The following is a 42,592-nucleotide window of genomic DNA, read 5'->3' on the forward strand; positions in this document are numbered from 1 at the left end:
AGGGGTGGCGGCGCATACCGCACTGGAGCAACTGTTTGCGGGGGAGGTGCCAGCCTTCATGCAGCAAGAAGCCCCGACTCAGCCAACCGGTGCTGAATAGTTACATAATTTTAACATTAACGCCAGCCCGCACGACCCACAACGTCGGTATGCCACCTCTCGTGGCACCGTAACAACCTTTGTTGAGGCTTTCATGACCGCTTTATCCCCCTCTCACGTTTCTTCGCTCGTCACGCTTGGCGCTGGCGTTTTCCTGGCTGGTGCGCTGGCCGCAGCTCCGGCCGTTGCCAATGACGCAGCGAGTGGCCCAATGACCCCGCACTGGTCGTTTGCCAACGTTTCCCTGAACTACCTAGACTGGTCCAACGGCACCGAAGCGCGCACGGCGAGCAATGCCGCCAAGAGCGACTTCACGTTCGTTGAAATCGAAGGCGGCGTCGGCTTTAGCTGGGGCGAGTTCTACGGCTTCTTCGATTTCGAGAACCCGACCAACGACCAGTTCGACGAAGCCAGTGGCGGCAAGGACAACTTCCGTACCGCAGGCAAAGTGACCTCGCACATTTACCTGGGCGACAGCCCGCTGTCGCTTTACGCCCACGTTTATGACTTCCGCGACTACGGCTTCAATGGCCGCGAGCAGGACCAGATTCTCGGCCTGGGCTACCGCACGACGTTCGCCAACGGCCTGTGGTTCAAGCCCTTCATCGGTGCTGCCAGGGTTCAAAGTGATGGCTACACGGGCATGAACGGCTACATGGCTGGCTGGGTCGCGGGCTATGACTTCACCGCGCTGGACCAGAACTTCAGTGTGACCAACTGGCACGAGCAGACCTTCGGTCGCGACAGCGACTACCTTTCCCAGAACTACGTCAACGGTACCGCAGGGAGCGTGGGGACCAACGGCGCATTGAGCCTTTGGTGGCACCCGTCTGACTTGATCACCACCGGCGTGCAGTATCGCTACTCAGAGAACAAGCTGGGTACACCCGACGCCTATCAGAACGCGATGATTTACTCAGTCAAGCTAAACTTGCTGTAATCGCTCCCACTTCTCACGCTCCGAAGGTACTCCCATGACCCTCATCATGAGCCTGGTTGGCATGGTCACTCTGGTGGCCATTGCGCTTGTTTTCTCCTATGACCGCAAGGCGATTCGCCTGCGTACCGTGCTGGGTGCCTTCGCGATCCAGGCGGGTATCGGTGCGTTCGTGCTCTACGTACCGTTTGGCCAGGCCGTTCTGCAGGCCATTTCGGCAGGCGTCAGCCAGGTGCTGGTTTACGCCAATGACGGTATCGGCTTTTTGTTTGGCGGGCTGGCTGACGTGGACAATGTCGGCTTCGTCTTCGCCATCAAAGTCCTGCCGGTCATCATCTTTTTCTCCTCGCTGATTGCCGTGCTCTACTATGTCGGCATCATGCAGTGGGTCATCCGGATTCTGGGTGGCGCATTGCAGAAAGCACTGGGCACCTCGCGCACCGAGTCGCTTTCGGCCACGGCCAACATCTTCGTGGGCCAGACCGAGGCACCGCTGGTGGTACGTCCGTTCATTGCCCGCATGACCCCTTCACAGCTGTTTGCGGTGATGTGTGGTGGCCTGGCTTCCGTGGCGGGTTCAGTGCTGGCGGGCTATGCCGCGCTGGGCATTCCCATGGAGTATCTGGTGGCGGCCTCGTTCATGGCGGCGCCTGGCGGCCTGCTGTTCGCCAAGCTGATCATGCCGGAAACCCAGAACGTGGAAGATAGCGACAGCGTTTCCAAGGTCGATGAAGAGCTGAAAGAGCAGGACGACAAGCCCGCCAACGTGCTGGATGCAGCGGCCTCTGGCGCGACTTCCGGCCTGATGCTGGCGGCCAACGTGGGTGCCATGCTGCTGGCCTTCATCGGCTTGATCGCGCTGGTCAACGGTATTCTGGGCGGCGTGGGCGGCTGGTTCGGTTTCGAGGCATTGAGCCTGGAGCTGATTCTGGGTTGGCTGTTTGCCCCGCTGGCCTTCCTGCTGGGCGTGCCCTGGGAAGAAGCCACCCTGGCGGGCTCGTTCATCGGCCAGAAGCTGGTGGTCAACGAGTTCGTGGCCTTTATCAACCTGGCTCCCTACATTGAAGGGGAACAGGTGGTGGCTGCCACGGGTCAATTGATGACGCCCCACACCATGGCCATCCTGTCATTTGCCTTGTGTGGTTTTGCCAACCTGTCGTCGATTGCCATTCTGCTCGGTGGCCTGGGCAGCATTGCCCCGACCCGCCGCAAGGAGATTGCCCGGTTTGGTGTGAAAGCCGTGCTGGCAGGCACGCTCTCCAACCTGATGTCTGCCTCGATTGCCGGTTTCTTCCTGGCGTTGAGCAGCCTCACCGCCTGACGCAGCGAGTACGCGATAACGCAACGGGCGCTGCTTTAGTACGCAGTGCCCGTTTTGTCTTTTACCGATTGATGAGAACTTCATGACTGCCACCGCTTCCCCCCAGCTTATCCAGGCCGCCCGTCACGCCCTGACGTTAATGGACCTCACCAGCCTGAACGACAGCGACACCGACAGCGTGATCGAAGCGCTGTGTCAGCAGGTCAAGACCCCCTACGGCCACCCGGCAGCGGTGTGCGTTTACCCCTCGTTCATCGTCACGGCAGCCCGCGCGCTGGGCGCCCACAAGCTGGATGATCAGGTCAAGATCGCCACGGTCACCAACTTCCCCCATGGGGGCGATGACATCATGGGCGCGGCCCGTGAAACCCGCGAAGCCGTGGCATCGGGCGCTCATGAAGTCGACGTGGTGTTCCCCTACCGCGCCTTGATGGCAGGCGATGAAGAGACTGGCCGCGAGCTGGTGGAAATGTGCAAGGCCGCCTGTGGTGGCCAGGCATTGCTGAAAGTCATCATCGAATCCGGCGAACTCAAGGACCCTGCGCTGATCCAACGTGCCAGTGAGCTGGCCATCGAAGGCGGCGCGGATTTCATCAAGACCTCGACCGGAAAAGTACCGGTCAATGCCACGCTGGAAGCCGCCGAGATCATGCTCAAGGCCATCAAGGCCAGCGGCAAAGACGTTGGCTTCAAAGCCGCCGGCGGCGTACGCAGCGCAGAAGAAGCCGCTGAGTACCTGGCGCTGGCAGCCGACATCATGGGGCCGCAGTGGGTCACTCCGGCACACTTCCGGTTTGGTGCCTCCAGCCTGCTGGGCAACTTGTTGAACACACTCGACGGTGGCGCTGACGCGGCGCTGCTCTCCCCCACCAACGGAGGCTACTAAATGTCGTCCAACGCTTCTCACCACGCGCTGCTCCCTCAAGAACTGATTCGCCTGAAGCGCGACGGCCAGCCGCTGCCCGCTGAAGAGATCAAGGCATTCGTGCAGGGCATCGCCGATGACCGCATCAGCGATGCGCAGATCGGCGCCTTCACCATGTCGGTCTTTTTGAATGGCATGAGCCGCGAAGAAGTCGTGGCATTGACCACCGCCACGCGCGATTCTGGCCACGTCATGCAGTGGGATTCGCTCAACCTGCCCGGCCCCATCGTGGACAAGCACTCCACCGGCGGTGTGGGCGATCTGGTGTCGCTGGTGCTGGGCCCGTGGGTCGCGGCCTGCGGCGCCTTCGTACCGATGATTTCCGGCCGTGGCCTGGGCCACACCGGCGGTACCCTGGACAAGCTGGAATCGATCCCCGGCTACGACCCCTACCCCGCCCCCGAGCGCTTCAGTGAGGTGGTGAAATCCACCGGCGTGGCGATCATCGGCCAAACCGGCAACCTCGCCCCGGCCGACAAGCGCATCTACGGCGTGCGTGATGTCACCGCCACCGTGGAATCCATCCCGCTGATCACGGCCTCGATTCTGGGCAAAAAGCTGGCCTCTGGCCTGGACGCCCTGGTAATGGACGTCAAAGTGGGCAGCGGCGCGTTCATGCCCACCCCGGAAAAGTCCCGCGAACTGGCCAAAAGCATCGCCAACGTGGCCACCCAGGCAGGCACACCCACCACCGCCCTGCTCACCGACATGAGCCAGCCGCTGGCCCCGTGTGCCGGTAACGCGGTAGAAATCGTCGAAACCCTGGCGCTGCTGCGCGGCGAGCGAGCCAACAGCCGCGTGATGCAGGTCACCCGCGAACTGGCCGTTGAAATGCTGATTGCGGGCAAGCTGGTGGCCAACCGCGAAGAAGCCCTCGCCAAGCTGGACAAAGCGCTGACCTCTGGCGCGGCGGCAGAAGTGTTTGCCCGTATGGTGCGCGAACTGGGCGGCCCCGCCGACTTCATGGAGCGCTCGGACAGCTACCTGGCCACCGCCCCGGTCGTTCAAGCGGTCTACCCCGAGCAGAGCGGTATCGTGCAGCGTTTCGATACCCGCGCCGTGGGCATGAGCGTGGTAGAGCTGGGCGGCGGCCGCCTGCGTAACGATGCCAGCGTCGATCACAGCGTGGGCTTTAGCGACATCGTCGAAATCGGCGACCGCGTCGACAGCCAGCGCCCGCTGGCCATCGTCCACGCCCGCACAGAAGAGGCCGCGGCCCGTGCCGCTGCTCAGCTCCGTGCGGCGGTCACCATTGGCGATGCCGACGCCACCGCCGACACCCTGTTGCAAGAGACCTTCCGAGGAGAAGCCTGATGCGCCGCGCCATCGTCCTGGTACTCGACTCTTTCGGGATCGGTAGCGCCCCCGATGCCGCCACCTTTGGTGACCAGGGGTCAGATACTCTGGGCCACATCGCCGCCGCTTGTGCCCGTGGCGAAGCCGACACCGCCGAGCGCTCCGGCCCACTGTCGCTGCCCAACATGGCCGCGCTAGGCCTGTTCCACGCCCACCGCGACGCCACTGGCAGCGTGGCGGAAGGTGTCAGTTTGCCCGACCAACTGACGGGCGCTTACGCCCACGCCAAAGAGATCTCCAGCGGCAAGGACACCCCTTCCGGCCACTGGGAAATTGCCGGTGTGCCGGTGCGTTTCGACTGGGGCTACTTCCTCGATAAAACCGACAGCTTTCCCCTGGAACTGCTGGACGCCATCATTCGGGAAGCCGAGCTGACCGGCGTGATCGGCAACTGCCACGCCTCAGGCACCGAGATCATCGCTCGCCTGGGCGAAGAGCATATCGCCACCGGCAAGCCGATCGTGTACACCTCGGCCGACTCCGTGTTCCAGATTGCCGCCCATGAGGAGCACTTCGGCCTGGAGCGCCTCTATGCGCTGTGCGAAACCGTCCGCGAGCTGCTGGAGCCCTACAACATTGGCCGCGTCATCGCCCGCCCGTTTATCGGCGACGACCGCGAAAGCTTTGCGCGCACCGGCAACCGCCGCGACTACAGCGTCGAGCCGCCCAGCCCCACCGTGCTGCAAAAGCTCGCCGATGCCGGGGGCGAAGTGGTGTCGATTGGCAAGATCGCCGACATCTACGCCCACTGCGGCATTACCCACAAGGTCAAGGCCAGCGGCCACGATGCCCTGATGGATGCCACCCTGGCGGAAGTCGCGCGCACCGCCAACGAGACCAGCGACCGCCCGACCATGATCATGACCAACTTCGTGGATTTCGATTCGGTCTACGGCCATCGCCGGGACGTACCGGGCTACGCCGCCGCGCTGGAGCACTTCGACGCCCGCCTGCCGGAGCTGCTGGCAGCCCTCGATGACGACGACCTGCTGCTGCTCACCGCCGACCACGGCTGCGACCCCAGTTGGGAAGGCACCGAGCACACCCGCGAATACGTGCCGATCATGGTACGCGGCGCAGGCTTCGCCCCCGGCCCGCTGGGCGAGCGCGGCACCTTTGCCGACATTGGCCAAACCCTGGCGGCGTTCTTCGCCGTAGACGCCATGGCCGACGGCGAGAGCTTTTTACCTGACGCGGCCTAAGCGCCGATAACGCATCACTGGCACGTCAACGTGCACGGCCTGAACCCCGCACGGCGGGGTTCAGGCTCCCTGTTCAGAGAGGAGAGTTTCATGGCTACCCCGCATATCAACGCCGAAATGGGCGATTTCGCCGATACCGTCCTGATGCCTGGCGACCCGCTGCGCGCCAAGTACATCGCCGACACCTACCTGGAGAACGTGCGCCAGGTCAACGACGTGCGCAGCATGTTCGGCTACACCGGCACCTACAAAGGCCGCGAGATTTCCGTCATGGGCCACGGCATGGGCATCCCCTCCGTGTCGATCTATGCCAAAGAGCTGATTACCGATTACGGCGTGAAGTCGATCATCCGCGTGGGCTCCTGCGGCGCGGTACGTGACGATGTCAACGTGCGCGACGTGGTGATCGGGCTGGGTGCCAGCACCGACTCCAAAGTGAACCGCATGCGCTTCAATGACCACGACCTGGCCGCCATTGCCGACTTCGAGCTGGCCAGCCACGCCGTGGCGGCCGCCAAAGCGCAGAACGTCGCCGTGAAAGTCGGCAACATTTTCTCGGCGGACCTGTTCTACAACCCGCAGACCGACATGGCCGAGCTGATGAAGCGCTACGGCATCGTCGGCGTCGAGATGGAAGCCGCAGGCCTGTACGGCGTGGCCGCCGAGTTCGGTGCCCGTGCACTGACCATCTGCACCGTCTCCGACCACATTCTGAAAGGTGACTCGCTCTCCAGTGCCGACCGCCAAACCACCTTCAACGACATGATGGTGATTGCCCTCGACACCGTTCTGCGCGATGACGCCGCCAAGGCGTAATGCCCGGCGTCTTGAGCCCATAGACATCCTGAACACAGAGAGAGAATAGCGCCATGAGCCACGCGGATCAGGCATTGGTCGACACGCTGCTGAGCACCCTGGGCAACGCCTACGCGCCCTACTCCAACCACCCCGTGGCGGCGGTGATGGAGTGCCCCGACGGCCAGCAGTTTGCCGGTAGCAACGTGGAAGTCGCCCACTACAAAGGGCTGTGTGCCGAAGCCTCGGCGATTTCTGCCATGGTTACCGCTGGACAGCGCGAGCTGGCCAAGGTCTACGTGATGGGCCCCGGCGAGCACCTCTGCACGCCCTGCGGCGACTGCCGCCAGCGCATCCGCGAATTCGCCACCCCCAGCACGCAAATCATGGTGCTCTCCAAACAGGGTGAGGTGTTGAAAACCTACACCATGGACAGCCTGCTGCCCGACGCTTTTGGGCCGGAGCAGCTGCCGGGGCGTTAAGCAGTTTCCCGCAGCACCAGCGCCACCGGCAGCGACACGTGCCGGGGCGCTTTTCCTGCCAACGCATCGCCCAGCAGCTCCACGCTCATTGCCGCAATGGCGGCAATGTCCTGGCGTACCGTGGTCAACCCCGTGGCCAGGGTGGGCAGGTCGTCAAAGCCGGTGACGGCTACCTCGCTGGGCACACGAATACCGCTGTCTTCCAGAGCGGCCACGCAGCCCAGCGCCAGCTCGTCGGTGGCACAGACCAGCGCGTCGAAGGGCAAGAGTGCGTCTGTGCGCTCCTTGAGCAGGCGGTTGAGCTGGCGACAGCTGGTCAGGGAGTCCGAGGTCAGCCGATGCGGCAGGCTGATCAACTGCTCGCTGAGCCCCGCTTCGGTGACGGCACGCTGATATCCGGAAAGGCGGCTGAGAGGCCGCGGCACGTCCAGCTCTCCCCCCACAAACGCAATCCGCGTTCGCCCCTGTTCGATCAGGTGCTGCGTCATCTGGTAAATGCCCGAGACATCGTCCGGGGCCACCGAAAAGCCGTCTCCTGCGTTGCCAATTCGTACGAAGGGAACGCCCGCTGCCTTCAGAAGGCCTGGCCTGGCATCTTCTGCCGTTTCGCCCAGCAAGATCGCGGCTCCTGCCCGCTCGGGCAGCTCATGGGTCTGATCGTGGTGAAAAAACACCGGTACCATGCCTTGCTGGTGCAGGGCCACGGTCAGGTGCTGGTAGAGCAGAATGTAGTAAGGCCGCAGCTCGATATCCTGTCGCCCAAGGGAGATCCCCACCACCGCCGCCTTACCGCTGATCAGTTGACGGGCGGCGGCGCTGGGTTGATAGGCCAGCTCACGGCTGATGGTCAGAATCCGCTCGCGCAGCGCGTCGCTCAGCCCGGGCTTGCCGTTCAAGGCTCGGCTGACCGACGCGATGGATACCTCGGCACGCCGGGCAATTTCGCGGATGGTCGCCGCCGGTGCGCTCGATGTGTGCTGTTTCATGCCTGGCCTCAGCCGCCGTTGGGGAGCTTGATTGTACAAAAAGCGGGGCGGAAAATCGCCGCCCCCTGCGCAAGCAACCCCGTGCCAGCCAAGCCCTTGCGTTACCAGCCGCGTCTTCCCAGGCGCGAGAGTTCTCCCTCCAGCTGCTGCACGGCCTGCTCCGCCGTCATGTTGCCCGATAGCGCATCGTGCATCCGGTTGAACACGGCATTCGACACCCGTGGGTAAGCGCTGCCGGTCACGCTGGCGGGGCGCGGCACGCCCTTCATGACCGTCTCGTAGAGCTCGCCAATGAAGGGCTGCGCGGCCAGCACCTCGTCATCCTCATACAGTGCCGGGCGCGTGGGGTTACGGCCAAACTCGATAGCGTGGGCTTTCTGCTGGGCTTCGGCGGTCAGATAGGCCACCAGCTCAGCGGCCACGTCAGGGTGCGCCGAGTAGCGAGACACCGCCCAGTTCCAACCGCCCAAGGTGGCCACCGACAGGCCTTCAGGCCCACTGGGCAGCGGCGCCACGCTGAATTTGTGCTGGATCGGCGTTCCGTCCGCCTGGCCCAGCGACCACACGTAGGGCCAGTTGCGCATGAACACCGCGTTGCCCGCCTGGAATACGCCTCGCGCTTCCTCTTCCATGTAGTTGCGTACACCTTCCGGGCTGATATCACCTATCCAAGAAGCCGCCAGCGCCAGCGCTTCCACGGCCTGAGGATTGTTGACGGTGACCTGTCCGTCGGCATCCACAAAGGTGCCACCGCCGTAGCTGGCCACCCACTCCAAGGCGTTGGTGGTGAGCCCTTCGTAGGCCCGCCCCTGGAAGACGAAGCCATGCATGCGCTCATTGCCAGCCTCCCGCTCGGCGTTTTGAATACGCCGAGCGGTGTCGGTGAACGCTTGCCAGGAGTGCGGCACCTCTTCACCGTACTGCTCCAGCAGGTCATGGCGGTAGTAGAGCAACCCGGCATCGGTAAACCACGGCAGGGCCACCAGCTTGCCTTGCACGGTATTGTTGTCCATCAGCGAGGGAATGAACCCTTCGGTGGCGCCTTCCGGCAGGTACTCGTTCAAATCCACCAGGTGCTCTGCCAGCAGCCCCGGCCAGACGATATCCACCATCAGCACATCGACATCCCGAGACTGGCTGCCCAGCAGCTGTTGATACAGCGAAAGCTTTTCCGTGGGCGAGGCTGGCGTGGTGACGATATTGACCTGATGGCCGTTGGCTTCTGCCCAGCGCTGGGCAAGCGCCGGGCAGAAATCCGCCGCCCCGCCATCGCCACAGGCCACGGTGATCTCGGCGGCCAGAGCAGGCAATGCGACAGGCAGTAACGTCATCAGCAGCAACGGTGTTTTCAATGTTGAGCGCATCGTGGAATCCTCATCTTGTTATTGGGTGTCTTGCGGTCAGAGATGCTCGATGAAATCTGCTGATCAACTGGCAATTGCCAGGCTGCGGTCCTCCAGGCTGGAAACGAAACAGGCATCCAGCACGGTTTGAATGGCCGCGCCCCGGGCAAAGTCGGGCTGGTCGTTTTCCCCAGTGCGAATGCTCTCGATAAAGCGCTGGTAGATGCTGGGCGTGGGCGGCGCCTTGACGGTGCTCCAGCGAGCGGGATGCACGTCATCGTTCAGGCACACCTGAACGTCATCCTTGGAGGCGTCGAGATCCACGCGGATCGCCCCCTTGTCGCCGTGAACGCTCAGCGTCAGCGAGTTGTGGTGCCCGGTTGCCCAGCGGGTCGCCTGAATCGTGCCCATGGCGCCGTTGGCAAAGCGCACGCGCATCAGCGCCGTGTCGTTGGCATCCAGCAGGTAGTCGCCGATGCGGTTGTCCGGGGCTTTGTCGAAGCAGGTGAGTTCGCAGTTGACGCGGGTGATATCGCCCACCGGGAAGCTGGCAAAATCGACGATATGTACGCCCACATCGCCCAGCACGCCTTTGCTGCCGTGGGCTTCCGAAAGCCGCCAGAGCCACTGGCTATCCTCATCCCAGCGCCCCCAGGCGTTGCTGACCAGCCAGCTCTGGCGATAGCTGGCATCCACGTGGCGAACGGTGCCGATGGCGCCGCCGGTAATCAGCGCTCGGGCGTGCTGAATGGCGGGGGCGTCACGGTAGCTCAGGTTGACCATGTTGATGACCTTGGCGGCCTGGGCGGCAGCGACCATCTCGTGGGCATCCTCCGCATTGGTGGCCAGGGGCTTTTCACACAGGATGTGTTTACCCGCCGCAATGGCTGCCAGCGACGTGGCCTTATGCACGCCATCCGGAGTGACATTGCTCACCGCGTGGATATCGTCGCGGGCCAGCATGTCGTCCAGCGACTGGTAAACATCGGCAATGCCATGGCGCTCGGCGAAGGCCTGCGCCTTGGGGAAATCACGGTCGCATACGGCAACCACTTCGACGCCCTCGAGTCGGCCATAGTGCTTGGCGTGCTCCCCCGCCATGCTGCCCGCGCCAATAATCGCGATACGGATCATTTGAAGCCCTCCTCACCGGGTTTGTGCAGGCTTTCGCCCTTGATCTCGACCGGGTTGGGCGCCTGGTCGGCGGGGACGTTGGGGCAGCTGTCGACCCACCGGGAGCCTTCCGGCTGCGCCCAGACCACGGCGTTCTTGAGCACCCGCTTTACCTGCTCGTCGTAGTAGATCGGGTAGGTTTCGTGGCCGGGACGGAAGTAGAAAATCTTGCCGTTACCGCGCTTGTAGGTCAGGCCGGAGCGGAACACTTCGCCGCCTTCGAAGGCACTGATGAAAATCACCTCGTCCGGGTTGGGCACCGCAAAGGGTTCGCCGTACATTTCGGTATGGGGCAGTTCGATGTAATCCCCGAGCCCTTGCACGATGGGGTGGCCAGGATTCACTACCCAGAGCCGCTCACGCTCACCGGCTTCCCGCCATTTCAGTGAGCAGGTAGTGCCCATCAAGCGTTTGAAGATTTTCGAGTAGTGGCCGGAGTGCAGCACGATCAAGCCCATTCCCTGCAGCACGCGCTTTTGCACGCGGTCGACGGTCTCTTCCAGCACGTCGCCGTGGGCGGCGTGGCCCCACCACAGCAGCACGTCGGTATTCTCCAGCGTCTCTTCGTCAAGCCCCTGCGCCGGGTCTTGCAGCGTGACCGCCGTGGCCGTTAGCGCTTCCGCTTCATTCAACCCATCGGCGATGCACTGGTGCATGCCGGTAGGGTAAATACGCGCCACTACGTCGTTGGTTTGTTCGTGGACGTTTTCGCCCCATACGGTGACTCGGAGTGTCATGTCGTTCTCCTCAGCGTTGATAGGTACTTGCTCACGAGCGTGAGCGCTGAGGAGAAAAGTAAACGTTTACTCAAAAAGAGTAAACGTTTACTTATTGGATTTTAGTCGAACACCACCGACGCGCTGGCGTCAGGTTCTATTGCTTTTCAGACCGGGGCTTCGTCGGGGCGATTCTCGGCGACGCGCTCGACATCCACGATGCCCGAGCGGCTGACCACGACTTTCCAGCGCGCCAGGTAAGGGGCATCTTCGCTGCCCGTTTCGCGCACCACCAGGTTGAACAGGTGGCGGCGCTCGACGCTTTCCCGCACCGCCTGCCCCTCTTTCAGGCGATAGATATGGTGCTTATCCTTGCTCATCAGGCGGGTCAGCATGGAGAGGTCTATGCTCAGGGTTTCGCGGGTATGCTCATAACCACTCAAGAAGCGTGTGGGGGACATGCGCGAGCTGGAGCGATAGTGCATGACCACCTCTTCACGCTGGGCCACCGTGCGCCGCCGCATCTGCTGTATGTCCTGGTCGAGGGCGGTATAGCGCTTGTAGTCGAACCATTCGAGCTGCCGTCCGACCAGCGCATTGCGGGTAGGGTCGATGTATTGTCGCCGCCACTTGGGTCGGCCTCTTCTCAGCCATCGCCATAGGGTATTGCGCAGGTCGTCCTTGAACACTTCGCGCATGGCGTAGAGCAGCGCCATGGCCAGCACGAACAGTGCGGTGATGTCGCCAATCACGTCGCGCAGGTGCAGTACCCCCAGCGACACGAAGGCCATGACCACCGCGGTAGCCAGGGCCTTGACGGCTTTCTGTTCGCCGCTACCCAACTCCAGCGCACGCTGCTTGAGCGTGATCGGGTACTCGATCAGCCGTCGCAGCAGGCGCATCTTGTTGGACATGCGGGTGGGGTCATCGCGTACGCGCTCGGCGTTGTACTCCTGCTGCTCGCGGTATTCACCTTCACGGTGGCAGATGGTCACCAGGCGTCGTTTGACCTCGCTGAACGACCCTCCTTTCGGCATATGCGCCACCAGCGCCAACAGCTGCTGCTCGGTGAACCAGGAAAGATAGTTGTCGATGTTGGCAAAGTACTTGTATAGCCGCTCATCGGTGGGCGGGTTACGCCGCAGGCGTTTGAGAATGCCGTCGCTCAGGTCGCTCATCTCGACCAGCTGGTCGTAAAGCTCGCTCGCCTTGTCGTGGGTATTGCTCTTCTCCTCACCCTGCAGGCGGCGCAGTTTACGGGCCGTGGAAAGCATGCCCTGGGTGGTGCGCTCCAGCGCCACCACGTACTGGTAGGCGTAGAGACTGAGGCTCAAACGGTAGGAGTCGCTGCCCAGCTGGTTACGACTGGCCAGGCGGCTATGCACCAGCGGCAGATGGTACTCGTCGCTGTAGTAAGTGCGCGAGACGTTGATGGCAGCGTGATAAAATGCTTCTTCGGAGATGATGTGCGTACTCAGCCCCAGCTCCTGAGGCACGAACAAGTACACATCCAGCGTATGTGAGGTCTCTTCCTTCAGCCGTCGAGACAGGCGCAGTTGGAAGCTATTTTTACGTTCAACGTTGATCACCCTCACTTATCTCCTGCTTTCATGCCAGACTCGATGATATACCATGGTGAGCTCGCGAGTACGGCTGGCAGAGCGTCGTCTGCCAGCGCACCTTGATACCACAGAGCCATACCATCAAGACTGCGCCATGAGGACTGTACCATGAGGACTGTGCCGTGAAGACCGCGCCATGAAGCGCATGGCATGGATCAGCGCTTTACTTCTTCGCCTTGGAGCCCAAGGATGCCCATCGCCCGTTTTTCACCCTTTGAGCTGCTGCTGCTAAAAAGTCGTAGCCAAGTGGATACGGCCACGCTACTGCTGCTTGGCTGGGTGCTCGTGCATCGCCAGCACGTTTCCGAGGGGCAACGCCGACGCCGGCTGGCCCAGGTCAGCGCGCAGTTTCGCCATGGGCACGAGCTGGGCCCGGTCATGAGCATTGCCCATAGCCAGGACCTTCACGCCATTCAACTGGCCGCCGAAGTCGTGCGCAAGGAGTGCTCCAGGGAGCGCAGCCTCAGCGTGATGCATCAAGCCATCACGGTGGCCACCGACGATGGCGAGCTGTCGCTGGCCAATCACTATATCCTGCGCTTTCTGGCCGACCTGCTGAACGTGGTACCCGCCACCTTGAACACCCTTTTTCAGGAACTGACCGGCAAGCCGCTGCGAGCCCCGGAAGACCCCAGCCGCGATGCCTACTGGCAGGTGCACGACCCGGCGTATTACACCCACAAGGCCGAGCAGGAAGCCCAGGCCGCCGAGCGAGAACAGGCCGCCCAGGCGCAGGCCGAACAGCAGCAGCGCGCCAAGGCCGACAAGCAGCACGCACGCGCGCAGCGCCAACAGCAAAAACAGCAGCGCAAGGAGGAAGCGCGTCAGGCCAAGCAGCGTGCCGAGCAAGCCCAGGAGCACGCACGTGCAGAGCAGCAGCGCCAGGAGCAGGCTCGCGCCGAACAGGCTCGTCGTGAGCAAGCCCGCCGACAGCAGGAGCAGGCCCGGGCAGAACAGGCACGCCGCGAGCGTTACCAGCGCGCGACCAATCCTCCGCCACCGCCCGACCGCACCACCCGAGCGCTGGCCGTGCTGGGGCTGATGCCAGGCGCCAGCAAGACAGAAGTGCGCAAGGCCTACCGGCGCATGGCGCAACTGCATCACCCCGACCGGTTCTATTCGGAAAGCGAACATCAGGTGGCGCTGGCCTCGGCACGTTTTCAGCGCATCAAAAACGCGTATGATTATCTGATGCAAACTTACTAAGCGTCACGGGGCAGCGACGTATGCTGCCCGCCATGCTGAAACCACGACCTTCCACTGTGTCCATTGTGACGAGACCGACGCCGGATTATGCGCGACCTTTATCAACGCCTGAGCCTGCCCCCCAATGCCAATGAGCAGCAGATCGACACCGCCGTGGCGCGCTGCCCCAACAGCGCCCTGCGCCAGGACGCCACCTCGGTACTGACGGTGACCCCGCACCGTGAAACCTACGATGCGCTGCACGGCACCTTGAGCGACATCGGCCGCCTGCGCGCGCGCCTTGGATTGACCCACGGAGCACACTGGCAAGGTGACGTGGCCAATGATTTCTCGCTGCCCCCTGACCACGCCATTTCACGCCATGACGAACTGGTCGACCGAGTCAGCCACGCCGTCTCGCTATATAACCGTTGGCGAGGGCTGCGTGGCCCCTGGCTGCTGGTCACGCTATTTGCGCTGGGCACAGGCCTGGGGCTGGCCATTGGCATTGCCCTAAGTCTGGGGCTTGGGCTGGGATCGAGATAGCGGCGGCGCAGTCGTTGAGCCTTCAGGGCGCTGCCGCTCGTCACGGCGGATTTCGGCCTCGGTGGGCCTGGGCGCTGGTTTAGGGGGCTCAGGGGTATGCTGCGGCGCATCCAGGTCGCCCTGCTGGCGGTGCTGCAGCGTCATGTCGGTACCATGGGGCTCGTCACCACGGGCCTCGGAGCGAGCCTCCATGCGCACGCTGAGCCGCGGTACACCCAAGTCGATTTCCTGGGCTTCCATGCGCTGCTTCAGCAGCAGATTGAAGGCGCGTGACACGTCCCACTGCATTTCAGGAGCGGTGCGGAAGCGCATCCGTAATATCGGGCAGCCATCTTCGAAGGCCTGTACCCCCTGCATCTCCAGCGGCGACCAGATGTAGTGACGCATCATAGGGTCCTTGCGCAATTCCTGAGCCGTTTCCTGCATCAGCGTGATGGCGTCATCGATTTTCATGTCATAAGGAATGCGAATCCGCATCAAGGCAATACCGAACTGGCGCGACATGTTGTGGATCGATTCGATACGACTGAAGGTGATGATGTGCAGCACGCCGTCCAGGTCACGCAGCCTGACCGTCCGCAACGTCAGCCCTTCGACGGTACCCATGTGCGTATTGATGGTGACGAAGTCATCCACCGCCAGGGAGTCCTCGATGAGGATGAAGATGCCGGTGATCAAATCCTGCACCAGGGTTTGCGCGCCAAACCCCACCGCCAGACCGATCACACCGGCACCGGCCAGCAGCGGCGTGACGTTGACCCCAAGGTTGGCCAAGCCAGCAATCACCGCAATGATCAGGATGGTGACGAAAATCACGTTACGGATCATCGGTGTGATGGTTTGTGCGCGAGCCTGGTTGACACGCCGCCCCCGTGAACGCGCGGAGGAAGTCAGCGCCCGTTGAATGGCGGTATCGGCAAAAATCCACACCAGCCATGCCAACAGCACGGTGGCCCCCAGGCTGACCAACGCCTGGCCAATACGCGCACTGGCCACGGCCTGCTGGCCAAGCCCAAACAGCGAGCCTCCCCATACCTGCATGGAAAGCTCGGCAAAAATCATCCAGGCGCTCAGGTGCGCCAGTACGAAGCCAAACCGCTCGAGTCGCTTGCGATATTGGCTAAAGCGGCGGCGATGGCGCCGCTTGCCCAAGCGCTCTTCCTGGCGACGCAGCAGCCCGGTAATCACCAGGGTCAGCACCAGCAGACTGGCGGAAATGATCGAGCGAGCCAGCGCCGTGCCCACATCCCCGACGGTAATGAAAATGGCCAGCAGCGAGCCGCCCACCATCAGCAGGGCAGGAATGTGCCATAGCCCACCCAGCGCACGGATCATTTCCACGGCCGTACTGGCATCGCGGCGCTGCTTGTAAGGCCGGTTACAGATGAGATGACGAATGGGGCGCTGGAATTTGAAGATGAAACGCGCCGACAGCAGCGCCGCCAGCATGTTGGCCAGCACCGACACCAGCCCCGACAGCTCGGTCCCCAGCAGCTCCATCAGGCGGGTAGAGTTGACGGCATCTCCCAAGGCAATCAGCGCGCCGATGACGAACAGCCCCCGCAACGCCTTGTGCTGTAATACTTGCACGGCGGTAAAACGGTGCCCGCGACTAAAGAACGCCACCACCGTTTCGAACACCACCGACAGCGCTCGGCCACACAGGCAGATATAGGCCACCACCAGCACCAGGGCACGGCCAGGACTGTAGGGCAGCAGTTGACCGACGCCCAAGGTAATGACGAAGGCCAGTATCCAGGGAAGCATGCGCCGCAAGAAGTGAACCGCCAGCAGCCAGGCCTTGGGGTCTCGAGGCAGGTCCAGCGGCCAATCGCGGCGGGTGGCCACCACCCGCCCAAAGGCAATCATCGTGACCAGCAGGCCGCTCCAGATCACGGCCAGCAAGGCCCCTTCCGCCACGGCCCGGATGGCGTCGCCCTGGTCAGCCCCGGCATTCAGGGCGCGCAGGTCTTCGACGCCCTGGACCAGCTGCCGTGACCACTCGTCGATGGGCGAATCTCCGGCTTGGGCATGCTCACCGATGTCGGAAAGCGTATCGGCCAAGGCGCCCAGCAACCCTTGGCGCACCACGCCTTCGTCTTCCACGGCCTCGGTACTCAGCTGCAGCTCTCGCAGCGAGTCCAGCAGCGCACGGCGCTGATCCTCGCTTTCGAGCATGCCAATGACGTCGCTCAGGGAGCGCTGGAAATTTTCGCTGGTGACGTCCGGCTGCTCTTCGCTGTCACTACTGCCCCCCAGCGTGGGAAGCGAGACGCTCTGGGCGTTTGCGGTGACGCTGATCATCAGGCTGAGTAGCGCCCCTAGAACGATGCTGGTTATCCAGTGCTGTCGCACGCGTGACTCCCGTGGAAAGTGACTGTTGAATCGTGTCCTTCTCTTGCTCAGCCTAAGCGTGTGATTATGATAGGCTAAACGTACAAACGTTCACCTCCAGGACATCGAGATGACGCTGCAGGCTCCTCCCCAACGCTTGAACCCGGACGGCCAGACCCGACGCGTAGGCGTCGAAATCGAGTTTGCCGGGCTCCCCCCTCGCGAGACGGCCGAGGTGGTGCAGGCACTGTTTGGTGGTGAGCTTAACGTGGTCAGCCCCCATCGGCTACAGGTGGCCGACACACGCTGGGGAGCGTTCGAGATCGAACTGGATACTCAATACGCCCATCCAGACCAGACGTTGTTGGACGCACAGCAGGACAGTGACAGCGAGTGGGCTCGCCAACAGCATCAGCGACGGCTGGAATTTCACCAAAAGACCCGTGAACTGATCGGTGACATGGTGACCGGCCTGGTGCCCACCGAAATCGTCTGCCCTCCCATCCCCTGGGAAGAGCTCGAAGCGCTGGACACTCTGTTCGACACCTTGCGGGAAAAAGGCGCCAAAGGCACCGATGCCAGCCTGCTGTACGGCTTCGGCCTGCACCTGAACCCTGAGATCGAGCGCGGCGAGGTCGATTACCTGCTCGACATGCTACGCGCCTACCTGCTGCTGGCCAGTTGGCTACGCCAGGAAATCAAGGTGGATATCACCCGAGAGATGCTGCCGCACGCCAACCCGTTTCCCAAGGAGTACGCCCGCAAGGTGCTGGATCTGTGTTACCAGCCAGACCTCGACACCTTCATCGACGACTACCTGGCCGATAACCCTACCCGTAACCGCGAGCTGGACCTGCTGCCGCTGTTTGCCCACCTGCGCCCGGAACACCCTCATCCGCTACTGCACGGCCAGTTGACCAAGCCACGGCCCACCTTCCATTATCGGTTGCCCAATGCGCAGCTGTCGCAGCCGGGCTGGGGCAGCGTGATGGAGTGGAACCGCTGGGTGGAGGTAGAGAAGCTGGCCCACGATCAGGACAACCTTCACGCCCGCTGCCAGGAGTACATGGCCGAACAGCGCCAGCCCTGGTGGCAGCGCCTCAAGCGCAGACTGTTTGGCCATGCCTAGACCCCTGATCGGCATCACGACCTCGGACTACAAAAGCCAGCTTGCCTGGTGCTTCGACTGGTTTGCCGTCTGGCGTCACGGCGGCAGGCCGCTACGCCTTTCCCCTTCCCGCCCTTTGCCGGAGCATCTGGACGGCCTGATCATTGGCGGCGGGGACGACATTCAAGCCCACCTGTACGGCGGCGAAGTGCAGCTGGACGTGCGCCTGGACCCGGCTCGTGACGAGCTGGAACTCGACCTGCTGAAGCGCTTCATACCCCGCCATACGCCAGTACTCGGCATCTGCCGAGGTGCGCAGCTGATCAACGTACATCTGGGCGGCAGCCTGGACCCCGACATTTACACCACCCACGAAGGCTTGAAGCGCCGCCGCACGGTACTGCCCCGCAAAACCGTCGACATCGTGGGCGACAGCCAGCTCTATCGCTTGCTGGGAGTGACCTGGTGTCGCGTGAATAGCCTTCATCATCAGGCGGTCAATCGGGCAGGCAAGGGCATTCGTATCGTGGCGCGTGACCGCGATGGGCTGGTGCAGGGCATCGAGTCCACGGAGCATGCGTTCCTGATAGGCGTTCAGTGGCACCCGGAGTGGCTGATTTTCAACCGCCCCCAGCAGCGTTTGATACGTGCGCTGGTGAAGGCGGCCAAGGCGCCCCGCTAGCCTTTCAGCGCCGCCAGCGCCGCGTCGTAATCAGGCTCGTTCTTCAACTCGCTGACCAGCTCGCTGTGCAGCACCCGATCCTCGGCATCCAGCACCACCACGGCACGCGCGCAGAGCCCTTCCATGTTGCTGTTGCATAGCGCCACGCCCCAGTCCTGCTGAAATTCGCGGTGGCGGAACGTCGAGAGCGTCTCCACGTTGTCCAGCCCTTCGGCACCGCAAAAACGCTTGGCCGCAAACGGCAAGTCGGCAGACACCACCAGCACCACGGTGTTGTCCAGCGACGAGGCCAGCTCATTGAAGCGTCGCGTCGACGTTGCACAGGTAGGCGTATCGACGCTGGGGATGATGTTCAGCACCTTGCGCTTGCCTGCATAGGTCGCCAGGGTAACGTCTTCCAGGCTGCCGTTGGTGAGCGTCATGGCCGGTGCATCCTGCCCCACCGCCGGTAAGGTGCCCGCCACATCCATGGGTTGACCTGCCCGCGTAATCTGTTGCATATCAAGCTCCTAATGTATGGTAAAAGGGGAATGACGATCAGTGGCCCAGCTTACCGTGGAACTCCCTGATTCGGCTATCCCTCATCCATCGCGACACGCTAGCGAGAACACCATGGCCTCTGTAGTCATTATCAAAACCGGCGACGCCTTCCCCGAAGTGGTGGATCAGCACGGGGATTTCGAACAGCTGTTCATCGACCAGGTGCAGGACACCCTGCCCGACCACCTGACCCTCGACGTATGGGATGCACGCCTCACCAGCCAGCCGCCGGAGGATATCGTGGCAGCCATCATTACCGGCTCCCACAGCATGGTCAGTGAGCAGCTCCCCTGGAGCGAGGCGCTGAAGCCCTGGTTACAGCAGGCACTGGCGGACGACCTGCCGCTGCTGGGCGTATGCTACGGCCACCAGCTGATGGCCGCTGCATTTGGCGGTGTGAGTGATTACCACCCGGCGGGCCGTGAATCCGGCACACGCAGCGTACGCCTGACCCAGGCAGGCCGCCAGGACCCGCTGTTCGGCCAACTCCCGGAGTGTTTCGTGGCCCACTTGACCCATGCCCAGGCGGTCATGCAGCTTCCCCCCGGCACCAGCATCCTGGCGCACAATTGCCACGATGCCCACCAGGCGCTGCGCTATGGGCCACGCCAGTGGAGCGTCCAGTTCCATCCCGAGTTTTCACCGCCGGTGATGCGCGCTTATATCGAACGCCAGCGCGCTGCCTTGCGCGACCAAGGTGAAGACCCGGATCAACTGCTGCAAGACGTCGCGGAGACCCCCGACGCCACGCGCCTGCTGACCCGGTTCATCGCGATGCTGTAGTGCGCGTTTGCGATGCTGTCGTGCGCTTTTGATCGCGCCGCGATGCCAGTCGGTCGGCCAGGCGGGTTGGCTCTGGCAGCTTGGTCTTGCCCAGGCAGCGCATGACCCAGTCCAGTGAGGTCGCCAGCGACAGCCGATGCCCCGGCGACACGAACACTGACTTGACCTGAGCACGGGAGCGCAGCACGGCACCGATCACTTCCTGCCCGGCCATGAGCGGCACCCAATCGCCTCGGGCCTCCCCCACGTCGGCATGGCGCCCAGTGAGGCGCGACTTGGCAATCCCGATGGTCGGCAGGTCCAGCCACAGCCCCAAATGCGCTGCCACGCCCAGCCGCCGAGGGTGAGCGATTCCCTGCCCATCCACCATGACCAGCTGCGGGCGTGTTTTCAATTTGGCAAAGGCTCCCAGCGCCGCCGGAATTTCCCGAAACGACAGCAGGCCCGGTATGTAGGGCATGCGCGTGGGTTCCCGGTGAACCACCTGCTCCACTACAGTCAGTGGCGGCGCCTGCTCCGGCGACCACGCCAGCACGACCACCGCCGCCCGGGTAATGCTGCCGTCTTCTTCGAAACCGATGTCGACCCCCGCGATGTGCGTCACGGGGTCGATACGGTCGTCGGCTTCCAATTGCTTGGCAAGCTGGGACTGGAGTGCGATGGCCTGCTTGGGAGTCAGGTTCCAATCGTGTAATGCGGCGTCCATGCGGCCTCCTTGCGGGTGGTTCGAGGTTGGCGCCCAGCAGACGCTGAGCCACCAGGATGACTTTCAGGATAGCCAAAAAAAATCCCCCCATGCCAAGGGCATGGGGGGATGGTAGCCAGGGCGACATCAATCGCCCGGCAGGCGTTTACGCACGTTCGCGACGACGAACCGGCGCATCGCCATCGTCACGACGACGGCGCGGTGCACGCTCGGGTGCACGGTCTTCGCTGATTTCCAGCGGGCGACCGGCTACACGGGCACGTGCCATCTTGGCCAGAATGGTAGACGGCAGGCCGCTGGGCAGCTCGACCACCGAGAAGGCGTTGCGAATATCGATACGGCCGATACGGGCACCTTCGATACCGCCTTCATTGGCCAACGCGCCAACCAACTGGCCAGGCTTGACGCCATCTTTATGGCCTACCGATACACGGTAGCGGGTCATGCCTTCGCTGGGCGCACTGGAGCGCTCGCGACGAGCACCAGCTGGTTTGCCGGGGGCACCCTCACGCGGAGCACGCTCTTTGCGCGGTGCTTGCAGACGGCCAATCGGCGCTTCGTCAGCACGGGCCATGGCAGCAAAGGCACAGGCCAGCTCGACGGCGTCGTGACCTTCTTCCACCAGACGCTCGACCAGCGCGCGCTGCTCTTCGGCACCCTTGGTCAGAGCTGCCACGACGCGATGGTGGAATACTTCATCACGGTGCGCACGGATAGCGGCTTCGTCAGGCAGCGGCATTTCGGTCATTTTCTGACCCGTTGCCTGCTCCATCCAGCCTACCTTGCGGCCTTCACGGAAGCCCGCGAAGGTAATCGCGATACCGCTGCGGCCCGCACGGCCAGTACGACCGATACGGTGCGTATAGGCTTCGGCGTCCTGGGGAAGATCGTAGTTCACCACGTGGGTGATACGCGGAACGTCCAGACCACGAGCGGCGACGTCGGTCGCGATCAGGACATCGACCTTGCCACGCTTCAGGCGAGTGATGGTGCGCTCACGCAGGCTCTGGTCCAGGTCACCCGACAGGCCAGCCGCGTTGACACCGCGCGCCGTCAGCTGCTCTACCAGCGTGGTACAGGCAGCACGTGTACGTACGAACACGATGGCCGCATCCACTGGCTCCACTTCCAGAATACGCGCCAGCGCTTCCAGCTTGGCACCACCGTCCACACGCACCAGGCGCTGTTCGATGTTTTCTCCCGTCGTGGTGCGCGATTCGATCGCCACCTTGACCGGGTTGACCAGATAGCGATTGACGATGCGCTCGATTTCAGACGGCAGCGTGGCCGAGAAGAACACGCGCTGGGCATCTTTCGGGGTATCGGCAACCACGCGTTTTACGTCGTCGATAAAGCCCATGCGCAGCATTTCGTCGGCTTCGTCCAGCACCAGCGCAGACAAACCGTCCAGCTTCAGGCTGCCGCGATCCAGGTGGTCGATGATACGACCGGGCGTACCGACCACGACCTGAGCGCCGCGCTTCAAGGCGCCCAGCTGCTCACGGTACTCTTGACCACCACACAGGGTCGCCACTTCGAGCCCCTGCAGGTTTTGACCATACTTGCTAAAGGAAACCGCAACCTGCTGAGCAAGTTCGCGGGTAGGCGCCAGCACCAGTACCTGGGGCTCGCGACGCTGCATGTCGAGACGCGACAGCAGCGGCAGTGCAAAGGCAGCCGTTTTACCGGTACCCGTTTGTGCCTGACCCAGCATATCGCGGCCTTCCAGCAGGGCTGGAATGGTCTGCGCCTGGATGGGCGAAGGAGTTTCGTAGCCCTGCGCTTCTACAGCAGACAGAACGGCAGGCAAAAGAGCCAGATCACCGAAGCTCGGCGAGGTGACAGAAATCGAGGTCATTAATCACACCTTGGTAGGCCGGTATCACCGGCAAAAAACATCGTAAGCGTCTCTGACTCTGTCATATGCCGCACGTCACGGTGCGCAGCAAAAGAACAAGGCTCCGCATAGCGGATATCGTCATCAGTGGAGTCGGAGACGCCGGTCGCACCTGGCATTCGGCTGGCAGTACCGCACGCTGCGGGCCAACCGCTGTGGCGACCTTACTGCGCCGATTTCACCCGTCTGGTGAAATGCTGGAGGCGCGCCATCTTCACAGCAATGAACATCCAGTCGAGGGGATGTTCCTGCAAACGTTTCGGCTTGGTGCCACAAGGCCACCGAATCAACGCTTGCCGTCGTGATGGAGGGGTCAACACATGCGAGGAGCGCGCATCCTACCACCCCACTGGTGAGCTGACCAGCTTTTTTACTTTAACCAATATCATCCTGAAACTTGCACTTGTTCACTATTGGTCTAACCTGAGAGGTGCCTCACGTTGTTCACGAACTTCAAGGAGTGATGCATATGAACTGGGATCAGATCGAAGGCAAATGGACCGAAGTAAAAGGCAAGGCGCGTTCCAGCTGGGGCGAATTGACCGATGATGAGCTGACGCAAATCGGCGGCAAGAAAGACCAGCTCGTGGGCAAGCTTCAGCAGAAATACGGGCTGGCCCGTGAAGAAGCCGAGCGCCGTGCAGACGAGTGGGCCGACGGCCTCTGATCATTTCGGCATTGGCGCTGTACAGGCAGGCCAATGCGTATCCATTTTCCAATAGATGACTATTTGGCTGATTCAATAGCAACATGGAGAGAAGCTATGCGTAAATCACTACTGACAACGGCTATCGGCACGGTACTTCTGGGCAGCATGGCAATGGGCGCCCACGCACAGACCGAGCCACAGGGCATGTATTCAGCCGAAGACATTCTGGATGCTGACGTCTACTTCGCGGGCGGTTCCGGCGAAGAGATCGGTGAGGTAGAAAACATTCTTTTCGATGAGGAAATGCGCATCACTGCACTCGTCGTCGAAAGTGGTGCCGTACTGGGCCTGGGCGGACGTGAAATCGTCGTCGGTACCGACCACTTCACGCTGGAAACCCACACCGAAGCGGATGGCGATACCGAGCACCGGATCATGCTCCAAGCCACGTCCGAAGAAGTGGAAGCCTTTCCTACTTACAACCACGACTGGTGGGAACAAACCAAGGCAGGCGCACGCGATGCATGGGAAACCACGCGTGATGGCGCGCAAAGTGCCTGGCAGTCCGCCCGTGACGCCGTTAACTCCAACTGATATGTTTCCCGTCTAGCGATACGTACGCAATGGCCACCCCATCGGGTGGCCATTTTCGTGAGTGGTCGCACGGATTCAGCGACGGCGTACTCCCTGCCCTGGCAGGCGCTCACGGTCATGGGGGCGCTGAAAGTCCAACGCTGGCCCGGCGGGGACGATACGAGTCGGGTTGATGGTGTCGTGACTGTAATAGTAGTGGCGCTTGATGTGGTCCAGGTTGACGGTGTCGGCAATGCCCGGCCACTGATAGAGCTCACGCACGTAGTTGGACAGGTTCGGATAATCCTCGATGCGTTTGAAATTGCACTTGAAGTGGCCGTAGTAGACCGCGTCGAAACGCACCAGCGTGGTAAACAGACGAATATCGGCTTCGGTCAGCCATTCTCCCGCCAGGTAACGCTGCTCTCCCAGGCGCTTTTCCATGCGGTCCAGCGCGTCGAACAGCGCAGTGACATGCTTCTCGTACACCTTCTGCTCAGTGGCAAAGCCTGACTTGTAAACCCCGTTGTTGATGTGGTCGTACACATCGGCGTTGACCTCATCGATGACAGCACGCAGGTCGGAGGGATAGAAATCCAGCGTATTGCCGGTCAGCTCGTCAAAGGCATGGTTGAAGATGCGCAGGAGTTCAGCCGACTCATTATTGACGATGGCGCTGCGCTGCTTGTCCCACAGCACCGGCACGGTCACTCGCCCCGTGTACTGCGCGTCGGTCATGGTATAGAGCTGGTGATGAAACTCGACGTGATTGATCGGGTCGCCGCTGGAGCCCTCGTCCTGGTGATAGGTCCAGCCCTTGTCCAGCATGAGCGGGCTGACATGGGAGACGCCGATCAGGGGCTCCAGGCCTTTCAGTTGACGCATGATCAACACACGGTGTGCCCAAGGGCATGCCAGGGAGATATAAAGGTGGTAACGATCCGCCTCGGCAGGATAGCGCTGGGTCTCGCCCTCCAGCACGCTGCCACTGTCGGCAGGATTTCCTACCCAGTGACGCAGCTGTGCCGACTCACGGACGAATTCCCCGCCGTGCTTTTTGGTGTCGTACCACTGATCGACCCACTCGCCGTTGACCAATAACCCCATGGTGTTTCTCCCGTTGCGAACGTATGAAATGGCATGTTTACAGCATACGCTCGACGGGAGAGGGCTCAAGCGGATGTTTTACCGCCTTTCATTCGAGGGAATCGAATGTTGGCTGCACGTCTCCTTGACGGACTGCCTCAACGCAGCGGCCATGGCATGAGCCGCAGGCCCTGCCCGGTCACGATCACGGAAGATAAGCTGCACCGGGACTTCCCGCACGCCTCCTGCACTCAGCGGCAGCGGCTTCAGCGCACCACTGGTCAGCTCTTCGAGGATACGGGTTTCAGGTATCCAGGCGAACCCCAGACCACGCTTGAGCATGTCCAATGACGTGCCCACATGGCTGACCGTCCAGCGCTGCTCGGCCTTTAGCCAGCCTGCATTGGTCGATTGGCGCAGCGCCGAGTCACGCACAACCAGCTGGCGATGCTGGGCCAGGTCACGCAGATCCAGCGCGCGCCCCAACTGATGCAGCGGGTGGCGCGGATGAGCGACCGCCACAAAGCGCACATTGACCAACGGCTCGCCGAGAAACCCCTGGGCTTCGATGGCGGTGACCACCAGGTCGGCACGTCCGTCATAGAGCATTTCGGTGCCGCCATTGAGCACGCTCTCATGCAGCTGTACGCGCACTTGAGGATACGTTTCCGAAAAGCGCTCCAGCGCCCTGGCCTGAGCCGCTGCGGGAAAGATCTGATCGATGGCGACGACGATTTCCGCTTCTAGGCCTGCGGCCAAACGCGAGGCCACGTCCTCCAGCGACGCCGCACTCTCGATCAATTGTCGCGCACGGCGCAGCAACAGTTCGCCTGCTTCCGTCAGCCGCACTTGCCGCCCCACGGGCTCCAGCACCTGGATACCCAGCTGCTCTTCCAATTTGTGTACCGCATGGTTGAGCGTAGAGGGGCTTTTATGGATCGCCTCTGCCGCCCTTGCAAAGCCACCGTGGTCGACCACGGCGGCGAGCATCTGCCACTGTGCAAGTGTTACCCGAGACATTTCGATTTCCTCGACGCTAAACAGCGAAACAAACCGCTTCACCTTCGAAAAAACAACACATAGGATGCCAGTAAAACGTCGAGAGTACGTGGCCTGACAGCAAATTTTGCACCAAGGGCTAATACGCGGGCTCACAGGAACATCGCCGTGTTTCAAAAAACAAACATACAGAAACAAAAAAACACATTCTAAATATTAGCAATTACCCTCAAAAAGCCACGTTTGCGAGGTCGGAGGGCGTTTTGGGCGATGCGCTTTCCTGGCCCGTGAAAAACGTCCGTTTCAAGCGCTCATTTTGGTCGGTAAGTGCTTAAAATGCCGTTTTAATTAGACACAACTTACGCACATCTTTAATAACCCTTCATTTGCGTCTATGGTTAAGAAGATGATCACGCCATGCGGCGGTCATCGAAGGCAGTTTACGCCGTTACTTTTGTTAGCGAACGGCGTTCGAGAGCGGTTCTCATTGTCGAATATTTGCATATTTCGACAGAAGTATGTTTTGTGTATGGATATACAGTCTATTCACCCCTGCCTCCTTGGGGTATGGTTCCCGAGTTTGCTCACTTTCTTGTTACGTTTACTTCACAAATTCGGCGGTCCATTTACCCATGTTGCGAATCCTCCATTCGCTGCCCCGCACGCATAAATTGTTACTATTACCAGTGGCCACCATGGTCACTGTGCTGGGCGCACAAAAGCTGGTGACGACGTATAACGACCTGAATCAACCTCACACACCGCTGGAGAGCGTACTTGTTCCTCTCCCCAGCGACTCTGCTCCTGGTGTCCCCTCGCTGCGGCAAGAGCGAACGCCTGTTGCAGAAGCGATCGATCGCGCCTCCCGCGCCCTCGACGCCACCCGTGACCATATTCCCCTCAGCGAATTGGCAGCAACCGAGATCGTCGACCTCGACGTGATCACCAGCGCCGAAGCCTCCATGGCCAGCGTGCCTCCCCTGGCCGTTGCGCTCGATGACGGCGCGCTGCACATGGCCGTGATCGTGGGCACTCTTGCAAGCGGCATGCTCAATACCGACCCGACCGTCGACATTGCTGATGCTACTTCCTACGAAGATTACGATATCGAGCTGTTCGACGATATTTCCTTTCTCGAGCGCGAGCTGGCCGCTGAAGAGCCCTTCGTGCCCGAGTGGCAGACGCATATCGTCGAGTCTGGTGAAACCTTTGCCGTGGTTGCTCAGAACGAGCTGGGGCTAGGCTACAGCGAAGTACTGGCGCTGCTGGAAGACATGCCCGACCAGCGCCTGCTGACCAACTGGCGCGCCGGCAACAGCTTCGATTACCAGCTGGATGAAGAAGGCCGACTGCTGTCGCTGCGCATGATGCGCAACACCCGCGACGGCATTTTGCTGGAACGAGACAGCGAACACTTTGCTATCACCACCATCGAACGCCAGGGCGAGCCGGTACAGCGGCTTTACGCGGGTAGCGTGAGCGGCAGCTTTGCACGCTCTGCCCAGGCTACCGGCCTGAGCAGCAGCTCGGTCACCGAGCTGACCCGCCTGTTGGAGAAGAAACTCGATTTCCGTCGCGACAGCCGCCGGGGGGATCAGTTTCAGGTATTGGTCGAGTCTGACATGATCGATGGCGAAACGCTGGATTCACGGGTGCTGGCGGTCAAATATGACGGCGAGCGCATGGATCTGACCGTGGTGCGCAACCCTTCCGACGACAACTTCTACACCCCGGAAGGCAACAGCCTGGACCCGGCCTTTGCCCGTCGCCCGTTCGAAGGCAACTATCGCCTGAGCTCTCACTTCAACCCGCGCCGCCTTCACCCGGTGACAGGGCGGGTCAGCCCGCATAACGGCACCGACTTTGCGATGCCGATCGGCACGCCGATCATCGCGCCTGCCAACGGCCGCGTGGAGCGCGTGGGCAATCACCATGCGGCAGGACGCTATATCGTGATTCGCCATGATAACGGCTACCGCACGCGCTACCTGCACCTTTCGCAGCCGATGGTGAGCCAGGGCCAGCGTGTCGACATGGGTGAGCGCATTGCCCTGTCCGGCAATACGGGCCGCAGTACCGGCCCTCACCTGCATTATGAGGTCATCGTCAACAATACGCCGGTCAACGCCATGACCGTCGAGCTGCCTGAGAACACCAGCCTGAGTGGCGATACCCTGATCGCCTTCCAGCGCCAGGCAGAACCGGTATTGGCAGCACTGGAGAGTGGCGAGACCGGCACCATCAGCGTGGCTAGCAATCAGAGCAGTGACGACGATAGCGACACCGTTCAGTAGTTCTTTCTTTCGTAGCTCTTTGACTCACCGTGTTAAGCCGTTCGACAGGCCGCCCCAAGGGGCGGCCTGTCGCTTATGTAGCATACGTGGAAGGGGGATCAGGCGTCGCGAGCGGAGAGCGCCGATAGCAGGGCCGGGTCTCGGCGGTAGATATCATCTCGAAACTCTACCTCCCCCTGGGGGTTGGGCCAGGCGGTGAGGTAATGCAGCGCCACGGGAATGCGCTGAGGCAGGTTGACGTTCTGATCGCTGCGCCCACTGTTCATCAGCGCATTGAGCTGATGACGACTGCCGCTGTCCTGTAGCAGCATCTGGGCGAACTCCGCCACGCCTTCCACCCTGACGCAGCCAGAACTCAACGCCCGTTGATCCCGCTGAAACAAGCCGCGTGCCGGCGTGTCGTGCAGATAAATCATGTCGTTATTGGGAAAGCGTACCACGACCCTCCCGAGAGGGTTACGGCTACCCGCCACCTGACGCAGCATGACGCCTCCAGGGCGCTGCCAATCGATGCTCTGGGCATCCAGCGCTTCTCCTGAGGGGCTCAACACCTGGATGTTCTGCTGGGCCAGATAACCGATATCCTCACGTACCCGTGGCAACACGTCTTCCCGCATGATGGTAGGCGGTATGGTCCAGCTGGGGTTGATGGTCAGATGACTGATCGTGGAGTGAATGACCGGCGTTTCACGACGCGGTGTGCCCACGACCACTCGCGCATCCCACTGCTGACCGTCAGGCCGCAAGTAATGCAGCCGGTAGCCCGCAATATCGACCCACACCCGAGGCTCGCGCTGCAAGGAGGGGCGTATCCAGCGCGCACGTTCCAGGTTGACCCGCAACTGATCGACCCGTGAAGCCACCGGCATGTTCAGCGCCAGCCGGGTACGCTCCCCCACGACACCATCTTCCTGCAACTGGTGGCGGCGCTGAAAATGCTTCACTGCTTGCACCAGGGTGTCATCGAACAGCTGCTGGTCACGCTGCGCCCCCTGCACGCCAATCATCGGGTAGGCGCCGCTGTCGGCTCCCAACAGCCCCGAGGCACCCCACAGGGTCAGTCGTTGGCGCAGCGTGACCACATCCGGGTCTCGGTCGCCGGGGCGCAGCGAAACCTCTCTGCCGGGCAGGTAAGGCACGCTGCCTTGCTCAGCCAAGTGACGGTAGGTGCTCAATGCCTGACGAAGCTGGGCGTACTCGGGTGAGCTGGGCCGGGCCATGGCCAGCGCCGACTCGACATCGTGGCGCTCCACGGCGCTCAGTACCCGAGGCAGCGCATAACTGCGCTCTGGGCGCGAGGCATCCCAGGGGGAGCAGGCTCCGCTGCCACCGCCAGCAAGGGGCCGGGCAGGACAAGGCCAAGCAGAGCGCCTATCGCCCATTGTCTTAGTCGCGGATGATCGTTCATCGCCTCTCCTTGCGTTATGATGCAGCGCTGTACGGCGCTGATGCCCAATGATATCGGCAGTTCCCATTACCGACCGAATAGCCTGACGCTCCCTTTCAGCATAGCTGCTTGCGCCTGTTCGTGGTCGTTTCTGGTGGGGGCTTATCGCACTTTTGGCAGGATGACACTCGATGCTCTCACGCTTGTATACCCGTTTCCGCTCTGATACCCCCCGTTTTTTGACCCTGATGACCGCCACGAGCCTGTTACTTGGCGCTTCTCCACTCCAGGCTGCCAGCTTTTATACCCAGGTCTCTTCCCAGCCCCCCATCGGCGTGTCGCCCCTTCATCATCAGTTGCAACAACTGGCGCCTGGCGCCTCCGGTGAGGCGCTCCGCCTGGCCGCACAAGCCATCGCTTGTGCCGACCCCTACGCCGAGCGCCTGGCCGTCATCGACTACTCGCTGCCCTCCACGGAGCCTCGCTTGTGGGTCTTCGACCTGCACCAGCACGCCTTGCTGTTCGAAGAGCTGGTGTCCCATGGCCGAGGGTCGGGTGATGCCGTGGCAGAAGTGTTTTCGAACGTCCCGGAAAGCTTTCAATCCAGCATTGGGCTGTTTCGCACCATGAACAGCTATTACGGGCGCAATGGCTACTCGCTGCGCCTGGAGGGCCTGGAGCCAGAGGTGAACGACCTCGCTTTCCAACGCGCGATCGTGATTCACGGGGCAGAGTATGTGAGCGAAGAGTTCATAGCCCAGACGGGACGACTCGGGCGTAGCCATGGCTGCCCTGCCGTTCGCGAAGACATCACCTACCCGCTTATCGACAGCCTCAAGGAAGAGCAGTACGTATTTGCCTACTATCCCGATGAAGAGTGGCTGGCGACCTCTTCCTTCCTGCGCTGCGGCCAAGATGACCACCTGCAGCTCGCACAGATGAGATAACCCGTTACGGCCAGACGACCCGCTTACTCCTTTATGGCGCCTAAAGCGTGATTTTCATCGCGAGACACGCTTTTTCCCAGGCAAACAGGCCATCTCCTGCAATAATTTGATACAAAAGATCACAAACCATTGCACGGCAGGTGTCTCATGTTTGCCTTCATGCACCCTTACCAAACCATCCGTCGTCTGGAACAGGAAAACGCCGCCCTGCGGGCCGAGCTGGCCATTGCTCGCAGTGCTCAAAGCTGCCGCACCCTCAGCTTGATGACGCCTTTCGAAGCCATCAGCCTGCTGCAAACCAAAGGGGCTCGCATGCTGGAGTCTCTCAGCAAAGGGGCTGCCGATCATGCTCAACAGCTCGCCAGTGAGCGAGCCACGCTGAACGATATGTTCGAGCAGCTTCATGTGGCCGAACAGACAACCCAGACACTGCACCAACAGCGGCAACGCCTGGCGCAGGCCGATGCGCATTATGCCGCGCCGTTTGCCAGCGAAGCCGCACTCCAGTCCCTGCGCAAGATTGCGGTGGAACTGGCGCGCAGCGCTGGTCATGCTCATGCTCTATCGGTCAACGCCTCACTGGAAGCAGCCCATCACCCTGCCTCAACGCAGCCAACGCCGGTATGGCCGGTGATTGCTCAGGACATACAGCATATCTCCGAGCAAACTCAGCGGCTTGCCCAGCAGTTGGAGCAATGGCTGGAACAGGCAGGCCACAGCCTGAAAGAGGACGCCCGAGTACTTGCCCATCAGCGGGAAGTGGCCAATGCCCTGGCCTGCACGGCCGACACAGCCGAGCGTGTGATTACACAGCTCAGTGACCGTGCTCGGCATCTCTATAAAGTCATACATCACGGCACCACCACGGCTTGTCTGGAGGCCGCCAAGCTGGAACACGCCGTCTGGAAAAGTCATATCTACCATCAACTGCTGTCAGCCAATGTCGATGAACACCCGAGCGACCACCAGCACTGCGCCCTGGGCTGCTGGTACTTTACGGGCGAAGGCCAGCGCTATCAGCGGATGGACGCCTACCGCGCCTTGGCCGTCCCGCACCGGCGCTTCCACGAAAGCGGCCTGGAAGCACTGCGGCTGGCCAGGCAGGGAGACCACACGGGACAGTTGGCCGCTCTGGCCCTCATGGAAGAAGCGAGTATCACGTTGGCCGAACAGCTGGATCGGCTCATGGAAGAAGCGGTCTATGACACGCCCTTGCCCTCCCCTACGCCATTGACGGGAATGCCATAACCGATACCAGCGTGGATAGCCAGGCTACCGAACGTGCTCATTTATGCCATGCTTAGGGGCAGGTTATTAGCCACTATGGGAAGGATCACATGGCATCAGCAAAAAAGCTCGACCTGGCGCTTCAAGGCGGCGGTGCTCACGGCGCTTATACATGGGGCGTGCTGGACCGACTACTCGAAGATGACCGAATCGACATCGAGGGCATCAGCGGCACCAGCGCGGGGGCCATGAACGGCGTCGTCATGGCCGACGCGCTGACTCGGGGCGGCAAGGAGACGGCTCGGCAAGCGTTGCGAGATTTCTGGAAAGCCGTCAGCCGAGCCGGCATGGCGAGCCCCATCCGCCGCTCCCCCATGGACGTACTGACCGGCAACTGGAGCCTGGATAATTCACCGGGCTATGTCGCCATGGACCTGATGACCCGCCTGGTATCCCCTTATCAGCTCAATCCGCTGAACCTGAACCCCTTGCGAGACATCGTGGCGTCGCATATCGACTTCGACCGTGTGCGCCAGTGCGACCAGCTGAAACTCTTCGTCGCGGCGACCAACGTCCGTACCGGCAAGCAGCGCGTGTTTCGTCGTGAAGAGATGAGCGTCGATGCCGTCATGGCGTCGGCATGCCTGCCGTTCATGTTCCAGGCCGTCGAAATAGACGGCGAAGCCTTTTGGGATGGCGGCTACATGGGTAACCCTGCGCTGTTTCCCTTGATGGAAGAGTGCAGTGCCCGGGACATCCTGCTGGTACAAATCAACCCCATCCGCCGTGACGAGCTGCCCACCACGGCCTCAGCCATCATGAACCGGCTGAACGAGATCACCTTCAACGCGGCGCTGATCAAGGAAGTCCGCATGATTGCCCTGCTCAAGCATGCACTGGAGGAGCAAGGCATCGAAAACTGCTACCAGCAGGCTCTGTTTCATCGCATCAGTGGCGACAAGGCACTGGAGAGCCTGTCGGTATCCAGTAAGCTCAATGCCGAATGGCCGTTCCTGTGCCACCTGTTCGACCAGGGCAAAGCGGCTGCAGAGCTATGGCTCAACGAGCACTTCGAGGCGATTGGTGAGCGCTCGACGCTGGATATCGACGCCGTGTACCTGCATGGCTAGTCCTTCAAGAGCAGGCACCCTCTGATATTGCGCCAACTTGGCGCACTCGACTCGGCGCTACTGCCCCAATCGAGTGCGCCCCTGCTCACTCCCCTTGGCACCACACCCCCAGCGCACCCATCGTTATTCATTAAATCAATGTTTTATATTTAAAAAATGGCTAGTGGCGAATTATTTGCTTGGTGATTTCCAGTGTTATAGGCGTGGACCAGGCCCAGCCGGGTACGAGTGCGTCGAACCTGACCTTCAACGATGAAGGCATGTTCCCGTCTCTGTGCAGTGCCCTTGGCGTTGTGCGTTGACGAACTCGTTCCATGCTACCCGAGGCCACCCATGAACATCCGCCACAAAGCCAACCGTATTCGGCTGCTCGATTTCTCCACGCCACAGATGCGGGCATTCCACATGTCCTGGTTTGCCTTTCATATCTGTTTTTTTGGCTGGTTCGGCATCGCCCCGCTGATGGCTGTCGTACGTGAAGACCTGTCTCTTACGCAAACCCAAATCGGCAACACCATCATTGCTTCCGTGGCGATCACCGTGGTGGTCAGGCTGCTGATCGGGGTGCTCTGCGACCGCATCGGGCCGCGCAAGACCTATACGGGACTGCTGCTGTTGGGCTCCATTCCCGTCATGGGGATCAGCCTGGCCAACAGCTTTGAAACCTTTCTGCTGGCTCGTCTGGCCATTGGCGCCATTGGTGCGTCTTTCGTGATCACCCAGTACCACACCACCATGATGTTCGCCCCCAATGTGGTGGGCACCGCGAATGCCACCAGCGCCGGATGGGGTAACCTGGGGGGCGGTACGACGCAAATCCTGATGCCACTCATCTTCTCCGGAATACTCATGCTGGGCGTCAACGAAGCGCTGGGCTGGCGGCTTGCCATGCTGGTACCAGGGGTCGTGCTGTTTTTGACGGGTATCGCCTATTGGTACTTTACCCAGGATGCCCCGGATGGCAATTTCAGCGAGTTGCGTGCTCGTGGAGAGCTACCGGAAGCCAGCGGCGAGTATGGCGCAGCGCAGAGCTTCATGGCTGCCGCCAAGGATATTCGTGTCTGGGCGCTGTTTGTAGTGTACGGGCTCTGCTTCGGAGTAGAGCTGACTATCAACAACATCGCCGCCATCTATTTTTTCGATACCTTTGATCTCACTCTGGCCACGGCGGGGCTCATTGCAGGCCTGTTCGGGCTGATGAATATCTTTGCCCGCACTCTGGGCGGCGTCTTTTCCGACCTGTTCGCCAAACAGGCGGGCCTCAAGGGGCGTGTGCGCTGGCTCTTCATTGCTCTGATCTGCGAAGGCATTGCGCTGATTGCGTTTTCGCAGATGCACGTGCTCAGCATGGCGATTGGCATCATGCTGGTGTTCAGCCTGTTCGTGCAGATGGCGGAAGGTGCCACTTACGGGGTCGTCCCCTTCATCAACAAGAAGGCGCTGGGAGCCGTGGCCGGTATCGTTGGTGCCGGGGGCAACATTGGTGCCGTCTCCGCCGCGTTCTTGTTTCGTAATGAAAGCCTCAGCTACCAGCAAGGGCTCTTTTATCTGGGCATTACCGTACTGCTGCTGGCTTCTTGCGTGTTGGTGGTACGCTTCAGCGATGCCACCGAGGCCGAGGAAGCCAAGGCCTACCGTGAGGCCGCCGGTGATCGTCATGAACAGGGCGCTCTCTCTTTACGCTAGCAGTTAAGCAGGCGCGTCTCTGGTCATCCAGTGAGGCGCCGTCTTTTCAGGCGGCGAGTAACAAGGAACTACTATGTCTTCTGCCCAACAGCTACTCTTGACCGCGCTGCGCTGTGATATCGACAACCTTCATCATTTGGCCACCACCGCCGATATCGTCAGCGATATCAGTCAGTTCATCCACGTTCTGCAGCGCGAACGGGGCGCTTCGACCATTTATCTGGCTTCCCAGGGGAAGCGTTTCAAGGCACGCCGCGCCACCTACCTCGAACATAGCCAAAGTGCCGAGGCGGCCATGCGCCAGCGGCTGGAAGCTCTGGGCCAGGAAGTTCGCTCACAGGCAGAGGCCAGGCTGCTTCGCCGCATAGCGGGTGTGTGGCAAGCCCTGGATGAACTTCCGGCGCTGCGCCGCGCCATCGATCAGTTCACGATTTCGCCGGATGCGGCCACGCAGGCATTCAACCACTTGATCAGCGGGTTGCTGGCCATCGTTTTCGAAGCCGCCGACACGGCCGTAGACCCCGACATTACGCGGGCACTGGTGGCCATCTTCCATCTGATGCAGGGCAAGGAGCTGGCCGGGCAAGAGCGCGCCTGCGGCGCCTTCGGGTTTACGCTGGGGCACTTCGATGACGCGCACCGTGAACTGCTCAACCAGCTGATGGCCGCGCAGCAGCGCTGTTTCGACACCTTTGCCGAATTTGCCACCGCCGAGGCGTTGGCCACCTGGCAGCAGGCGCTTTCGCCCAAGACGTTGGCGGGCATCCGCGAGCTTCGCGATATCGCCTGCCAGCGCGCCAACGCGCCCATAGGCGTCAGCGACTCGCTGGGCGAAACCTGGTACGAACTCACCACGCTGCGGCTGGATACCATCAAGGCGGTGGAAGATACGCTCAACACGCAGCTGACCGCCCTGTGCCATCTCAAAATCGCCGAGGCCCGCAGGGCTCTGGAGCACGCCACCAGCACCCCGGGCCATCCGCTGCCCGCCCCCTGCGAGCAGCTGCTCATGCTGGCCCCCTCGCAACCGCTGGGCGACCTGACGGCCAGCGCGCTTCACTCGCCGCTCAGCCGGTCGCTGATCGAGCTGGCTCAGGCTCAGTCCAGCCGGCTGCAGGGCTTGAGCGACGAGCTGGAAAATACCCGCAAGGCCCTGCGAGAACGAAAGCTGATCGAGCGTGCCAAGGGGCTGATCATGGCCCACCAGGGCATGAGCGAAGAGGAGGCGTACCGTTTTCTACGCAAGACCTCCATGGACCAGAGCCGTAGCATGGCCGACATGGCCCAGTCGATTCTCGACCTTTCAGCGATGCTGCAGCGTAAAGATGACAAGCGCCAGCGCCATTGATGGCCGTCTGGCACCTTGCAATTTGCCAGGGGCACCCGCATAAACGGTGTATTCGAAAGCGTGCTAATAAATCAAGCCGCTTGACCATGACCGTTTAAGCAGGTGTCACCATGAGCCAACTTGCCAACACTGCGCTGTCTGTTCTGGACCTGGCGCCCATTCGTCAAGGCGGCAGTGCCGCCGAGACCTTTCAAGACAGCGTGGCCCTGGCCCAGCACACGGAGCGGTTGGGCTACCAGCGCTACTGGCTGGCCGAGCATCACAATATTGCGGGTATCGCCAGCGCCGCCACGGCCGTGCTGATTGGCCACGTGGCAGGGCAAACGTCCACCATTCGCGTTGGCAGCGGCGGCATCATGCTGCCCAACCACCCCCCACTGGTGGTGGCCGAGCAGTTCGGCACCCTGGAGACACTCTACCCCGGCCGGATCGACCTGGGGCTGGGCCGTGCCCCTGGCTCGGATGGCGCGACCATGCGTGCCATTCGGCGGCACGCCCAGTCGGGTGTCGATGACTTTCCAGAACAGCTGGAAGAGCTGCGCCGCTACCTGGGCGAAGCCCAGCCCCAGCAAACCGTCAAGGCCGTGCCGGGCCAGGGCACCCATGTGCCCATCTGGCTGCTCGGGTCCAGTGGCTACAGCGCCCAATTGGCCGCCAGGCTAGGGCTCCCCTTCGCCTTTGCTGCGCAGTTTGCGCCGGGCTATCTCTTCGAAGCGCTGCGCCTGTACCGCGACCAATTCCAGCCCTCCGAGCATCTGGCAGAACCCTACGCCATGGTAGGATTACCCGTGATGGCGGCCGACAGCGACGACCTGGCCCACTATCTGGCCACGACTGCCCAGCAGAAGTTTCTCAATTTGATTCGCGGCCGTCCAACGCAGTCACAACCCCCGGTCGATCATCTGGACTGGAGCCCCATGGAGCGCGCCCAGGTCGCCCAGTTTCTTGGCGCGGCCATCATTGGTGGCCCTGAAACGGTCAAGGAGCAGCTGGCCGACTTCCAGGCACGTACCGGGGCCAACGAGCTGATGATCAACAGTGACTTCTATCAGCACGCGGACCGCCTGCGCAGTTATGAGATCGTCGCGTCAGTCGTCAAGGACGCCTGACACGTTCACCTGGTGACTTTCAGCCTTTGGCAATCAAGAAAGCACCTGCCGCCAGCATCAAGGAACCTGCTGTGCGGTTGGTGCCCTTCTGGGCGCGTTCGGATTGGAAAAAGCGCCGTGCCGACGAGGCAAACGACGCCACCAGCATCAGCCCCATCATCAAGCCCACCAGGGTAAGCCCAACCACCAGCAGCATGTCGCCATGGTTCAGCGTGGTCAGGTCGATGAAGGTGGGTAGAAACGCGATATAAAACAGGATGACCTTCGGGTTGGAGGCCGAGATCAGGAACCCTTGGGTCAGCCCCTTGAGGGCCTCACGAGCGGATGTGGCCGCCACGGGCGCACCGCCTTCCAGGCTCGGGGGCGTGACGCTGGCCGTCCACATTTTCCAGCCCAGATAAAACAGGTAAGCCGCGCCCACATAGCGCAACACGGTGAAGGCTTCACCCCAGTTTTCTGCCAAGGCAGCCAGCCCATAGAAGGCCAGCATCAGATAGATGACATCACTCACGGTCATGCCCAACGCCAGCGGCCAGCAGGCGCGCACGCCTTGGGACATCCCCTTGGCCAGCAGCGCAAAGATACCGGGGCCAGGAGTAATGGCGAAGACGAAGATCGCCACGAAATAGGTCAGGGCACTCTCGAGGGTCATGTGACGGCTCCCCATCTTTCGGTTGACGCTTACAGGCATCCGCTTATGCTAGCGTATGCCATGTCTTGTATGCAGGAATACTCATGCAGCGTTTTGCATTTACCCCGATGACCCGCGACGATTTCGCCCTGTTCTGGCCAACGTTCCAGACCATTGTAGCGGCACAGGAAACGTACGCGATAGACCCCGACATCACCTTTGATGATGCCTACCACCTATGGTGTACGCTGCCGCTGCACAGCCTGGCCGTCAAGGACAAGCAAGGTCAGCTGCTGGGGGCTTATTACCTCAAGGCCAATGCCGCAGGCCCCGGCAAGCATGTCTGCAACTGCGGCTATATGGTGACACCCCATGCACGCGGCAAAGGCGTGGCCCGCGCCATGTGCGAACACTCTCAGGTGCTGGCCGGTGACGCTGGCTTCGAGGCGATGCAGTTCAATGCCGTCGTGGCCAGCAATCACGTCGCGGTCGCCCTGTGGCAGCGGCTGGGGTTTGCCATTGTCGGCACCGTACCCCAGGCGTTTCGCCATCCGTCGCAGGGGCTGGTGGACACCTATGTCATGCACAAGCGGCTGGTGAAAGATGCCTAGTACAGTGGGCCAGCCAGTTTACTTCGCGCGGATGCTTACGATTTGAGCTCTATCCCGTATTCACGGGGGTGAACCACGCCTTCCAGCTTGCCTATTTGCGGCATGTCCTCCTTCCCCATCACGGTATGCATATTGGTATCGGGGAAACGCAGGTTCTTGACGACCTGAACCTGGGTGGGCATGCCTTTGCCATCGATGTCCATGATCCACGCCAGAAAGCCCCCCGAGAACTTCGCCAGACTGCCAATGGGATACAGGCCGTAGGCCTGAATATACTCCACCAGAATGGTTTTATCGTACGCCCTGTCCGCTTCATAAATCATGCGATAGGCGTCCAGAGGCGTTCTGGGTGGTATGCCATTGCGACCGTGGGTCAGTTTGTTGACGGCCTTGATGACACTGAGCAGGCGAATCAACTCGGATAACTGATCGCCGCGTTTACCCTTCGGGTAGCCGGAACCATCCAGACGCTCGTTGGCATTGTCGATAATCTCCTGACACACCGGACTGGGGCTCCAGTCGAGCTCCATGAGCCTCTGGCGCAGTGCCGACACATGCCCGCGCAGAATCTCCTTCTGTACAGGGTTCATGTGTACTTTCAACGAGGGCAACTGAGGCCCCACCAATAGCGGTTTGCCCATGTCATGTATCAAAGTGCCCAGCATCGCTTCGCGAATCTGGGGGTCATAAGGGTCTCTGGTCAACAGCATATCGGCCAACTGGCAAGCCGCTTGTACCGCATGGCGCACCCATTCGGGTTCATCTCTCAAACAGGCAAGCGCAAACATCAGAGCCTTGCGGTCCAACTCGATCAGATAACGCAGGGTGTCAACGCAGTCGTAAAGCACCTCACCGGGGAATGCATCATGCGTCTTGGTATACATCAGCCCCACCTGCATATGATGCGATACGTCGAGCACGCCTTTTTCCATGGGCGTCTGGCGTGAGCGTTTGTCTCGCTCCAGGGCCTCACGCTGCTGAATTTTCTTCTCTTTGGCACCGGCAATGAACAGCGTCGAATGGTAATCCATCTTGTCGTTTGCCCCTGTGCGGTAACCAGCTTCGTGTTCGGCTTCGGTCACGTATCGAAACAAGGCCTCCGACTGGGCTGCCGAAAGCCGCACGAATTGAATCCCTATCGCCGCATGGCCATGATGCCCAAAAGGGCGAATGTGACGAACACACCCTTCTGCAAAAAAACTTTCGCCATTGGGAAACTCGAGGGTGACACCAGGAATCTCCTGATCGACGCTCAACGCCAGACAATCCGTCAGACGCGTATCGACCAGACACCCGCCCACCGACAGGTTGCGCACACGCCCATCGATACTGAGCTGATGGGGATAAACTTCGAGATTGACGCGCGCCTGCATGCCCAGAATGAACGGTATGCGCATGGCACCTCGGTGATCATGAATGAACACCGACTCAGGTAGCTGGCACTCGAAACGGTAATGAGCTCGATCGGTCTTGAGCAACTTGGCAGCCACATTGGAGAGGCTGTAGGCCTCGCGTTCCAGCAGGTACTGCCCTTTCACGGCTTCGATATCGAGATTGACACAGCCCTGCCCAAGATAGCGCTCGATATGCTGGCCTGCGTACTCGGCTTCCAGCACCAACCTTCCCGTCAGGAGATCCAATTCCGAGACGGCGGCGATCAGGGGGCTCGGCATGCCGTCAGAGTGAATGGAGAGCTCATGGGTATGCTGGAGCAAGGCGCGAATGACCTTGGCAGAAGGAAACTCATAACGGCTCTGGAGTAGCATGGGACACCTCTATTATCAGGGAGGTTTTTTCCATGTAGACAGCCCGAAAAATTAACTCTTTGTTTTTATTGAATTATCACCAGCTTCCAAATACTGCTGAGCACCGCTGACACGACACAATTTTTCACATGGGCTGATTACCCTAGCGTAGGCCAAGCGGAGAAAAACCACACGCATCATTCAAGGCAATAAGGGCATGAATGTGGACACCATAAGCCCTTTTTCGGTATCCATGGTTGAGCACATGCCTGCATCGTTAAAGTAGCCCTTCCTAAAAAAGACAAACTCTATAGTGCTTATAAAAAAACCTCACACATTACCCAAATCCATTAAAGCAAATATAAGTTAGCCAACTAAATATCAAACCAAGACAACACTACATAAATTATGACAATAAAAATCAAACAATTACCAAAAGAAACAAATTCACTAAAATACGCCGACAAGCTATAGCACTTTATAGTTTAAAACAAGAATTTTAATTTATGTTAAAACCAATCAAACAACTGCTATCTTGAAGCACCCACATTAACGTCACTTCAGGCGTTGGGTCACAAAAGGAAAGGGACATGCAAAATCTATCGGTCAAACGGCTGATCTCAGGGGCCTTGGTAGCGCTGCTGATCATGCTGGTGGTGGTAGGTGGCTTGGGCTACAAGGGAGAGCGCGAAGCCGCTTTCAGTCTCGAAGAAATAAATCAAATCAGTGCTCAGCAGTCTAGCGCGGCAGCGCGAGCAGAAGCCAATCTGATGGAGATGCGCGTTCGCCTGGAGCGTCTGTCGCAACACTACGCAAATGGCCTGGAGAGCCGCGTAGCGACTGCGTTGGGCCATGCTCAGGCGAGTCTGTCGGTTGCCGATACACGGATGGCAGGACTCAATAGCGTGCCCACGACGCCTGGCACGCAGCGGCATACGTATTTAGCCGCCATTAATGAAGCCTACAACAATATAACTCGCCCCGAGTTCAGAAGCGATTTGGCCAATGGAAATTATAGCGAGCTAATAAATTACAAAGAAACGATCAACGACGGCTTCGTTGCCTTTGGAGATGCCGTCAGCAACTTCAATAACTATGCGCTCGATCGAGGAGAGGAAGTCACCAGTGAAACATTACGAGATAGTCAAATATTGGGAATCACTGTCGGTATTCTAGTGCTCACGGCACTCGGTATCTATGCCGTGATGCAAGTGACCATCAATCGACATTTGGTATCGCCACTACAGCGGGCTGTACAGATTTGTGAAAACATTGCCAAGGGCGACCTGACCAGCCATATCGAAGCCCGCGGGCGCAATGAGATGGGCCGCTTGTACAGCGCCATGGACGACATGCAGGAGCGTCTGGAAGAGATGATTGGCACGCTGAACCAGAGCAGTTCCGCCGTGGCCAGCAGTTCACAGCAAATTGCCAGTGGCAGTCAGGACCTGGCGTCACGCACCGAGCAGCAGGCGGCGGCACTCCAGCAAACCGCCGCCAGCATGGACGAGATCTCTTCCATCGTGCGCCAGAATGCCGACACCGCCAGCCAGGCGGAGCTGTTGACCCAGGACGCATCACGCAAAGCCGAAACGGGCCAGCATAAATCGCAGCAAACCAGCCAGTTGATGCATGGGCTGGAAGAAAGCTCCAAACGGGTCAATGAAATCATTCAAGTGATCGACTCCATCGCCTTCCAGACCAATATCCTGGCGTTGAATGCCTCCGTGGAAGCAGCCCGTGCAGGCGAACATGGTCGTGGCTTTGCCGTCGTGGCCAGCGAAGTGCGCTCGCTGGCCACCAAAACCTCCAACTCCTCGAAAGAAATTCGCACCATGATCGAGGACATCTCCCAGCGTATCGTGGAAGGGGCCAACCAGGCCCAGGAAAGTGGCGAAAGCATGGAGGAGATCAACCAGGCGATTCTGCGCGTCACCGACATGATGCAGGAGCTGGCCCTCTCGGCCAAGGAGCAGGAAGCCGGCATCAGCCAGATCAGCACCGCCGTCTCGCAGATGGATTCCGCCACTCAGGAGAACGTCTCTCTGGTAGAAGAGACCAGCACTGCCTCCGCCTCATTGCAGGACGAAGCCTCACGACTGGCCGAGCTGGTCAGCGAGTTCAAACTCAAACGCGCCAGCGAGCACCACGCCAACACCGGACTCCCGCTGTCGGTACAGCGAGCGTTCCAGGTCGCCTCAGCGCCTAAACTAGCATCTCCTACCCACCGCTCCACCACCCCGGAATGGGAAGCGTTCTGACATTGGCTATGTTACTTAGCCCTATACAGTAATACTTGAACAAAGAGAGCCCTTGCAGGCTCTCTTTATCCTGAATCCGTGAAGCCGGCGCCGACACTTTCCCTATCACCGCCAGCGAGCACTTTTTGATCATTCGCCCCGTGCAAGTTGGCTTTCGCAAGCCCGTTATTG

37 protein-coding genes are annotated in these 42,592 nt (G+C 60.7%); 23 read left to right on the top strand and 14 right to left on the bottom strand.

Annotation, left to right across the window (positions count from 1 at the left end; genetic code table 11):
* Window positions 1-193 precede the first annotated feature (193 nt).
* The 7 genes from IE091_RS16395 to cdd all read left to right on the top strand — a co-directional run bounded on the left by IE091_RS16395 (window position 194) and on the right by cdd (window position 7,117).
* Complete coding sequence (locus IE091_RS16395) at window positions 194-1,039, top strand: outer membrane protein OmpK (protein ID WP_144981874.1); 846 nt, start codon at window positions 194-196, stop codon at window positions 1,037-1,039.
* Between the two features lie 34 nt (window positions 1,040-1,073).
* Window positions 1,074-2,357 carry a NupC/NupG family nucleoside CNT transporter gene (locus IE091_RS16400; protein WP_039176713.1) on the top strand — a complete coding sequence of 428 codons (1,284 nt, stop codon included), beginning with the start codon at window positions 1,074-1,076 and terminating at the stop codon, window positions 2,355-2,357.
* An 82-nt stretch (window positions 2,358-2,439) separates the two neighbouring features.
* Window positions 2,440-3,243, top strand: a complete 804-nt coding sequence (gene deoC, locus IE091_RS16405; RefSeq protein WP_189464140.1) for a deoxyribose-phosphate aldolase — start codon at window positions 2,440-2,442, stop codon at window positions 3,241-3,243.
* Window positions 3,244-4,596 (top strand): thymidine phosphorylase, encoded by a 1,353-nt coding sequence (gene deoA / locus IE091_RS16410; protein ID WP_096922468.1) that lies wholly within the window; start codon window positions 3,244-3,246, stop codon window positions 4,594-4,596.
* Entirely contained in the window at window positions 4,596-5,840 is a 1,245-nt protein-coding gene (locus IE091_RS16415) for a phosphopentomutase (RefSeq protein ID WP_189464141.1), read from the top strand. Before deoA ends, IE091_RS16415 begins: the two co-directional genes overlap by 1 nt.
* 90 nt (window positions 5,841-5,930) lie before the next feature.
* Entirely contained in the window at window positions 5,931-6,656 is a 726-nt protein-coding gene (gene deoD / locus IE091_RS16420; protein ID WP_016914679.1) for a purine-nucleoside phosphorylase, read from the top strand.
* Between the two features lie 53 nt (window positions 6,657-6,709).
* Window positions 6,710-7,117 carry a cytidine deaminase gene (gene cdd / locus IE091_RS16425; RefSeq protein WP_189464142.1) on the top strand — a complete coding sequence of 136 codons (408 nt, stop codon included), beginning with the start codon at window positions 6,710-6,712 and terminating at the stop codon, window positions 7,115-7,117.
* Here the strand turns inward: cdd and IE091_RS16430 are convergent.
* The 5 genes from IE091_RS16430 to IE091_RS16450 form a co-directional block, all read right to left on the bottom strand.
* Window positions 7,114-8,103, bottom strand: a complete 990-nt coding sequence (locus tag IE091_RS16430; protein ID WP_189464143.1) for a LacI family DNA-binding transcriptional regulator — start codon at window positions 8,101-8,103, stop codon at window positions 7,114-7,116. The genes cdd and IE091_RS16430 overlap by 4 nt on opposite strands.
* A 101-nt stretch (window positions 8,104-8,204) precedes the next feature.
* Window positions 8,205-9,467 (bottom strand): ABC transporter substrate-binding protein, encoded by a 1,263-nt coding sequence (locus tag IE091_RS16435; protein ID WP_189464144.1) that lies wholly within the window; start codon window positions 9,465-9,467, stop codon window positions 8,205-8,207.
* A gap of 63 nt (window positions 9,468-9,530) precedes the next feature.
* The gene (locus IE091_RS16440) at window positions 9,531-10,580 is read right to left on the bottom strand and encodes a Gfo/Idh/MocA family protein (protein ID WP_039176747.1); all 1,050 of its coding nucleotides are present in this window, start codon (window positions 10,578-10,580) and stop codon (window positions 9,531-9,533) included.
* Window positions 10,577-11,356 (bottom strand): ThuA domain-containing protein, encoded by a 780-nt coding sequence (locus IE091_RS16445; protein WP_039176751.1) that lies wholly within the window; start codon window positions 11,354-11,356, stop codon window positions 10,577-10,579. The genes IE091_RS16440 and IE091_RS16445 overlap by 4 nt, the downstream gene beginning before the upstream one ends.
* A 146-nt stretch (window positions 11,357-11,502) precedes the next feature.
* Window positions 11,503-12,924: a hypothetical protein gene (locus tag IE091_RS16450; protein WP_081195482.1), complete on the bottom strand. Its 1,422-nt coding sequence runs from the start codon at window positions 12,922-12,924 to the stop codon at window positions 11,503-11,505.
* A 222-nt stretch (window positions 12,925-13,146) separates the two neighbouring features.
* Between IE091_RS16450 and IE091_RS16455 the strand changes: the two genes are divergently transcribed.
* Together IE091_RS16455 and IE091_RS16460 are read left to right on the top strand one after the other, a co-directional pair.
* Window positions 13,147-14,163, top strand: coding sequence for a J domain-containing protein (locus tag IE091_RS16455; protein ID WP_189464145.1), 1,017 nt, complete (start codon window positions 13,147-13,149; stop codon window positions 14,161-14,163).
* A gap of 87 nt (window positions 14,164-14,250) precedes the next feature.
* A complete protein-coding gene (locus IE091_RS16460) occupies window positions 14,251-14,688 on the top strand; it encodes a hypothetical protein (RefSeq protein ID WP_039176761.1) in 438 nt (145 codons plus the stop codon).
* Here the strand turns inward: IE091_RS16460 and IE091_RS16465 are convergent.
* Window positions 14,656-17,043, bottom strand: coding sequence for a mechanosensitive ion channel family protein (locus IE091_RS16465; protein ID WP_039176764.1), 2,388 nt, complete (start codon window positions 17,041-17,043; stop codon window positions 14,656-14,658). The genes IE091_RS16460 and IE091_RS16465 overlap by 33 nt on opposite strands.
* Window positions 17,044-17,152: 109 nt before the next feature.
* Between IE091_RS16465 and IE091_RS16470 the strand changes: the two genes are divergently transcribed.
* Window positions 17,153-18,151, top strand: coding sequence for an amidoligase family protein (locus tag IE091_RS16470; RefSeq protein WP_189464146.1), 999 nt, complete (start codon window positions 17,153-17,155; stop codon window positions 18,149-18,151).
* Window positions 18,144-18,812 carry a gamma-glutamyl-gamma-aminobutyrate hydrolase family protein gene (locus IE091_RS16475; protein WP_039177020.1) on the top strand — a complete coding sequence of 223 codons (669 nt, stop codon included), beginning with the start codon at window positions 18,144-18,146 and terminating at the stop codon, window positions 18,810-18,812. Before IE091_RS16470 ends, IE091_RS16475 begins: the two co-directional genes overlap by 8 nt.
* On the opposite strand, the gene tpx is transcribed toward IE091_RS16475, so the two are convergent.
* Window positions 18,809-19,312: a thiol peroxidase gene (tpx, locus tag IE091_RS16480; RefSeq protein WP_096922459.1), complete on the bottom strand. Its 504-nt coding sequence runs from the start codon at window positions 19,310-19,312 to the stop codon at window positions 18,809-18,811. The two genes, IE091_RS16475 and tpx, sit on opposite strands and share 4 nt — an antisense overlap.
* Before the next feature lie 112 nt (window positions 19,313-19,424).
* Between tpx and IE091_RS16485 the strand changes: the two genes are divergently transcribed.
* The gene (locus IE091_RS16485) at window positions 19,425-20,135 is read left to right on the top strand and encodes a glutamine amidotransferase (protein WP_189464147.1); all 711 of its coding nucleotides are present in this window, start codon (window positions 19,425-19,427) and stop codon (window positions 20,133-20,135) included.
* Here the strand turns inward: IE091_RS16485 and nfi are convergent.
* Window positions 20,119-20,841: a deoxyribonuclease V gene (gene nfi, locus IE091_RS16490; protein ID WP_189464148.1), complete on the bottom strand. Its 723-nt coding sequence runs from the start codon at window positions 20,839-20,841 to the stop codon at window positions 20,119-20,121. The two genes, IE091_RS16485 and nfi, sit on opposite strands and share 17 nt — an antisense overlap.
* A gap of 145 nt (window positions 20,842-20,986) precedes the next feature.
* Window positions 20,987-22,699, bottom strand: coding sequence for a DEAD/DEAH box helicase (locus IE091_RS16495; RefSeq protein WP_016914693.1), 1,713 nt, complete (start codon window positions 22,697-22,699; stop codon window positions 20,987-20,989).
* Between the two features lie 508 nt (window positions 22,700-23,207).
* Here IE091_RS16495 and IE091_RS16500 point away from each other — a divergent pair.
* The gene (locus IE091_RS16500) at window positions 23,208-23,405 is read left to right on the top strand and encodes a CsbD family protein (protein ID WP_096922455.1); all 198 of its coding nucleotides are present in this window, start codon (window positions 23,208-23,210) and stop codon (window positions 23,403-23,405) included.
* Window positions 23,406-23,501: 96 nt separating this feature from the next.
* Window positions 23,502-23,981 carry a PRC-barrel domain-containing protein gene (locus IE091_RS16505; protein WP_039176785.1) on the top strand — a complete coding sequence of 160 codons (480 nt, stop codon included), beginning with the start codon at window positions 23,502-23,504 and terminating at the stop codon, window positions 23,979-23,981.
* 75 nt (window positions 23,982-24,056) lie between these two features.
* On the opposite strand, the gene IE091_RS16510 is transcribed toward IE091_RS16505, so the two are convergent.
* Together IE091_RS16510 and IE091_RS16515 are read right to left on the bottom strand one after the other, a co-directional pair.
* The gene (locus tag IE091_RS16510) at window positions 24,057-25,067 is read right to left on the bottom strand and encodes a glutathione S-transferase family protein (RefSeq protein ID WP_189464149.1); all 1,011 of its coding nucleotides are present in this window, start codon (window positions 25,065-25,067) and stop codon (window positions 24,057-24,059) included.
* A 78-nt stretch (window positions 25,068-25,145) separates the two neighbouring features.
* Window positions 25,146-26,066: a LysR family transcriptional regulator gene (locus IE091_RS16515; RefSeq protein ID WP_039176791.1), complete on the bottom strand. Its 921-nt coding sequence runs from the start codon at window positions 26,064-26,066 to the stop codon at window positions 25,146-25,148.
* A 611-nt stretch (window positions 26,067-26,677) separates the two neighbouring features.
* Here IE091_RS16515 and IE091_RS16520 point away from each other — a divergent pair.
* Window positions 26,678-28,339: a peptidoglycan DD-metalloendopeptidase family protein gene (locus IE091_RS16520; RefSeq protein ID WP_039176794.1), complete on the top strand. Its 1,662-nt coding sequence runs from the start codon at window positions 26,678-26,680 to the stop codon at window positions 28,337-28,339.
* A 98-nt stretch (window positions 28,340-28,437) separates the two neighbouring features.
* On the opposite strand, the gene IE091_RS16525 is transcribed toward IE091_RS16520, so the two are convergent.
* Window positions 28,438-29,721 (bottom strand): L,D-transpeptidase family protein, encoded by a 1,284-nt coding sequence (locus tag IE091_RS16525; RefSeq protein ID WP_229800874.1) that lies wholly within the window; start codon window positions 29,719-29,721, stop codon window positions 28,438-28,440.
* A 196-nt stretch (window positions 29,722-29,917) separates the two neighbouring features.
* On the opposite strand from IE091_RS16525, the gene IE091_RS16530 reads away from it, so the two are divergent.
* The 6 genes from IE091_RS16530 (at window position 29,918) to IE091_RS16555 (ending at window position 37,173) form a co-directional block, all read left to right on the top strand.
* Window positions 29,918-30,673 carry a murein L,D-transpeptidase catalytic domain family protein gene (locus IE091_RS16530; RefSeq protein WP_096922452.1) on the top strand — a complete coding sequence of 252 codons (756 nt, stop codon included), beginning with the start codon at window positions 29,918-29,920 and terminating at the stop codon, window positions 30,671-30,673.
* 147 nt (window positions 30,674-30,820) lie between these two features.
* Complete coding sequence (locus IE091_RS16535; protein ID WP_039176802.1) at window positions 30,821-31,921, top strand: CZB domain-containing protein; 1,101 nt, start codon at window positions 30,821-30,823, stop codon at window positions 31,919-31,921.
* An 89-nt stretch (window positions 31,922-32,010) separates the two neighbouring features.
* Window positions 32,011-33,030, top strand: coding sequence for a patatin-like phospholipase family protein (locus tag IE091_RS16540; RefSeq protein ID WP_096922450.1), 1,020 nt, complete (start codon window positions 32,011-32,013; stop codon window positions 33,028-33,030).
* A gap of 333 nt (window positions 33,031-33,363) precedes the next feature.
* Entirely contained in the window at window positions 33,364-34,716 is a 1,353-nt protein-coding gene (locus IE091_RS16545; protein WP_016914702.1) for a NarK family nitrate/nitrite MFS transporter, read from the top strand.
* Window positions 34,717-34,789: 73 nt separating this feature from the next.
* Window positions 34,790-36,064, top strand: a complete 1,275-nt coding sequence (locus tag IE091_RS16550; RefSeq protein ID WP_189464151.1) for a nitrate regulatory protein — start codon at window positions 34,790-34,792, stop codon at window positions 36,062-36,064.
* A 110-nt stretch (window positions 36,065-36,174) separates the two neighbouring features.
* Window positions 36,175-37,173 (top strand): LLM class flavin-dependent oxidoreductase, encoded by a 999-nt coding sequence (locus IE091_RS16555; protein ID WP_189464152.1) that lies wholly within the window; start codon window positions 36,175-36,177, stop codon window positions 37,171-37,173.
* 19 nt (window positions 37,174-37,192) lie between these two features.
* Here IE091_RS16555 and IE091_RS16560 read toward each other — a convergent pair whose 3' ends face one another.
* Entirely contained in the window at window positions 37,193-37,825 is a 633-nt protein-coding gene (locus IE091_RS16560) for a LysE family translocator (protein ID WP_096922446.1), read from the bottom strand.
* 83 nt (window positions 37,826-37,908) lie between these two features.
* Between IE091_RS16560 and IE091_RS16565 the strand changes: the two genes are divergently transcribed.
* Complete coding sequence (locus IE091_RS16565) at window positions 37,909-38,415, top strand: GNAT family N-acetyltransferase (RefSeq protein ID WP_189464153.1); 507 nt, start codon at window positions 37,909-37,911, stop codon at window positions 38,413-38,415.
* Between the two features lie 35 nt (window positions 38,416-38,450).
* On the opposite strand, the gene IE091_RS16570 is transcribed toward IE091_RS16565, so the two are convergent.
* Window positions 38,451-40,181: an HD domain-containing phosphohydrolase gene (locus tag IE091_RS16570; RefSeq protein ID WP_189464154.1), complete on the bottom strand. Its 1,731-nt coding sequence runs from the start codon at window positions 40,179-40,181 to the stop codon at window positions 38,451-38,453.
* Between the two features lie 569 nt (window positions 40,182-40,750).
* On the opposite strand from IE091_RS16570, the gene IE091_RS16575 reads away from it, so the two are divergent.
* On the top strand, window positions 40,751-42,421 hold the full coding sequence (locus IE091_RS16575) for a methyl-accepting chemotaxis protein (protein ID WP_189464155.1): 1,671 nt from the start codon (window positions 40,751-40,753) through the stop codon (window positions 42,419-42,421).
* The last annotated feature ends 171 nt before the right edge of the window (window positions 42,422-42,592 follow it).

The sequence above is a fragment of the Vreelandella hamiltonii genome (assembly GCF_014651775.1).
In the GTDB taxonomy this organism is placed as follows: domain Bacteria; phylum Pseudomonadota; class Gammaproteobacteria; order Pseudomonadales; family Halomonadaceae; genus Vreelandella; species Vreelandella hamiltonii.

Bases quoted from the DNA above. Each gene is read 5' to 3' on its own strand.
- IE091_RS16395 (WP_144981874.1), top strand. From the start codon at position 194: ATGACCGCTTTATCCCCCTCTCACGTTTCTTCGCTCGTCACGCTTGGC.
- IE091_RS16400 (WP_039176713.1), top strand. From the start codon at position 1,074: ATGACCCTCATCATGAGCCTGGTTGGCATGGTCACTCTGGTGGCCATT.
- deoC (WP_189464140.1), top strand. From the start codon at position 2,440: ATGACTGCCACCGCTTCCCCCCAGCTTATCCAGGCCGCCCGTCACGCC.
- deoA (WP_096922468.1), top strand. From the start codon at position 3,244: ATGTCGTCCAACGCTTCTCACCACGCGCTGCTCCCTCAAGAACTGATT.
- IE091_RS16415 (WP_189464141.1), top strand. From the start codon at position 4,596: ATGCGCCGCGCCATCGTCCTGGTACTCGACTCTTTCGGGATCGGTAGC.
- deoD (WP_016914679.1), top strand. From the start codon at position 5,931: ATGGCTACCCCGCATATCAACGCCGAAATGGGCGATTTCGCCGATACC.
- cdd (WP_189464142.1), top strand. From the start codon at position 6,710: ATGAGCCACGCGGATCAGGCATTGGTCGACACGCTGCTGAGCACCCTG.
- IE091_RS16430 (WP_189464143.1), bottom strand. From the start codon at position 8,103: ATGAAACAGCACACATCGAGCGCACCGGCGGCGACCATCCGCGAAATT.
- IE091_RS16435 (WP_189464144.1), bottom strand. From the start codon at position 9,467: ATGCGCTCAACATTGAAAACACCGTTGCTGCTGATGACGTTACTGCCT.
- IE091_RS16440 (WP_039176747.1), bottom strand. From the start codon at position 10,580: ATGATCCGTATCGCGATTATTGGCGCGGGCAGCATGGCGGGGGAGCAC.
- IE091_RS16445 (WP_039176751.1), bottom strand. From the start codon at position 11,356: ATGACACTCCGAGTCACCGTATGGGGCGAAAACGTCCACGAACAAACC.
- IE091_RS16455 (WP_189464145.1), top strand. From the start codon at position 13,147: ATGCCCATCGCCCGTTTTTCACCCTTTGAGCTGCTGCTGCTAAAAAGT.
- IE091_RS16460 (WP_039176761.1), top strand. From the start codon at position 14,251: ATGCGCGACCTTTATCAACGCCTGAGCCTGCCCCCCAATGCCAATGAG.
- IE091_RS16470 (WP_189464146.1), top strand. From the start codon at position 17,153: ATGACGCTGCAGGCTCCTCCCCAACGCTTGAACCCGGACGGCCAGACC.
- IE091_RS16475 (WP_039177020.1), top strand. From the start codon at position 18,144: ATGCCTAGACCCCTGATCGGCATCACGACCTCGGACTACAAAAGCCAG.
- tpx (WP_096922459.1), bottom strand. From the start codon at position 19,312: ATGCAACAGATTACGCGGGCAGGTCAACCCATGGATGTGGCGGGCACC.
- IE091_RS16485 (WP_189464147.1), top strand. From the start codon at position 19,425: ATGGCCTCTGTAGTCATTATCAAAACCGGCGACGCCTTCCCCGAAGTG.
- nfi (WP_189464148.1), bottom strand. From the start codon at position 20,841: ATGGACGCCGCATTACACGATTGGAACCTGACTCCCAAGCAGGCCATC.
- IE091_RS16495 (WP_016914693.1), bottom strand. From the start codon at position 22,699: ATGACCTCGATTTCTGTCACCTCGCCGAGCTTCGGTGATCTGGCTCTT.
- IE091_RS16500 (WP_096922455.1), top strand. From the start codon at position 23,208: ATGAACTGGGATCAGATCGAAGGCAAATGGACCGAAGTAAAAGGCAAG.
- IE091_RS16505 (WP_039176785.1), top strand. From the start codon at position 23,502: ATGCGTAAATCACTACTGACAACGGCTATCGGCACGGTACTTCTGGGC.
- IE091_RS16510 (WP_189464149.1), bottom strand. From the start codon at position 25,067: ATGGGGTTATTGGTCAACGGCGAGTGGGTCGATCAGTGGTACGACACC.
- IE091_RS16515 (WP_039176791.1), bottom strand. From the start codon at position 26,066: ATGTCTCGGGTAACACTTGCACAGTGGCAGATGCTCGCCGCCGTGGTC.
- IE091_RS16520 (WP_039176794.1), top strand. From the start codon at position 26,678: ATGTTGCGAATCCTCCATTCGCTGCCCCGCACGCATAAATTGTTACTA.
- IE091_RS16525 (WP_229800874.1), bottom strand. From the start codon at position 29,721: ATGGGCGATAGGCGCTCTGCTTGGCCTTGTCCTGCCCGGCCCCTTGCT.
- IE091_RS16530 (WP_096922452.1), top strand. From the start codon at position 29,918: ATGCTCTCACGCTTGTATACCCGTTTCCGCTCTGATACCCCCCGTTTT.
- IE091_RS16535 (WP_039176802.1), top strand. From the start codon at position 30,821: ATGTTTGCCTTCATGCACCCTTACCAAACCATCCGTCGTCTGGAACAG.
- IE091_RS16540 (WP_096922450.1), top strand. From the start codon at position 32,011: ATGGCATCAGCAAAAAAGCTCGACCTGGCGCTTCAAGGCGGCGGTGCT.
- IE091_RS16545 (WP_016914702.1), top strand. From the start codon at position 33,364: ATGAACATCCGCCACAAAGCCAACCGTATTCGGCTGCTCGATTTCTCC.
- IE091_RS16550 (WP_189464151.1), top strand. From the start codon at position 34,790: ATGTCTTCTGCCCAACAGCTACTCTTGACCGCGCTGCGCTGTGATATC.
- IE091_RS16555 (WP_189464152.1), top strand. From the start codon at position 36,175: ATGAGCCAACTTGCCAACACTGCGCTGTCTGTTCTGGACCTGGCGCCC.
- IE091_RS16560 (WP_096922446.1), bottom strand. From the start codon at position 37,825: ATGACCCTCGAGAGTGCCCTGACCTATTTCGTGGCGATCTTCGTCTTC.
- IE091_RS16565 (WP_189464153.1), top strand. From the start codon at position 37,909: ATGCAGCGTTTTGCATTTACCCCGATGACCCGCGACGATTTCGCCCTG.
- IE091_RS16570 (WP_189464154.1), bottom strand. From the start codon at position 40,181: ATGCTACTCCAGAGCCGTTATGAGTTTCCTTCTGCCAAGGTCATTCGC.
- IE091_RS16575 (WP_189464155.1), top strand. From the start codon at position 40,751: ATGCAAAATCTATCGGTCAAACGGCTGATCTCAGGGGCCTTGGTAGCG.